The organism is Sporosarcina cyprini (genome assembly GCF_022048975.1).
Classification (GTDB): Bacteria; Bacillota; Bacilli; order Bacillales_A; family Planococcaceae; genus Sporosarcina; species Sporosarcina cyprini.
The window spans coordinates 57,672-115,342 of the sequence record NZ_JAKMHX010000023.1 but is presented as its reverse complement, the minus strand read 5'-3'; the positions used below and the strand labels follow the sequence as shown (position 1 = coordinate 115,342).

The following is a 57,671-nucleotide window of genomic DNA, read 5'->3' as shown; positions in this document are numbered from 1 at the left end:
TGTTGACGACTCACCCATTGATTCGCAGCTTCCATTTCAGCGTCATTTTCACAAACCAATATACTGCCGGGATTCCGGTACTCGAAGGAAACTTCCAAGTCTTTGTCTAGTTCATGGACAAGCTTCTGACTCTTTAATGACATCTGGCTATCAAAACCCGGATCCTTGTCTATCGCTAGAATATTTCCGTCGCATCTGGAGGAAGTGCCGCTCGCTAATTCGTTCTTTTCAAGAACTGTTATATCCAGACCAGCTTTTGATCCGTAATAGGCGATTGCCGCACCGATAATGCCTCCGCCGATCACCACAACATCTCGATGTTGAATAGTCCCCACAATAATCCTCCTCTCATTTGAACGTTCGCTAATCTATTAATGCAAGTTCCGTGCCAAGTAATAAAAAAACCGTTTAATCGAGCTTTCTATTGAATCTTCAAACTATTTATGTAAAAATAATTAGACACATCTAATTTTTTTGACAGTAAGGTGGCTAAAATATTGAACGATTCACACCGTCTATTAGAAAAAGTTATGGATACCAATTTATTAATCATAGAAGCATGTGATGATTTGGCTCTATTAAAAGAAATTGCAATAAAAGAAGCCCCAGCTACGTTGTTTATTCAAAACCAAAACCTTCATACCGTCCGACATGCATCCGTATGTAAAACGACAGGAGAGCTGGTTTTGACACCTTGTCCGATTCATCCCATTACCAGTCCCCTCGAACATGTCGTAGCGACTCTCACCAAGGAAAATACAGCGCTGCTGCTAGATGACCAAGGCGGTTATGTAGGCTTCGTCAATACAGAAATCCTTTCTGCGAAGCTTTTGGATGAGTATCAGCAAATGCAAGCCTATCTAACGACTATTCTTCAGACAATTGACGAGTCCTGTACCGTCATTGACCGGCATTCAAATGTAGTGTATTGGACAAAAGGCGCCGAAAAATTATTCTCGATCAAGGAAGAAGAAATTATCGGCAAGCCCATCACCGACTTTTTCAGTTCAGACCGTTTGGAAATACTGAATTCCTTACAAACAGGCTCTTCCGTCTATCACAGCCAGCACCATGCAAGGAATGATCTAGTCGTCATGATCAACTCAAGCCCTGTCTACTATAAGAAAGAAATCATTGGCGCTGTCGTATCGGAAACGGACATTACGAGCCAGATCCGGTTGAACAACGAACTGTTCATGACGTCCGAAAAACTGTTTACATTAGAAGAGGAAGTCCGTAAATCATTGCCGACAGTCAATCCGTTCAGTTACATAAGAGGCAACAGTCCCGCTTTGAAGCAGACGATGTCAATAGCAAAGAAAGCGGCCACGACCAATGCAAGCATCCTCATTTACGGGGAAAGTGGCGTTGGGAAAGAGCTTTTTGCCAAAGCAATACACAACTTGCGCGAGAAACCGAATGCCCCGTTTGTTGCTATTAACTGTGGGGCGATCCCGAGCGGATTATTCGAAAGCGAAATTTTTGGTTATGAAAAAGGAGCATTTTCAGGTGCCGATCAAAAAGGGAAAAAAGGGAAAGTAGAATTAGCTAGGGGAGGCACGTTATTCCTTGATGAAATTGGTGAAATGCCTCTGGAGATGCAGGTGAAGATCTTGCGTTTATTGCAAGAAAAGAAATTCTACCCTGTCGGAGGAACGAAAGAAATCGAAGCGGATTTCCGTGTTGTCGCAGCGACAAACCGCGATTTAAAGGAGCTTGTGAAGGAAAAGACGTTCCGTGAGGATCTGTACTACCGATTGAATGTCGTTAACTTCACTGTACCGCCACTCCGCGAACGTATCGAAGATATTATCGAATTGACGCATTACTTCCTTTACGAAATCTCAGTGAAATACAACCGTCCGATCCACGGCATTTCGCAGGCGGTCATGCAATCCTTGCTGCAGCACTCATGGCCCGGCAATATCCGCGAACTGAAGAATGTCGTGGAACGATTAGTGGTGTTCTCTGAGAACGGGAACATTAAAATGGATGATCTTCCAATAGAAATTGACGGGTTAGCAAACACCTTTAACTCGATCACAGACCTGCAGCCAGCACCACTCACGGTTGATGAGAATCTTTCTTTAAGCGATCAGTTGCAACAATATGAAAAAGATATCATTTTGCGAGAGCTGAACAAGGCAAATGGAAACAAACTGCAATGCGCGAAAAACTTAAATATCACCCGGGCGACTTTATACAACCGAATGAATAAGCTGGGCATAAAATTATAACAACAGGTTGGCATGCTTCTTGCATAGATATTGAATGTACGCAGTTCAAGTTTATGTATGGGGTGATATACATGTCGGAAAATGAAATGATTATATGTAGGTGCGAAGAAGTAACATACAGAGAATTAGTCGAAACAGCTGAAAAATACGGCTGTTCTCCAAGAGAATTAAAACTCCGGACCCGTGCCGGAATGGGGTATTGCGGCGGCAGGACATGCCGTAGCGCAGTGGACAGCATTGCCCTTTCATCAACTGAAAGAGATGTGTCCCAAATCACTTTGAAATATCAGCCGCCTATCCGTCCAATCAGTTTCAGCAAGCTGGGAGGGGTGGAGAACAATGACTAAAAGAATTATTCATCATCCAGTTCTGGATCAAATAGATGATACAGACACTATCTCCTTCACCTTTGATAATCAACAATACAGCGCGCTACATAACGAGTCCATTGCCGCCGCTTTATTGGCTAACGGCATCCGCACGCTCCGCCATCATGAAGAAACGGGCACACCGCGTGGAATCTACTGCAATATTGGACATTGTTTCGAATGCCGCGTCACTGTAGATGGCAAACAAGGAGTCCGTGCTTGCCTGACACCCGTCCAAGAAGGCATGGACGTCAAAAGCGGCGATAAACTTCTGACATCGGTGCGCGATTGGAGGGCAAATAATGAATAAAGCGATCATCATTGGGGCCGGCCCCGCAGGTTTATCTGCAGCCATCACCATTGCAGAAAACGGAGTGAGCGTCATTGTCATCGATGAATACATGAAACCAGGCGGCAGATTATTAGGCCAATTATACGAAGAGCCAACGGGCAAATGGTGGAATGGCATCAAAGAATCCAAAAACCTCTATGATCAAGCAATTGCTGCAGGGGTAGAATTTAAATTGCAAACGCCTGTCTCCAATATTGAAAATCAGGATGGCTTTTGGTACGTCTATACGGAGGATGAAGTGTATACGACATCACACTTATTGCTAGCAACAGGTGCTGCAGAAGTGCCTTTACCAATCCCAGGCTGGACTCTTCCAGGCGTCATGTCTGTCGGGGCTGCACAAGTCATGACAAATGTCCACCGCGTGAAGCCGGGCGAACGAGGTGTCATCATCGGCGTTAACGTGCTATCCTCCGCCATCGCAATGGAATTGAAACTAGCTAATATCGACGTGGCAGCTATCACATTGCCGAAGATGAATAGGGTCACTGAAAAATCCGGTAATCCATTGGATGTCATGAATTCACTCTTGCACGTATCCCATATGGCGCCATCCGCATTTGTAAAAATGGGAAGCAAGCTGATGAAAAACGACTTCATGAAAAAGATGGGAATCACTTTTTATCCGAAAAACGGTGTGAAAATGTGGGATATTCCGATCATGCTTCGGAAAGCCGTCGTCGAAATATACGGAGAAGATAAAGTCGAAGGCGTAAAACTCGCGACAATCACTCCATCCGGAGAAGTCATTGCCGGTAGCGAACAAAATATCGAAGCGGACTTCGTTTGTATAGCAGGCGGTCTATACCCATTAGCGGAGCTAGCAGCCGTAGCAGGATGTCCGTTCTACCATATAGAAGAACTGGGCGGCTATGTTCCGCTTCATAACGAACGGATGGAAACTCCAATAGAAGGACTTTACGTTGCAGGAAACATTACAGGAATTGAAGGAGCCAAAGTCGCCATCAGCCAGGGCATCACCGCTGGACTCGCCATCGTCAACAGCATGGATGGCGGCAAACAAGAAGCCAAACTACTCGATTCCATCAAAGCCATCGAAGAAACACGGAACAACGCATATATCCAGTTTCACCCCGAAGTAAAAGCAGGAAAACAGAAGTTGCAGAACTATTGGAACCTACATAAGAAAGCTGTAGCAATCAATTAACAGATAACTGCCGCGTCTCTAGTGAGAGGACGGCAGTTTTTTGTTCGACCACCGTAACTTGCAACTCCCATAGTTCCCAAGAAATCCGAGCCGTTTTCTGACGGTGGTTCGCTTTGCGATATAAGCAGGAAGGGTGCCGTTACAAGCAATTCGCTAGGCGATACGAGAAGTCGTTGCGCCGATACGAGCGCTCTTCCCCTTGTACGAGCAGTCCGGCGATTTTACGAGCAATCTTCCTCTTATACGAGCACTCACGCGATTTTACGAGCACTCTTCCTCTTATACGAGCACTCACGCGATTTTACGAGCAATCTTCCTCTTATACGAGCACTTCCACGATTTTACGAGCAATCTTCCTCTTATACGAGCACTTCCACGATTTTACGAGCAGTCCCCACTTAATTAAGCACTCCCAATCGCCCTTCATTGACAAACAAAAACCTGCAATCTACCATTCAAAGGTAGTTGCAGGCTTCCACGTTTATTTAATATCCTTATGAATCAAAAACGTAGCAATTTCTGGGAAGAACGAAAGGATAACCATGAATACGAGCATGATGATGGCGTATGGAATAACGCCTTTGACAATTTCGCTGATGGTATTTTCCTTGTTCAATCCTTTTAAGACGAACAGGTTCATGCCGACTGGCGGTGATATCAGGGCTAGTTCCATATTGATCACCATGATAATGGCGAACCAGATCGGATCGAAGCCGAGTGCCATGATGATGGGGTAGAGAATCGGCAAAGTGATGACGAGGATGGACACCGTTTCGAGGAACATCCCCAGTATGAGAAGCACGATGTTGATTAACACAAAGATGATCCATGGCGAGATGTCTTGGGTCGTTGCAAAGTTAACGATAGTTTGCGGGATTTGCAAGATCGTCAAAATGTACCCAAGCAGCATGGCGCCGATGATGATGAATAAAATCATGGCGTTTGTTTTCACCGTGTTAATTAAGATTTCTCGCATGGCGGCCATCGTCAAGTTGCGGTACACAAAAATAGTGATCGCGAAACTGAGGACGACACCGACGGCTGCTGCCTCAGTTGGAGTGAAAATACCACTGTAAATTCCCCCAATAATGATAATCGGAAGCAGCAAGCCCCATACCGCCTTTTTCGAAGCTTCCCACCGTTCATTCCACGTAGCCGGCTCGTCTTTGATATGACGCGTCTGATAGGCGGAAAAGATCATGAAGGCGAGCGTTAGGACGATACCGGGCACAATTCCGGCAACGAATAGTTTCCCGACGGATTCTCCTGTAACAGAGCCATAGATGATCATCGGGATGCTCGGCGGAATCAAAATTCCCAGCGTTCCGCCGGCAGCAAGCAAGCCGAGAACATGCCGCTTGTTATAGCCTCGCCTAACCATTTCAGGCAACGCCACTGCTCCGACGGTGACTGCCGTGGCGACACTGGAACCCGAGATGGCCGAGAAGATCGTGCAACAAAATAATGTCGCAATCGCCAGGCCGCCCGGAAAGTGACGGAACCATCTGCTTGCCATTTCATACAGGTCACGCCCGACTCCACTAACAAGCAATACTTGGCTCATAAGCACATACATCGGCAGCGCCGTCAGCGTAAAATCATCCAATGATTTATAGGAGATAATCGGTATCTGCATGAACGCAAATGTTCCGCCATTAAAGAAGTACATTCCGGCAACCGCAAGTAAGCTTAGCGTAAAGGCGACAGGGAGGCCCAGCAAGAGGAGGACACCTAATCCACCGGTGAAAAATAGATTCATAGCTGTTCTCCTCCCTTATGGATGCCCCCGTCAATGAGTTGCAGAATGAATGCGATGCATAGGAGAACCCCTCCAATGACAAGGAAGGATTCCGGCAAATACATCGGAATGCGCAACAAAGACGCCGATTTTGTTTCTAACTCAAATGTTTTAATGACGTGCTGAAAACAGTAAATTGTAAAGATCACACTGAATAATAAGCCAAGGGAATTGGAGATGTACGCCAAGACCGTTTTAAACCGATCATTCACGTTATTGATCAATAAATCCACCGTAATATGGGCATAGCTTCGAACTGCATAAGCGCTTCCCAGAAAACAGCTGCCAATAATAGCATAAATGGATAATTCGGTTGCCCATGACGTCGGTTTATGGAAAAAAGCTCTGGATACGATCTCATAAAACGTCATGGCGGTCGTCAACAGGATGAGAATGCCCGCTACGTATGCACCCCAACGTATGACTGAATCACAGATTCGATAAACCACTTTCACGAGTGCTTCCCCCTAGCCAGTTATTTCTCATCTACCATGTCGAGCAACTCTTGTCCCAATTGACCCGCGTTTTCAACAAACATATCACGGACTGGTGCTGCCGCTTCTTTCCACTCTTTCAAATCTTCCTGTGGCACGACGTAGACATCCATACCTTTCTCTTCCAACGCTTTTGCTGACTCCGAATCTTCTTTTTCGGCTTGTTCACGGATCCAAACTTCTGTTTCGCCGGCAACTTCCGTCAACAGGTCTTGTGTCTTTTCAGGAAGGCCATCCCAGAAGTCTTTATTCACAGCAAGCAAGAATTCTAGATAAGCATAGTTATTGATCGTCAAATACTTCGTAACCTCGTCGTACTTCCGTTGAAGCATCGCCGTTGTCCCGGAAGTTGCGCCATCGACCGTGTTCCGCTGAAGCGCCATGTATACTTCGCCGCCACCCATGAACACAGGAGAAGCGCCGTAAGCTTGAATCAATTCAGATGGCAAATCTCCAATACTTCTGATCTTCAATCCTTTGAAATCCTCAGGAGACTTCAATTGGCGTTTGTTATTCGCAAATTGGACGTAGCCATAATCCGCAAACATTAATACTTTCGCGCCTTTTTCCTCCATTGCGCCGCGAAGCTTGTCACCAAACTCCCCGTTCAAGGCTTCTCCGACAGCGGAGTAGTCATTGAATACATACGGAACATCGAAAATACCCATTGCCGGCACTGTAGATGCCCAAAGTGTTGAAGAGTTAACGCCCATTTCCACGCCACCCGAGAGGATGGACTGGTTCATGTCTTTATCGCTTAACAGCTGACCAGCCGGATATACTTGGACATTTACTTTTCCATCCGATTTTTCTTTTACTTCCTTCGCAAAGTTTTCCACACCAATTGCGATATGGTGATCTTGCGGCAAATTGTATGCAAGGCGGATTGTCACTTCTTCATAACCATCGCCCGATCCAGTCGCCGCTTCTCCTTTATCTGTTTCCTTTTTGTCGCTGCAGCCAGCGAGCATCAACACAGCGGCCATTGTACCTACCAGGCCTTTCATCCATTTCTTCATTTCATTTCCCCTCTTCCTTCTTTTTTTCTACATGCCGTATGCGTCCCAAAGGTGTCTTCGTTGATAAACTTGCCGCGAAATCAGCGGCTTCCAACATTTTTGTAAAATCGATGCCTGTATCGATGTGCATCCGTTCAAATAAATAAACCAAATCCTCCGTCGCCAAATTGCCGGCTGCTCCTGGAGCAAATGGACAGCCGCCGATGCCGCTGGCGGATGTCTCGAAGATCCTTACGCCTGCTTGATAGGCTGCATAAGCGTTGGCCAGCCCAAGCCCGCGCGTATCATGTAAATGGATGGCGACTGGTGTGGAACCTGCTTCCAATAAGACTTTTTTCATTAATCTTTCGACATGATCCGGCGTAGCAATGCCGATGGTGTCCGCAATGCTGATGCGGTCGGCACCTGCCTCCTTCACCTGTCTGACGAGCTCCAGCACTTTGGCTTCTGCCACTTCTCCTTCATAGGGACAGCCGAAGCTTACAGCGATGGAAAAACAGACATCTATGCCATCTTGCTTCGCCCGTGCCACTACTTCAGCGAATTGATCCAAGTTTTTTCCGATTGTCATCCCAATATTTTTCTCGTTGAAGGTTTCCGTTGCCGCACTCACCCAATTCACTTCGCGGAAACGATGCTCTCTCGCTCGCTCATACCCTTTCAAGTTAGGAATCAAAGCGACAGCTTCGAGCGGCAGATCGTCTGGCAAGGATTCCATCACTTCATTGGCATCTGCCATCTGCGGCACTTTCTTCGGATGGACAAAAGAGGTCACTTCAACTTTTCCAATACCGGCAGCAACCAATTTTTCGACTAACTGCACCTTGTCTTCCGTTGATACGATACGGGGGTCGTTTTGCAAACCATCTCTCGGACTGACGTCGATAATCGTGACTTTTGCCATTAGATGATCCCCCTTTCCTTCAAGCGGGACAGCTCATCTTGCGTCAATCCTAAATAAGTGGAATAGACTTCTTCGTTATGCGCCCCTAATGTCGGGCCGTTCCATTCAATATCCCCCGGCGTATGGGAAAGCTTCGGCACAATGCCCGGTACGAGCAGCTTTTCACCACCTGGCAAGGTGACCTCTTTAAGCATGTCACGCGCTTGATAATGTGGATCCTCCACAATATCTTGGATGCCGAATATTGGCCCGACCGGCACTGATGCTTCATCTAACTTTTGCTGAACTTCTTTCAAGGTATGTTGCAGAGTCCACGCTTCAATTGCCTCATCGATGAGTTCGACATGATCCGCACGGCCTTGATTTGATGCGTAAGCAGGATTTACAGCCATGTCTTCCCGTCCGATCGCTGTCATGAGTCGTTCGAAGATACGATCTCCATTGCCTCCAATGACAACGTGTTTTCCATCTGCACATTTGTATGTATTGGAAGGTGCAATGCCAGGCAGCGTAGTCCCCGTCCGCTCACGCACTTGTCCGGTCAAATCATATTCCGGAAGAATGCCTTCCAGTAAACTGAACACTGCCTCGTATAATGCCACGTCCACAACTTGCCCCTGTCTATCTGCATCCTTGTCTCTGGCCCGCAGCGCCATTAATGTTCCGATAACCGCATAGAGCCCGGCGATCATATCCCCGATAGCGATGCCGACGCGGACTGGCGGCTGATCCGGGTAACCGGTCAAATACCGCAGGCCGCCGATTGCTTCCGCAACACTTCCGAATCCAGGTTTCTCTTTATATGGCCCTGTTTGTCCATATCCTGAGATACGGGTCAAAATGATGGATGGATTGACAGCTTTCATCTCCTCGTATCCTAGCCCCCATCGCTCTAATGTCCCTGGCTTGAAATTTTCAATGACGACATCGGCTTCTTTTATGAGCGACTTGACGATGTCTTGGCCTTCCGGGTCACGCATATTGATCGTCACACTTTTCTTATTGCGGCTTTGCACGTACCACCAAACGGATGTATCATGATGCATTACCCGCCAATTGCGCAGTGGATCGCCATTTTTCGGCTCCTCGACTTTAATGACTTCCGCTCCGAATTCTGAAAATAATTTCCCGGCAAATGGTGCTGCAACGAGATTTCCAAGTTCCAAAACCCGTACCCCTTGTAACGGTTTTCTTCGATCCAACTCGACCTTCTCCTCCCTTATTTCTGAACAGCTTTCATGAAAGCCTGATAATCATGTTCAATATGCTTTCTCATACATTCCCTCGCGAAATCCGGATCCCTCTTCCGGATCGCAAAGAATATTTCTTCGTGGTCCCGCAGTGCATTTTCCATATTGCGCGGGTCTCCTTCAACGATGGCTCTCCGATAAAAACTATTGATACCCCTTAATTGCAATGTCATGGAAATGAGAAACGGGTTTCTGCTGGCTCGGACAATAATTTCATGGAAATTAAAATTAACTCGCAATAATCCTTTGAGATTTTGGATAGAAATTTCATGCGCCATCTCTTGAATCGACGTCTCCATTAATGCAATTTCCGAATCGTCACATCGTTCCGCTGCGAAATATGCCGCTAATGATTCCATTTCAACCCGGACTTCATAAAGACTTCTATAATCTTCAATCGTCGGATTCACAACCGTCACACCTCCAGTTTGATGAACGTTTAATAGACCATCTTTCTCCAACATGCGAACAGCTTCCCGAATCGGACTTCTGCTGACATTCAATGTTTCCGCAATCTTTTCCTCTATCAGTCGTTCCCCAGGATCAAATTCCCCTAGCAGAATGGAATCTTTCAAATAATCATAGACTTGTTGTTTCAATGTTGTACGTTTCACAATTAGTTCGGACAAATGCCTCACCTCCGTCTACTGTATACAGTATTCTTCTAACAGAATAGACTCTCTATTTAGATATGTCAATACTATTTAAATATACAATCAAACAACAGAAAAAGACCGAGCTTATCGCATCGGTCTTCACGCCTGTTTTATATAAGAAATAATCCTTCTAAATAATGTTAATTTGATCGTATGAAGGGATATATGTATGGCTCACCTGAAATGAACGGAACAGAAAAGAATAAGGCAAATTGGCCGCCTATAGCAGACCTGCATAAGACAGCGTGACTCCTTAAGCATTCATTTCATTTACCAACCATTCATTCCATGTCCCAAGCATCGAATTCGCTCATCACCATTTCATATTGCGTACTTTCATTTCCAGCCGCTTCTTCTCACCGCAATTGTCCATCTTCCACTCTTCAATTTCCGCCAGCAAACTCGCACGTGATCCAAATCCTTTCACAAAACCATTCAATCGGGCAGCCAAAGTCGAATTCACTAAGAGATCAGGTGCAGGGAAAAAATCGTGTAATTGTTCCAAAGCTCTCGGATATCGTTTCAAATAATATTTTTGATGTCGCTCCTCCGCCAAAGTGAAGTTCTCAAAGGGAGCGACGTCTGTCTCAATCGGCTCACCCATTTCCTGCTCCATCTCTTTTTTGATGCGATCGATTGTTTCCTTTTGCTGGTTCCCTCGAAAACGCAACAATGATATATATTGACGCCCTTTATATTCATCCCGGTTTGGATAATGATTGCGCCAAAAATGACGCAGAATGTCTTCATACGTAATCAATTTCGGATCAAAATCCACCTCTACCGTTTCCGTATGATCACCCATTGAACGATACGTCGGTGAAGCTGTCGTGCCGCCAGCAAATCCGACCCGCGTCCGCACAATTCCTCTTAAGCTTCCGAAGCGTGCTTCCGGTCCCCAAAAACAGCCCATCCCGAACGTAGCCGTCTCTAATGATCCACTCGGCCACCGCAAACTTTGCTCGACTTCTGGTATTTGATACATAGCCATGACCCCTTTGATAGATAAATTACAGTTCATAAATGAAATGCCACCATATTAAATTTCTCTTGTTCATTCAAATTAAACCTCCCGAATGTTTAAGCCCTTCCATTTCCGGTAAGCTGACTAGTAAAGAACGGGAGGAGGGCACTCTGTGGAAAATCAGATGAATGAGATCATCGAGCACTTCAAACAGCTAGATCGCAGCTTGTTTATGGATACATTACAGGAGTTCGCTTACTTGGATGAAGCCATTCCGATCGGATATGAACAGACCATATCACAACCATCTTTGGTTCTTGAGATGACCTTGGCATTAGATTTACACAAAGAATCAAGAGTATTAGAAATTGGCACGGGATCAGGGTACCAAACTGCCATGCTTGCTCCGTTCGTCCAGCAGATCTACACGGTCGAACGCATTAAACCATTAGCAGATCAGGCGAAACAGAGATTACAAAAGGCCGGCTTTGATAATATCCAATTCAAAACCGATGATGGCAGCATAGGCTGGAAGGAGTATGCTCCCTACGACCGGATTATTGTCACCGCGGCAGCTGCCGCAATCCCAGTTGAACTAACGGAACAATTGGCTGAAGGCGGAACAATGCTCATCCCTGTCGGACCGCGTTCACTCCAACAATTATTATTGTTGAAAAAGGATGCGGACGGAAAGATAAGTCAGGAAGTGCTAGGCGAAGTGAGATTCGTTCCGTTGAAAGGCAGGTATGAGTGAATTTTATTACTTACCAAATGAGAAGTCCAGGGTAGCAGGGATCCTGGATTTCTATTATTTACGTCACGGGGAATCTTGGTTGATAATAAACGGATGGTTCTAAGATCTTTCTTGTTCGTGTGTTTTGATTTTTCTATGGAGGATTAATTGAAAAAGGACACAATCATCATGTGTCCCTCCAATGAGTTTTTCCTTTCTTCATTTAATACACGATCGAAGTGCCCGTAGAATCATGACAGCCACTTCCTCCCGTGTAGCCGGCCTCCGAGGATACGTTCCATTCGTAATTCCGAGATCAATCGCCGCTTGGAATTCCTCCGCAAATCCAGGTGACGGTGGTGCATCCTTTTCATATGGTTCCACTGGCTGAGGCGTTTCGGCTTCAACTGGTTTCTTTTTCAATTTAAAATAAACCGCCAAAGCCTCCGCAATTGCTTCCCCTTGTGCACGTAGCTTGTCCATTGATCGGAGCGCCTGAATATCAATGGCAGAATCCATAAAGCCGCCTTCCGTTAGGATCGCCGGCATTCTGGTTTCCCGAAGCACATGAAAATTGGCTTGTCGCACTCCCCGATCCGTCAGCCCCATGGCCTTCGCTATTTGGGGTTGAACAAGCTTGGCGAGTTCCGTTGATTTCTTGCTGACAGAATGTCCATTGAAAGTGTACGTTTCAACGCCGGTCCAATTTCCCCAGTTGCCCGTATTGGCGTTATGGTGGACTGCCACGTACACATCCGCTTTCCACGCATTTGCCTTATTTGTTCGCTCAACTAGCGGCACATCCGTTTTGCCCGAAGGATCATCCACCCGCAGGACTTCCACATTTTCATATGTTTTCAGCTTTGCCGCGCATGCTTCGACAACCCGGCTGTTGAAGTCCCATTCGCGTTCTCCATCCGGTGATTGCTTGCCCAATGTGCTCTGACCATGTCCCGCATCTAATACAATTTTGACCATATCTTCCCCCTCCTCGATCTATATATAGGAATTTCTTCAGGAAAGGGATAGATTATGGTCAAAACAAAACACTATTCGGTGCGTTTGGAAAGCCACAAGGAAACGATCTTGCCATCCCTCTTTCTATCCACAAGAAGTTGATTTTGCCCAAAGGTATAGGAATAGTAATACTCCTCCTTCATGTCATCATATCCTTCACTCTCAGGAGTACCTAGGATGGCCAACAGCTCCTCCTGCTCATTTGTTAGTGAGCTTCCGCCGAGCGTTACAAATGTTACTTCCCCTGTCAGTTCGTCATAGAAGATGGTTCTGCCACCAGGAAAAGCATAATAGATTCCTCCATTATAATAGTCGTGATCGTAAGGGTCTGGAAGCTCCTGAAGGACATCTTTAATTGACATACCCAGTTGGACATCTGTATGCAAGAGCATACCGTCTTTTAATAATTCCGCGGATTGCTTGGTGAAAGTAAATTGAGGGAATGTATCATAATACGCCTCGTATTCATTCCAAAGTTCTATTTTATGTTGCCCTGTCTCAAGCCCATACGGCCTGTCGTTTGTATAGGATTCCGAATGTAAATGTTTGAAATGCAATTGATCCGGGTTCCAAACCCACGTCTTGAATGCCCATCCTTCTTTTCCTTGAATCGGTTCGTATGTCTGCAAAAAAATATCATCAATAAATTTAACCTTACCATCAACTAAAGGAAGGCTTTTTTGACCATCAAACAGGACTTGGCTTATGCTTCCGTTCTCCAGCGTCCACAAATCGAGAGAAGTTTCATTGTCAACAAAACCGAGAAAGCGCCGGCTTTCTAAATTCCACTCATGAATGTCCTCTTTCTTAAGTTTAGATGAAATGACACCCTTCTGCAGCACTCCTTCTTTTTCATTTTCCTTTGCTAGGAACAGGGCATGGCTGCTCTCTTTAACGACTTCATCAGCTGGAAGCCCAGGCAGATTTTCAGTCTCAGCGACATACAGATGGAACAATGTATTTCCATCTCGCCAATTCGTCGAATAAACTGCATTTTCTTTAAGCAGTTCGATAGGAAAGCGGCTTTCACTCGATTCAGAAAGACCATTTTTCACGGTTCCAAGCTTCCTATCTACTAATCCAACGTTCACGACTTTATATATCCCTAATTTCTTATCCAATGTAAACTTCAGTATGTCTTGACCGTCTTCATGCCGAACTGTCTGTGGGTTGCCGTTTCGATAGACATTCCCTGCCGCTTGTTGCATTTTTTCATTAAATGCTGGCAGCCCTTGACTAGCCAAGTACGATAAAATTGCGCTTGAATCCTGCTCCCCTTCCATATTTAATTCCTTGGCAAGCGCTTTTTCATTCTTGTTTACTATTGCTTCATATATGCGTTGCACTGTCTGTTCTGGTGCATTAGCGCGCTTCATTTGAAAATGTCCCCATATTAAAAATACCGCAAGTATGGCCATACCTTTCATGGCTATGCTTAAAAACCGTTTATTTTTAAACTTATTTTTGCAAGATGGACATAAGGAAGTCCTTGAATTAATAAGTCTGCCGCAAGACTTGCAATTTTGCATCCCTTCATCTCCCCCTCTTCCCTATTAGTAAGCATATCATCGTTTCCTTCATTTGGAAATCCACTTTGGTATTTAGCTTCCTTTAATAATTCATTCTATGTAAATATCAAATTCTCTGCTCTAATATTCTATACTTCTACATTTTCCACATAAGGTACTATAATTTGTCGGTATTTCCCGGGGAATATTGCTTGTAACTAAACCGTTTTCAAATCAAAATGAAAGAACAATAGACAAAGGGAGGTGAAGGTTTTGAAAAAGCTGCTACTTTTCATTCCACTGATATTTTTAATAGGCTGCCAATCTGACAACCAGTCCGCCACCTATGTTTTCGATGGCCGTTCCATGGAGCCAACTATTTATGACCAAGACCACTTTGTTGTAGATAAAGATTATTACGAATCAAATCCAATCCAGCGTGGTGACATCGTTGTTTATTTGTACGATGATAATCAAAAGCATGCAAAGCGTGTCCTTGGACTGCCTGGTGAAGAAATTCAATTTCGAAATGGAACAATGTACATAGACGGCAATCCATTAGAAACAGAATATGTAACACAAGACATAAAAGGTTCTGATCCAGTGACTCTGCAAGAAGATGAGTACTTTGTCGTGGGGGATTCACCTTCTGTAAGTAAAGATAGCCGCCATCATGGTCCCATAAAAAAGGAGGATCTAGTAGGCAAAGTGACAAAAATCGTCAGTGAATAGTACCTATGATGAACTTAGTTTTGATGCTCTATGTCACAGGTATTCTGCTGAAGGATAAACTGAAAGCAGAATATCCGCAGTACATACAGATTGGTGTTCTTCCCCCCTGCCGTTATGCTGGCATAAAAAATAGGATGCTGCCGTATTGGCAGCATCCCTGTTATTTATTATTCGACAAACTGAACGTTCTTCAATTGATAGATACCAGATGTGTCGATGGAGAACCCTTTAATTTTATTGCTGACACCTGTCAGGTATTCAGTATGAATTAAATACACCATTGGGGCATCTTCAATTAGATGTTCTTGTACTTTATTGTAGATTTCAATTCGCTTTTCAGGATCAGACTCTCGTCTTCCTTCTTCAAGAAGTTTGTCGACTTCCGGATTTTCATAGAAGGATCGGTTGCCCGGATCTCCTTTTTGGGAGGAGTGGAACAGGGCGTACATACCGTAGTCTGCGTCACCTGTGGAGTTCGACCAGCCAAGGATGAACATTTCATGCTCTCCTGCAGCTGTTTTATCCAGATAAGCACCAAATTCCATCACATTGATGTCGGCTTCAATGTTTACTTTTTTCAATTCTTCCTGGACCAATACAGCAATTTGCTGACGTTGCGGGTTGTCATTCGTCCAGATTGAAGTTTTGAACCCGTCTCCATACCCTGCTTCCTCTAACAGCTTTTTCGCTTCTTCTGGATTATATTCGACTGGTTTTGCGTCTTCATTGTAACCGAAGATACCTGGTGCCAACGGACCTTTCGCTGGGACGCCGAATCCATCATAAACGCCTTCACTGATATCATCTTTATTCACAAGCATGGAGATAGCTTTACGTACTTTCGGATCGTTGAACGGCTCTTTTTCCGTATTAAATCCGAGATACGCCAAGCTGGAAGATGTCTGTTGATTTACCTTTGCATAACTACCGGCATTCATATCAGCCACTTCGTTCGGCTGAACCGGATCGGCGATATGAACATAACCTGTCTCTAGATCTGCATTACGCGTTCCGCTTTCTGGAACGACTTTAAATGTTACCGTATCGACATGGACCTTATCTCCCCAATAGTCGTCATTGCGTACCAACTTGATTTCAGAACCTGGTGTCCAGCTATCAAATTTGAAATAGCCTGTGCCAACTGGTGCTGTCGAAATAACGGAACCCGATTTTTCATCGTTTTGCATTGCCGCATAATCTGCCTCGATCGATTTAGGGCTTACCATGCTTCCGCCATTATGGGATAAGTGAGCCAGTAATGGTGCGAAAGGATATTCTGTCTTAATTTGAACGGTATATTCGTCTTTAACAATAATTTCTGTAATCATTTCATATAGAAAATATCTTGGAGATGCCACTTCCGGATCAAGAATCCGCTCTAAGTTTACTTTAACGGCTTCCGCATTAAACGGTTCCCCGTCATGGAATGTAACGCCTTCACGCAACTTGAATTCATATGTTGTATCATCAATTGCTTCCCAACTTGTAGCCAAACCTTCGATAATCTTATTGTCATCATCCCGATTGACTAATGTTTCATAAATATTGGCTTGCACGACGGATGATGGGACGTCATTAGAACCTGCTGGATCTAATGAAGATGCATCAGACAGAACAGCCAATACAAGGTCCCCGCCTTCCACCCCTTCTCCTTTTCCTTCATCGATGTTACTTGAAGTATCACCATTCTCCTTCTCTGAAGATTTGTTGCCGCTTCCCCCACCACATGCAGCAAGAATCATGGAAAAGGCCAATACAAGGACAAACAGCCATTTTGATTTCCCAGCTGATTTCATATTCAGTTCCCCCTATTTGTGTAATTAACATACCGCAAACTAACATCTTGCTTAATTTGCAATAGTTAGAAGCAATATAGCATACAAAAACTGAATAGACAATACATTTCAGAATAATTGTTCTAGTATGAAAGTATTGATATGTAACTCCTAGACGTGCTTTTAGCTTTCAAGAATCTAGTTAATTCACAAGAATATAGGAATTTAATACTATAAAATAATAATTAAAAATACACTAAAAATACTAACAAATTAAGTTTGTCAAAATACTGTTTCATGGTATGCTACTGTAAACCAACTAATCTGCCATCTGATTGGTTATTAAATATCTGGGGGAAGGTGTTCATCATGGTACAACAAACGCCCGCTGCAGACTTTGGGCAAAAGCGCTCCAGCCCGAGAGTTGAAGCGTATAAGGGATTTTGGCGAAGGCTGAGGAAAAATAAAGCAGCCGTTGTCGGAGGGGCATTAATCTTATTTTTTATTCTTACCGGACTTTTAGGTCCTTTCTTCACGTCAGCAGATCCAAATGCGACCCAAATTTCTATTAAACTTCAACCGCCGTCCGCGGAGCATTGGTTTGGGACCGATAATTATGGACGGGACATTTTCACTCGAATTATTCATGGCATGGCCATTACGATGAAAGTCGGCTTTCTATCAGTTGCACTTGGGGGGGTAGTCGGAGTCTTTCTTGGAATTATTTCCGGATACTACGGCGGCATACTGGATACAGTCATCATGCGGACGATGGATGTGCTTCTTGCCTTTCCTGGAATTCTGCTTGCGCTTGCCATTGTATCTGTTCTCGGCGGCAGTTTGACAAATGTCATTATCGCGGTGGGCATATTTTCCGTTCCTGCCTTCGCAAGGATTGTTCGCGGATCCACGCTTTCCGTTCGGAAACTGGAATACATTGATGCGGTGAAAGCGCTAGGAGCATCGGATGGAAGAATCATATTTAAGCATATATTACCAAACGTCCTATCACCTATCATTGTCCAGTTGACTCTTCGGATTGCCACTGCCGTCTTGACGGCGAGTGGACTCGCCTTTTTAGGTTTAGGCGCCAAGCCGCCGACTCCTGAATGGGGAGCGATGCTAAGTGAGGGGCGTACCTACATGAGAGAGGCGCCGCATCTTGTGCTCTTTCCTGGAATCATGATTGTTCTAGTTGTTTTGGCATTCAATATCTTCGGGGATGGTTTGCGGGATGCACTCGATCCGAAAATGAAAAAATAAGGAGGGGCATCAACGTGTCAAAATTTATTATCAGACGCCTGCTCCAGACAATTCCAGTCCTGATTGGCGTCTCCATTCTCGTTTTCTCGTTAATGTATTTAATTCCAGGAGATCCGGCCCAGATCATCGCCGGTGAAGGAGCTTCTCCCAAAACTGTGGAACAAATCCGTGAAAAATTAGGACTAAATGAACCTGCTCCTGTTCAATATGTCAACTACATGAAAAACGTAGTACAAGGCGATCTTGGAAATTCCATACGAAGCGGACGTCCCGTAATGGATGAGATTAAAGCCCGATTTTGGACGACCGTCGAACTCTCATTCTACGCCACGATCCTTGCCGTATTTTTAGGGTTGATTGCTGGAATTATCTCTGCGGTGCGACATTATACATGGTCTGACATTACAATCATGCTCATCGCGTTATTCGGGCTTTCCATGCCGAATTTCTGGTTCGGCCTCATGCTTATCCAATGGTTTGCCATCGGGCCCGATTGGATGCCGGAATTCATGAAAATGCGGGCGTCCGGATGGGGAGACGATTGGCGCCAGATTATTTTGCCAGTCATCACTCTTGGTACGGGAGGAGCTGCCATTATTGCTAGGATGACAAGATCGTCCATGCTTGAAGTGATCGGGCAGGATTATATCCGTACAGCCCGCGCAAAAGGCATGAGCGAGCGAATTGTCATATATCGTCATGCGCTGAAGAACGCGTTGATTCCTGTCATAACAGTCGTTGGACTGGAATTCGGCGGTTTTCTTGGCGGAGCGGTATTAACGGAGTCGATCTTTGCAATTAACGGAATGGGACGCTTGACGATTGATGCGATTCGGACAAGAGACTTTCCGATTGTCCAAGGAACCGTTCTCGTAATTTCATTCCTTTTCGTATTCGTCAATCTCCTAGTCGACATTTCGTATCGACTGTTGAACAAACGGATCGATCTGAATTAATTTAAGTGAAAGTGGGGTGGCCATCTTGACAGAGGCATTACTGGAGGTGCGGAATCTCCGCACATCTTTCCATACAGATGAAGGAGAAGTGAAAGCGGTCGACGGTGTCAATTTTACACTTCCAGCGGGAGGAACCCTCGGGATTGTTGGAGAATCGGGTTCCGGGAAGAGTATTACTGCATTATCCATTCTGAAACTGTTGGCAACTAATGGGGAAATAAAGAGCGGTGAGGTTTTATTTAAAGGGGAAAATATTCTATCCTATTCTGACAAGAAAATGCGAGATTTGCGCGGAAATGCAATTTCTATGATATTTCAGGAGCCAATGACGTCTCTGAATCCTGTTTTTACAGTAGGCCAGCAAATTAGCGAATCCATCATGAAGCATCAGAACTTGTCGAAAAAAGCGGCGCTTGTCCGTTCTGTCGACTTATTGAAGCTTGTCGGCATACCTTCTCCTGATAAACGAGTCAAGCAGTATCCGTATGAACTATCAGGCGGTATGCGGCAAAGGGTCATGATCGCTATGGCCCTCGCCTGTAATCCTGAAATATTGATAGCCGATGAGCCGACAACTGCATTGGATGTTACGATTCAAGCTCAGATTCTCGGTCTAATCCGGGGATTGCAGAAGCGTTTAGGCATGTCAGTCATTATGATAACGCATGATTTAGGAGTCGTTGCAGAAACATGCGATTTTGTTGCCGTTATGTACGCCGGACAGGTCGTTGAGTATTCAGATGTTCTGACACTGTTCCAAAAACCGAAGCACCCGTATACAATCGGTTTAATGAATTCATTGCCCCGTCATGACGTCGAAGTGAAGAAGTTGGAACCGATCCGAGGCAATGTGCCGAATCCAAAAGACATGCCGGCCGGGTGCCGCTTTGCACCAAGATGTCCGGCTGCGACCGATCTATGCAAGAGAGAAATGCCAGAATTAATGAAAGATCCGCAGGGGAATGATGTCCGTTGCTGGATTTATTCTGAAAAATGGGAAGGCGAATCGGAGGTGATGGTCTATGGCGAAAAAAGAATTGCTGAAGGTCGAAGGACTGAAACAGTATTTTCCGATTAAAGGCGGCATGATGGGCCGGACTGTCAATTATGTGAAAGCGGTCGATGATATTAGCTTTACCATTTACGAAGGAGAAACGGTCAGCATCGTAGGTGAATCGGGCTGTGGAAAATCGACTACCGGCCGGGCTATTCTCCGGCTCGAGGAACCGACGGAGGGGTCTGTTGTATTCAACGGAGAAGAGCTGACGACTTTATCCAAGCGCAACATGCGAAAGCATCGAAAAGACTTGCAAATCATTTTCCAAGATCCGTACGCATCCATCAATCCACGGCAAACAGTAGCGGATGTATTGGATGAAGCGATGACCATCCAGAAAGTGCTGCCCGCCAAAGACAGGCGGAAGCGTATTATTGAATTACTGGAGACTGTCGGGTTAAATGAATACCAAGCGGATCGTTATCCACATGAATTCTCAGGCGGTCAGCGACAGCGGATCGGAATAGCCCGCGCCTTATCAGTCGATCCAAAACTGATTATTTGTGACGAAGCAGTCTCCGCTCTGGATGTTTCAATTCAAGCGCAAGTGCTAAACCTATTGGAGGAGTTACAAGAGGAATTCCAGTTGACTTATTTATTTATTTCCCATGACTTAGGCGTTGTCCGTCATATTTCAGACCGTGTCATCGTCATGTACCTTGGGAAAATCGTAGAAATCGGTGATAAACATTCAATTTTCGAAAGCCCGAAACACCCTTATACAAAGGCATTGCTATCTGCCATCCCGGTGCCGGACCCGACTCGCGAAAAAAAGCATATCGTCCTAACTGGGGATGTGCCTTCGCCAATTGATCCGCCTTCTGGGTGCCGATTCCATACCAGATGTCCTTTTGCACAAGCGAAATGCAAGACGGATGTGCCAGAACTGGCTACTCATCGTGATATGAAAGCAGGACATCAAGCGGCTTGCCATTTTGTAGAGAAGATTGAGAACGGAGCGATTGCAGCAAAAGGGTTTGAAGAAGCTGTCTTTTAATAAAAGAAGAGAACGTCTTCTTTCTTCAAATAGAAAAACGGCCCTCACAAGGCCGTTTTTCTTCTATATTATATATCCACTCTTGCGCCATGGCCTTCCTTCTCCGCTTTCAGGTAAACCCCTTTCGAAACAGCAAGGTCAAAATAGGCTGCACCCACACATTTGAAGAAAGTGATTTCCTCATCCTGTTCGCGTCCTTTGATTTGCCCAGTGACAAGGTCGACGAGTTCTCCATGTACATTGTCGAATGACCAGCCTGTCTGCTCGGCGGCGTGGATCAGTTCGCCCGCCTCTTCTTTCACGCCGTGCAAATCATCCACTACAATTTTAGTACAGTTAAAAATAAAATTATGATCGACTTCCCGCATATGAGGCAAATAGGAGCCCACTCCGTTCACATGGGTTCCGGGCTGTACGGCCTTCCCGCTGAATACCGGTGTAGCTGACCGGGTTGCACAGTTGATGATGTCCGCACGTCGAACAGCAGAATCGACGTCTTTCACCACTTCGATTTGAACGTCCTCTCCTACTCTTCCTTCCGTTCGTAGACGTTCTGCAAATGCCATCGCTTTTGATTCAGTCGGATTGACTAGCAGAATTTCCTGAATGGAACGGACCGCCAGCACACCGAGAACTTGTTCATAAGCCATTCCCCCGGTTCCGATTGCACATAAGACGGAGGCGTTCGGTCTTGCCAAACGTTCTGTAGCCAGTGCGCTCATAGCGCCAGTCCGCAATCTCGTTAAATAGGATGCATTCAAGAGAGCGAGATGCCGGCCATTAGTGGCATCCGTGACTAAGATTACCCCTTGGGTCGTCGGCAGCCCGTTCACTTTGGGATTTCCCGGGAAGATCGATACCGTTTTATTCGTCGCGATGCCTTCGGCCATGTCTGCACAAGGCATATAAAGAATGGATGCATCTTGTTCGGGGAACTCAATGACTGTCCGTAACGGGTTTTCCACCTTTCCGGCCGCAAGTGAATGGAGCACATCCGCTACATCTCGCACGGCGTCTTTCATGCCGTACATTTCCATTATTTGCGCTTCATTCATTGTAATCATATGATCCCTCTTTCTTTTCTTAGCTGAACTCTTTATTGCCAATCGTCGTCTTTTCCGCAGGTACGGCCGTTATGTCGTCCAAGTGCTGGTCTCTCCGGTCACGAACTGCCCAAATGGCAAGCAGTGATACGCCGGCTGTAAAAATGATATATAAAGCAACTGGAACATACGAATTATTGAACTTTAGAAGCAACGCTGTGGCAATCAAAGGCGCTGTTCCGCCTGCTAATGCTGCCCCAATTTGATACCCAAGTGAAATGCCCGTATATCTGACTTCAGCTGAAAAGATTTCCGAAAACATCGTTCCGAGAACAGCCGTAATTGGTGACCAGATGATACCAAGGCCAACAATTGTCGCAATAAACATCATCAGGTTCGAACCTTGATGCAACAGCCAGAAATACGGAAACGCATAGAGTCCCATCGCAACGGTGCCATACACATAGAGTGGCTTTCTGCCAACCTTATCAGACAGGCGTCCCATTATTGGAATCAAGATTGTTGTAATAATGGTTGCGACCATGACAGCCATTAGCACTTCATTGCTCGAGTGGCCTACATGCTGCGTCGCATAGGAAACGACAAATGTCCCAAAAATATAAAACGGCGCGGTTTCAACAACTTTTGCTCCGATGGCGATCAAGACCTCACGCCAATGGTATTTAAATGTATCAACAACCGGCACCTTCGGAATAGATCCCTTTGCTTTCACTTCTCGGAATGACGGCGTTTCCTCAATGCCTTTACGAATCCAGAGACCAAACAGGACGAGCAAGGAACTTAATAGGAACGGCACCCGCCATCCCCAGCTCATGAAGGCTTCTTCCGGAAGCAAAGTCATGATAGACAAAGCAAACGTCCCGAGTACCATCCCGATTGTAACGCCCATTTGCGGAACAGATCCAAAAAAACCGCGCTTTTCCTTCGGTGCATATTCAACAGCGAGCAACATGGCGCCTCCCCACTCGCCCCCGATGCCCAGCCCTTGAATAAGCCGCAAGGTGATCAATAGAATCGGTGCCCAAATGCCGATCGCATAATAGGTAGGTAGCAGCCCCATTCCAAATGTCGCAATCCCCATGAGACTTAACGTCAATACAAGCGTTTTCTTGCGTCCGATTTTATCTCCGATATGACTAAAAATGACTCCCCCAAGCGGACGGATAAAAAACGACAACGCAAATGATGCATAAGCTAGTATTAAACCGATCGACGGATCTTCCGAAACGAAAAACATCGTATTAAAGACAAGAGCCGCCACGGTTCCGTAAAGGAAATAATCGAACCATTCGATGGAGCTTCCGACTAAACTTGCAATTAATACCCTTCTCATATCCCTTTTCTCCATACACTTACCCCCTAAGTTCACTGTAAATTGAAGTGACACTTCAATTTTGTTATAATGTTAATCAACAAATAGTAGTCTGTCAATATCGAATTTTTATTTGAAATTAATTTCTGAAAAAAGGATGCGACTTGGATGTCTAAGGAACTGGGCCTGAAGATCAGATCCATCAGGAAACAAAGAAAGCTCACGCTGAAGGAAATCGCGGATGCAACCGGCTTCTCGATCAGTTTCCTATCCCAGCTGGAACTGGGTAAATCGTCAGCTACACTTGAATCGTTAAAGAAAATTGCGATGGTCCTCCATGTCAGTCCCGGCCATTTTTTTGACGAGGAGGCGCCTGAACAGCCCGGCGGATCCTTGATGATTGACCGGATTGCCACGTCGGGCATCCATTATCAAAACTTGGCGCCTGGATTGGATTCGCTGGATTTCATGCCAATGCGGGTGACACTAGAACCTGGCGAAGATGGCGGGCAGCCGATTATCCACTCTGGACAGGAATTTGTATATGTACTGGATGGCGTTCTCTCAGTCGAAGTTGCAGGAAACCAGCATGAGCTGACAAAAGGGGAATCATTATTTTACAGTGCTCAGGAATCGCATTACTGGTATAACCGGAGCGATGCGGACGTTGTATTTCTCTGTGTCAGTTCGGATACGGGAAAACCAAGCGCTACATGACTGGTTCCTCTTCCCTGCTTGATAAACTTGGAAACTGTGTTATAGTGATGGTGAAAACTAAAAAGGATAGACCACTAGGGGAGTCTTTGTGAAAGACTGAGACGTGTATGGATACATGGACCCTTTGAACCTGATCTGGATCATACCAGCGGAGGGAAGTGGATTCGCACGTCTTCCTAGGGGATATTCCGCCTGATTTGCGAGCCGCTTTCTTCAACGTTGTGTTGAATGAAGGCGGCTTTTTTGGTTTTCCAACAAGACAAAGGAGTGGTTGGAGATGACATTTTGTGAAGAGGTACGGAAGGAATGCGACGCCATTTGGGAAGCGAGCTTTCAACACCCATTCGTCTGCAGTCTCGCTGAAGGCACGCTACCGGAAGACGTGTTTCGTTATTATGTATTGCAGGATTCTTATTACTTGAAACACTTTGCGAAGGTACATGCACTGGCGGCCGTACAGGCCCAAGACCTCCCGACTGTTAAACGTTTCGCTCAGCATGCCGAGGAGACATGCGGGGCGGAAATTTCATTGCACGAAGGATTTTTCAATCTGCTTGGCGTAACAGATAAGGATTTGGCTGAATTCAAGCCGGCTCCTGCGGCGTATGAGTATACTTCCCATTTATACAGAGCTGCCATGGAAGGCGATCTCGCTGCGACCCTTTCTGCTTTGCTCCCTTGTTACTGGCTTTATTATGAAATCGGAGAGCGTTTAAAAGACGCCAAGCCCGAGCATCCAATCTATGACAAATGGATCGCTACCTATAGCTCGGAATGGTTCGAAGCGGCAACAAATGAACAAATCACGCGCTTGAATCAACTGACGGAGGCGCTGTCTCCGGCAAGGCGTGAAGAAGTGAAAGCACATTTTATCAAAAGCAGCCATTATGAGTGGCGATTTTGGGAGATGGCTTGGACAAAAGAACAGTGGGCAACTGCAGAGGAAGATGTGGTTCTCAGATGAGCAGTGATGTAAATTTCGTTAATAAACTGCGAGCGGACAATCCACTCATCCATTGTATGACGAACATCGTAGTCGCTAATTTCCAAGCAAATGGTTTGCTTGCACTCGGCGCTTCGCCCATCATGGCGGATGCTTTCGAGGAAGCGGCTGATATTGCCGCCCTCTCCTCCTGCACTTTATTAAACATAGGAACGCTCGATGCCAGTAAGTTGGAGGCGATGATTGAGGCAGGCAAAAGTGCGAATAAACACGGAAAACCAGTCATTGTAGATCCTGTTGGCGCCGGTGCTACGCCGTTTCGCAAACGAGCAGTTGAAAGATTGTTGCAGACTCTTGATGTTATGTTGATTCGAGGAAACGCCGGCGAGATTGCCGCTCTGGCAAATGTCGAATGGACTGCAAAAGGAGTGGATGCCGGATCAGGTTCAGCTGACATTGCCGCCGTTGCACAGAAATTGGCTCAACAGCATCACTGCCTTGTGGCAGTAACAGGTGAGGTGGATGTTATGACCGACGGCGAAACAATCATGCGAATTACCGGTGGCCATCCACTTATGACACGAATTACAGGGGCGGGCTGTCTGCTAAGCGCGGTATGTGCTGCATTTTTGGCAACAGCACCTGCCGATGCGAAGGATGCCGTTGCTTCAGCTCTCGCCTTTTATAAAAAGGCAGGTGAATGGGCCGCAGCCAGGGCGGAAGGGCCAGGGGATTTTTCGATCCATTTGTTGAACGCTCTCCATTCATTGGACGGATCTTTGATTGATTCCTCACAAATCCAGCTGGAGGGGGTACGAAGATGATACCTGTTTCATTGACAATTGCCGGTTCCGATAGTGGCGGCGGTGCTGGGATTCAAGCAGATGTAAAGACATTCCAAGAGCTCGGTACATTCGGAACGTCCGTATTGACCGCAGTTACTGCCCAAAATACACTTGGTGTCCATGCAGTTCAGCCAATAGAATGTGACATTGTGACCGCTCAACTTGATGCTGTCCTTTCTGATTTTACGGTAGGTGCCGCAAAAACAGGGATGTTGTTCTCTGCCGAAATAATTAAGGCAGTTGCCGAGACGTTGTGCAGCTATCCTGCCTTTCCACTTGTGATCGACCCTGTGATGATCGCGAAAGGAGGCGCCTCCCTGCTGCAACAATCAGCTATCGACGCACTTAAAGAGTATTTACTTCCAAATGCCGCCGTGCTGACGCCAAATATCCCGGAAGCGGAGACATTGACCGGTATGCCGATTCATACTCTTTCCGATATGGAGCGGGCGGCGCATAAACTGCTTGAAATGGGAACGCAAGCGATTGTAGTAAAGGGCGGCCATCGAAAGGATACGGAATTTGCGGAGGATCTTTTTATTAGCAACACAGGGGAACGCTTTTTGCTGCGAACGAAACGAGTTGAAACGAAGGACACTCATGGAACAGGATGCACCTTCGCAGCTGCCATCACAGCAGAATTAGCAAAAGGAAAGCCAGTAAGCGAAGCGGTGACGGTCGCGAAATATTTCATCCAAGCAGCAATTGAAGACGGGCTATCCATCGGAAACGGGCATGGCCCGACGAACCATGCAGCATTCCGGTTACGTGGACATGGCTTGTCGAGAGGAGTGGAATTGATTGAAAAACAATGACTATCTCCTATATTTCATTATGGGATCCACCAACGCCAGGCAGCCTCTTGACGTGCTAGAAAAAGCGCTGGAAGGGGGTATCACCTGCTTTCAGTTACGAGAAAAAGGACCGGGAGCTTTGCAAGGGCAGGAAAAGTTAGCTTTTGCTCAGAGCTGCCAGCATCTATGCAAGCAATATGGCGTCCCGTTCTTCGTTAATGACGATGTGGAGTTGGCGATTGCGCTTGAAGCGGATGGAATCCATGTCGGCCAAGAGGATGAGGAAGCTCGCTCTGTCCGCCGGAGAATCGGTGACCAGATGAAGCTTGGCGTTTCCGTCCATACCGCGGAAGAAGCATTGGCCGCTCACTCGGCCGGTGCCACGTATGTAGGAATGGGTCCTGTTTACCCAACCTCTACGAAGCTGGATGCAAAGCCCGTTTCGGGAACAAAGATGATAGCTACAGTCGCAAGCTTGATTCCAGAGCTTCCTATCGTGGGAATTGGCGGCATTACCGCAACGAATGCGGCGCCGGTTATCCATGCTGGCGCATCCGGCATTTCTGTTATTTCGGCCATCGCATCAGCCGAAGATCCGCGTCAGGCGACTGTCTTCTTGAAGGAAGCGCTAGGCCAGGCGTGGATTGAAAGGAATGTTGCTTTATGAACACCCGGAAGCTCGTTCTCATGACGGCATTTGTCGGAATCGCGGTTGCAGGATCTGTTTTCATTTCCTTCCCCGCCGGAATTGCACGTGCTTATCCTATCCAACATGCTGTCAATGTCATCGCTGCCGTCCTGTTAGGACCTTTGCCAGCTGTCATAATTGCTTTTCTTACCGGACTGATCCGCGTGTTAACCGGAACCGGCTCCCTTCTCGCCTTTCCCGGAGGCATGATCGGCGCCGCACTGGCCGGTCTACTGCATCAAAAATCAGGGAAAGTCTGGATGGCAGCCATCGGCGAAATGATTGGCACCGGCGTGATCGCTTCCTTACTAGCCGTGCCGTACGCCGCCCTTCTCATGGGAACTTCCGTAACCGCCCTATTTTTCATGCCACCGTTCCTCGTCTCCAGCATAAGTGGCGCCCTCTTAGGCGTCTTGGTTGCCGTGCGCTTGGTACGCATGCCAATGGGCCGGAAAATACAAAGTTACTGAGGAGTGAAAAACCGGAATCCCGCTGGGGGGTTCCGGTTTTTTGTTGCTGGTGAGAGCGTTTTTATTGGCGGCAGGCGGGTAAATGCGGATATATCTGGATGAACGCCAATAACTCCGGGCGAACGCCAGAATAACGGATTGAACGCCAGATAACCGGTACGAACGCCAGAATAACGGATTGAACGCCAGATAACCGGTACGAACGCCAGATAACCAGATTGAACGCCAGATAACCGGAACGAACGCCAGAATAACGGATTGAACGCCAGATAACCGGAACGAACGCCAGAATAAAGGAACGAACGCCAAAATATCCGGATTCGCGCCAAATCATCGAGATAAACGCCAAATAATACCGTGCACACGCCAAATTACATCAGACCCTCGCCAAATTACCTCGCTGTGCGCCAAATAACTCCGAGACCCCGCCAAATACCACCGGCATCACGCCAAATAACCTGACGAGCTGGAATGCTTGTCCTTCTCAAAATCCTTAATCGCAGCAACGCACTATTTCATCAATCTCCATGTTCCTGGTCAGTCTCTTCATCACCGTCCGGCTCCTCGATCTCCATAACCGACAGGCGCACTTCGGGTTGTTCTTTATCCAATTCCTGCATGATGAAATCCATGTTCGCTTGCGGAATATATGATTCAACTTTTACGCCGCCTTCATCCCATAGCCCATGGACAGTAATAGAGCCGCCCAATAATGCATCCGGATGGCCAGTGAGGATGAATGCTTTGAACATGCCGGGTGCGATGCTAGATGCGCCGTTTGCGACGAATCCTGCCCCTTGGATTTCAACGTATTGATCTGTATTGTTTCCGATCCAAAACTCCCTGCCTTCTCCGTATTCAACAGATAGCAGAGTCTCCTCTTCAGGAATAACAGCGACGTTCTCTTCATGAAGCAGTTCGGTGCCCGAAAAGCTGTGGCTTTGCCAAGCGATTAGTGATGCAGCTGCGGCAAGTAAAATGCAAAAGCTAAACTTTTTCACGTACAAGCCCACCCCTTCATAATAAAGTTCCCAAGACGAAGTAGTTATCTAGTACAGGCTTCATTTTCTACTCTAGTATAAGGGGAGTGGGTGGGAACATTATGTCAGTTAACGGAGCTTGTCCTCTTCTATTTTTGATTCTTTATTTACAAATGTATCAAGTTACGTCGAATTAGAAATGTACCTCCTTCGATGTTAATTACCTAACATATCATTCTTATTAAAAATGCCACATCCCTTAATAATCTCATCTGCACCTAACAAGGTGGCCTCCCATATAGTCGTCCCGGTTCGCTTCATAAACGATTGCAATACTTGATAGCCAACCGCATAACCGGCTCCCGCTGACAAGCCGGCTGGTGGATAGCCTTCTTTCTTCGCATGCTCATCCCCGAACATGTAGGCGCTCACTACCCCAAAGCCTTTTTCATGGAGAGCTTCCCCGATTACCGCCATGGAGTATTCCAGATCCTCTGAATCAATAGCAGTCACCCACGGGCCAAGATGCTGTTCCCCATACAGGCTAGTAGCAAAGGAGTCCGCCAATCCTTCAATCACTATATATTCCCCTAACGTAATGTCACCATGATCCCAATCAAAATAGGAGAAACGTAAATTGTGATGGAATTCATGGGCAATTAAAGAAGGAAAACGTGGAATATTATAATCGTTCGGATCCATCATCGCGATCACGTATCCTGGAATGCCGCCAAATCCCGTGTAGCCATTTTGGCTTTGTAATTTTTCATGATTTGCGAGATAAACACCGAATCGGATCGTATCCTCTTTTATTCGTAATCCGTGTTCCTCAGAGATTGCGACACAATGCTCCAGTGTATCTCCCGCCACTTTCAGTGCATCCATCTCTTTTAATTTCTGTAACGCCAATTGCCCTGTCTTCCCGTCATGAATGCAGGAAAATCCTAGCATTTGCGTCGCCATCATGACGTCATAGCCATTCTCCTCCTTCGCCTTCAATGGGACACCGATCATCTTCCACATCTGTTCAAACGGCTTCATCATAGAATAGCGGAAGTAGTTTTCCCGCTCCTCGTTCTCCTGCAGGGCAAATAACGTTTCGTACTGTTCCATTGTATTTTCGATAATGATTTTCACTTTTCCCTCACCTCATTTATTCAAATAAATTCCCTATCTCCTTTACATCGTAAAGAATTACGTAACGGGAGAGTCAAGGGAATGTATTCAACAAAAAAAGCCACTCGCGGGTGACTGGCGCAATTGGTTTATGATGAAAAAATGAAATTTATTCAACGATGGTATTGCTGCATAGGTACAGTTCCCCTTGCACCCGGCTGCCCCATACGTGAAAATAGAACAGCACCACAGAAATCACATTGAGAGGTATACATATGGATGGAACTTCCCACTTCGTCATCGGCTTAGCGGCAGGCGCAGTCGCCGGCTTTCAAGCTTCACATGATCCCATCGCCATTTCGGTTTGCACGGCGATCGGCGGTATTTCCGGTTTAGCGCCTGACCTCGATACAAACGGACTGGCCAGCAACCGGATCACCGTTTCCAAGAAGGTTGCGCAAGCGATCATGCAGCTGATCGGAATCAGCGTCTTTCTTCTTATTACATATCGTTTCCTGACAGATGGCCTTTCCACACCGATTCTAGTATATGGAGCAATCGGACTCGTCTTGCTAATCGTGTCACGCCTCATTACGCAGCGGCGAATTCTTACATTAACAGGCGTTCTCGTCATGCTTCTCGGCTTTGTCCTACACCAATCGATCGGCATCCTATTAGCTGGAAGTTACATCATCATCGCATCGTTCCTTCCACACCGTTCCTATACTCATTCATTGCTCGGAGTGGCGTTTTATGGATTCATTTTAGTCCAATTCCATGATCAATGGCCAATTGAAGGAATGGTCGCCGCCGGGCTTGCGGGCTATGCAAGCCATCTAATCGCAGATATGAAAATCCTGCCGATGAACCGGCGAGGCGTCAAATGGTTTGCTCCTATTTGGAAACGGGAGTTTTAAATGGAAATAAAAAAGAGTCGCGCAGACTCTTTTTTATCTTAATGAAGTTCCGTTACTCCAAATCTATTGCGCATAGTCACCACTATAATTGACAAGCGAGCATTCGACCACACCCGGGATACTTGCTAATTTTTGCATGAAGGACGTGTTGTCGTCCCGTAGTTTGAGTTCTAACGTCAGTTCCGTATATCCTTTGCGGACATTTTTTGATTTCAATGTGGTGTTCAGCTTACGTAAATGGTCACGCAGCTCGTCGGCTGCTTCCTCTTCGTGGCGGATAATGAGCAGATAAGACTGCTGCCGAAGTTTCTTTTTTGAAAGCAGGGCCAGTGTAATTCCGATGACAACGGAACCGATAATGGCCAGGGGATACATATGGGCGCCGCTTGCTATACCTGCTGAAATAGCCCAAAACATGTACACGATGTCGAGTGGATCTTTTACTGCCGTTCGGAAACGAACAATACTGAGGGCACCGACCATCCCGAGAGACAGAACGATGTTTGTACTTATGGTCATGATGATCATGGACGTGATCATCGTCATTAGAACAAAGGAAACATTATAATTGTAGCTGTATACGACACCGCGGAAGCAGCGGCGGTAGATCCAGTAGATGAACATGCCAATGGCAAAGGAGCATAAAAAGCCGAACAGCATATCGATATAGGAAACACTTTTAAACACTTCAAGATTCAAAAAGCTTTTCTTTATAATATCATCAAACTTGAACGAATCTCCCATCCCATCACCCCAGGTCTTAATGTTTATATTGAAACATCCCTAGCTCCCTGCAAATGACATATTTTGAAATGGCCGAGCGTGCCATATGTTGAAGCTGCAGAATCCTTCGAATCTGATCCGGCAAGAAATCGTCGAATTTCACTTCCATAATTGTCTGCTCGGAGCCAAGTGCCTCTTGGAGTATGAGCCCTGGATCGAACAAGTCGTTGCCATTCACGCCCGCAGCCAGCCGTTTATCAAAGGTAATGCGGACATTTCCCCACTCCTGCGTATATGCTTCCCTCTCATAATCGGTAATCGCGACAGGCCTAAACCGTCGAAATGCCAGAGCAGCATGGAAATCCCGATGCAACGTATGATCCGATCCCCTCAAAATGTCATATTCCCCTCGTAGAATTTGATCGTATTCAACTCTGCTGAGAGGAGCCGCTTCTTTGTAAATATAGTTTCCAAACTTGCTCTTTCTCTCCAGATTAATAACCTGATCGCTTTCGTTATAAATGCGAATCCGGTATTTCTCCCGATTAAAAATCCCGTTAATTTTATCGTATAAGGAATGATCATGAATGCCATCAAAATATAAACTCCGAATGCCATACCCTTCACGTGTCGACGAGTGGATATCTAACGGCAGAACAGCGGAAAGCTTCTCACGCAGTATTAGATACTCTTGTATATGGACATAGTATTTCAATTCGTTACGGAGTTTCTTTCCTTGGAAATGCACATCAATTCACCTCGAATGGCAAGATGCCATAATAGAAGTCCCCCTCTTCGTCCATATACATATCGAACGAAGTCTGTTCATGCCCCTCGCTGTCACGCACCGTCACTTTCCAGTAATAGATGCCGTTTTCTGGTTTGGGCATTTGAATCTGATTTCCGCGTATTTCCGTTTCTGAATGAATGATTTCCGTAAACAGCGGATCTTTCGCCACTTGGACAGTGTAGTATAAATCATCACCTTGCAAATCAAAGGAAATTTGCCATGAGAACGTTAGCTGTGTTCCATCGTCTTCCACTATCTCATCCATGTAAAACGGCTTCGGTTTTTGAAGATCTTCCAAAAAGCGATCTACCGCACGCTTTGGTGTATCAATCAGCTGCTGGAGTTCCTCGGGGTATTGCCCGATCTGTTTGGGCAAATAATTAAGATCCGGTTCTCTCATAAGGAACGGCTCCACGACTGGCGTATATTTGTCCAATTGTCTTTTCACTGTTTCCTCATTTACATATGCACCGAGTTCTTCGACTTTATCAATCAACATTTGAACATGCTCCTCTTTCCGGAAAAAGCGATTGTGCAGCGTATTGCCCCAATAGTTGCTTATGCCCGCCTGATAGGGCCTTATGGATTTCTTTTCACGCTGCAACTCCCATCCGCCGTCATAATCCCACGGCAGAATAAACCACTTATCTGAATTTAACGGGGAATATAAATAGAAATTGTTCGCATCGGTGTCCATATTGTCCATTAGGATATTGACTGCCGTCCACGTCAGAAAGTTGTCCATATCAAAATGTGTCTCCATTATTTCCTCGATCGGCTTTTTCATGTCATTGACATCTTCCAGCATAGCAATCAATTTATCATGCTCTTTTCTGCCCTTGATTTCCAATATTGTTTCAAACACTTCTTCATTATAAGTAGGATCGGTAGTCGCTTTGAGTTCATCCGGATACCGCTGAAATTCAAAAAAGGTCACTTTGTAAAGATAGCCATACGGATCAAGCCAATGTGATTTCAGAAACTTTTCATTCGGCTGTTCGACATGTGTATACAATCCGTAATCCTCAAACGTAGCGAGCATCCCATCGTTTTTCGTCAAATCTTTAACGTAAAGATGAACAAATTGGGTGCGCAAGCTCGTCATATCTGGAATCGTCTCCATCAGGTCAAAGCTAAGTTTATTCCGGATCCGTGAAAAGTCACTGGAATGCTTATTCAGATTGAAGGTTCGCTGATCGTGCCACAATCCTGTTTCGTCAAACAGTTTAATTTTGTACGATTTCTGGGAAGCGTATCTCGAGGAGTTCCCCCGAAGGCTGATTTTGGCGTTCGGCGAATCAGCCCCGTAGCCGAACATACCGGAACGGGGCCCTTTACCATCCTCCAACCCTTCTTCTACTGTGATTTGCAAACTTGCCGTACTCATCCGCTCCGTAATCCGGTTCATTGTGTACCAGTCAACCGATTGTTCATCGGGATACTCATCTGGCCAGACCGTGACATACAGTGCCTTGACTGAATCATCGGTATCCCTTTCGTAAATCCGTTTATCTTCACGTAACTTATCAGTACTCTCTCCCACTTCATCGCCCCCCGGTTCTAATACCCCGACTGAAGGAATAGCTTCCTTCTCCTCTGCCGGTGAGCATGCAGAGAGCAATAACACACTAGAGGATGCCACAAGGAACAAAGTGCCGAATGTCCTTTTTCGTTTGAGTGTTTGAAGAGGCTGTGGACAAAACGTGAAGTAATGAATATTCCGCAATACGTGCAGGAGTCGAAGGATTGTGATCGCCAGCGATACAACTGCTCCGGCAAATAAACCCGCTCCGTCGAGTCCCCAATTCAGTGCTACAAAAGTAAAAACGCCATTTAATAAGAAAAAGGCGCTACTGCAGAAAAAAACACCTTTTTTATCGTCAAAATACATGAGCAAATGCAGGAGGACAAAGGTAATGATGAAGAAAAAGAAACCGAGGACAAGGATGACAAACAAATCGAGTTGCTCCATCGTGAAACCGATTTTTGGCAGCCATAGTAAACCGAGCGCGACCGATAACAGGGAAAATAGCAATTGTACTTCAATGAGAAAGCTGACGCCTGCGAGCAACGACGATTGCATCGATTCCTTTGCCCGATTGACCCGTTCATATGCAGCTCCTGAAACGACATTAGAATAAAAGATCCGATACTTTTCGTAAAAAGCCGTTTCGACAATGACGATAAACAGAACGAGCGACGGCACAACAGACAAATATCCGTAGAATACCGGCAAGTCATAAAAAGGCATTAACCGATATCCGTCCGCCACCACCATGGCATCCGTCTGCAGCCAGTAGACAAAGTTATGCACAAACACACCTGAATAGACGAAAATCCCCGATACCGACAGCGCAGGAAATTTCCTGAAGTAATAAAGGAATCCAAAGTAATTCCTATTCTCACTTCTAGGAAGAACCTGTTCAAAATGAAGCATCAGCTGCACAGCGACGATGCCGATGCCGATCACACAAGCTAGCAAGGCAACAACCGGCCGTTCGATTGCTGTAAATTGAAATAAAATCCATCCTACGAACAACGCAGTCACTATGCCGAAAGCAAATCCCTTAAAAATTCGGGCATAGTCTTTCATTGCAGAAATATATACAGTTTGAATCCAAAGAATGACCAGTTCCATGAACAAAAGATATGCGGTCATTTTATAGCCGAGACTTCCCGACACACCGCGTAGAAAAATAAAGGCGATGATTGCAGCTAGCGGCAGGATGAGTAATAAAGCGCCATATAAAGAGGAAATTACCTCATCATATTTCTTTTCATACACCTGATCCGCGACAAACCGGGTCAGCACAATGCCGAGCCCGCATGTCAAAATAATAGAGAAGATGAAACAGTACGTCATTGTTGCAATAAACAGCTCCGAATCCGAGCGGAAACCGCCGTACAAGCCCATCATCTCTTTTAACAGCAAGACCAATCCAATACATAATAGCATGGGTCCCACAGTCATGAAGGTAGAATACCCAAATGCCCGAAACGTCCGAACGATGCCTTCTTCCTTAAATAATTTCCGAAGCTCAAACCCGATGCCTGCCAAAGGAATCACCCGCCCACAGTTTGATACAATGTCCGATATTTCTCGATAAACTCACTTTTCTTATACAGCTCACGTGCCCGTTCATATCCGTTTTGCCCCATCGCCTCACGCAGCTTCTCGTCTTTACATAACGTGATAATCGCTCTCGCTATCTCTCCATAGTGGAGAACCGGGCAGATGATGCCGGCTGGTCCGTAACCATCCTCTTTGCCTAGCAGCAGCTCTTTACATCCACCTACATTGGTTGCAACGACAGGTTTTCCGCTCGCCATTGCTTCTAAAATAGCGAGTGGCTGCCCTTCACTAATGCTCGTAAGTACAATCACATCCATTTTCCCGATGTACTCATGGACATCGACCAGACCTGTAAAATGGATATTCTTCACCTGAAGGGAATCTATGAGCTGGCAGCACTCTTCGTAATACGTTTCATCTTCATCCACCGGTCCCATGATATAAAAGATGGCGTTTGGAATTTCCCGCTCCACTAATGCGAAGCCTTGGATCATTGTCTTTATATCTTTTATTGCCACAACACGGACGATCGCTCCTATTCGCACCATTCCATCCTGGTATCCATCTTCGTGCCGCTTCAACAGGTGTGCATACTGTTCGATTTCCACCCCGTTCGGGATAATGCTCACTTTCTCATCGGGACATCCTAATTCCACTTCAATTTCCTTGTTCCGATGGAATAAAGTGATGACTTCATCTGCCGCCTCATAAATGGCACCGGATAACGTATAAAAATAACGGATCCATAAATCCTTGAATTCCCCTTTTACCCAATCCGCTTTAATGATTTCCTCTTCTCTTTCCCGTGAATAAATGCCATGCTCTGTCAAAATCAACGGCTTGCCATACAAATGCTTTGCTAGCACGCCGACAATCCCCGCATACCCGGTAGAAACGCTATGGTACAAATCCGCTTCCGGTATTTCTTCACGAACTAAAATAAGCAAAGGCAAGATCATCGAATTGACTGTCCAATAAAGTTCAGTGAACGGAACTTCAGGATACGTCTCCTTTGCAAGCTTTTCGACAATGTCAAAATAATCACGGCTCGACAAGAAATCCACAGTGTTCTTAAATTTCTTGCTGCGCAATAAATCGAAGAGTTTGCCCCAATCTGTCTCTCCATCCCCACTGATTAAAGAAGCTAAGTTCTGAGACTCATCTGATGTCAACTTGAAATGCCTTCCCCATCTGCTCCGTTCTTTTCCATACGAGTCAAGGAAGACTTCTTTAACGGACATAAAATTTGAAGGAAAATCATACAAAAACTGTCCTTTTCGTTTAGAATCCGCACTGATTGCATAAATGCCAAACTCGTGCTCCGGCATTTCACTCATCAGCGTATTGATCCAAGTGGAAACACCGCCTGTCACGTATGGATACGATCCTTCGGCAATTAAACATATTTTCATTCTAGTAACCTCCTAATTCCAATTTGAATCGGGAGTCATCCACGGTGACTAAAAATACACCTTCATCGATCCGATTCACCTTACAGTTTGTCAGGCGACCGATTTTCCGCTCTGTCCGTAATATGAAAAACGTTTCTTTCCCGCCTGTTGAAAGCGTCCCTTCAATGCTATTATCGGTCTTCTCAATTTGGACTTGGGTGTTCAATACATGAGCCATATCCAAAGCAGCTTCTGTTGCCGTCAACGGCCGGACCCACGGATATGTCCGCTTGACGCGGGCCATATTATTCTCAAAACTGCGATAGATCTCTTCCCACGTCATATTAAAGCTGCGATCCTCGCTAATCGCATCATCAGGATGGACAAAGTTGGAGAACACCCCAACCGCCGTCATCGCATTTGCTTCGGCCCACCTATCAAACTGCCTCTCCATGTAGCCGGAAGTAACTCTTGGCATCTCAATGACACCGTCTGGAGCGATTTCATATTCCTGAACATAAGATATCCCGGTTTTATCCTCTAAATAGAGTGAAGAAATAACGGTCAAATCCGGCCATGCTTCTAATAAAGCAGCCCGGCCTTCTGTCGATAATACATTTGAAGGAGGGACGTAGGAGGTGAGTGTATAGCTTGGGAAGGACCCCTCCGCATAGTCAAGCGCTTCTTCGATGGAGGACACCATATCTCCTGTATTCTTCCATGCGGTATAATCAAAATGGTCCGCTACCGCCTGATCCATCGTAAGCGGCTGGTGGTTATAGCCATGAATACCTAATTCGCCTCCGCTCTTAAGAATTTCACGTCCATACGAAATGAGGTTCATCCTCACTGCATCAATCGGATTTGGATAAGGCGGAGTGACATCGTCCCCATACGTTTCGATTAACACACCTGTATAGCGAATATCATGGCGTTTCGCTACCCCCAGCATATTGGGCCACCAGATCTCCCGGTAAAAGACCGGCAATTCCTTTTTATATTGCTCGTAAATGACAGGGTGCCTCCCTTTCGCTACGGGCGCCGGAAAGTCATCGATGAAGAAAACCTTAGCGTTAAATATCGGGTAAATGAAATCTGGTTCCATCAAACTGATTGCACCAGCGAGCATCCCCCGATTCAATTTCTCTTCCAGAAACGAGCCGTTGCATACGACGAAGGCTCCCTTTCCATAAATCGTCTTCCATATAAGAGGAATCTCCTCGGCACTAGTCGCCATAAGCTCTGCATGGCCGTCAAGTGACACAAGGAGAGACGAATTGTATAAAAACTCATCTTCAATCTCCAGCCCTTTTTCGCCAATCAAAATAGTTGAGTTAAGACGAATGCCATACGTACTAACTTGGTATTCAAATGAGGAGATCCCCATTTTCCGATGCAGCACAACAAACTCCGGGTCGGGCTGCAACGATGTCAAAAACAATAAATACCCACCATCATGGACAAATTCTTCGAGCGCTTCTCCGCTGCCAAGTGCCTCCACTCTGTCGACCGCACTCAAGACGACATCGCAAGCTGCCAGGGAGAGAGAGGTGCTGTCGAGATCGACGGGGACTGGAGACCTTTTCATAAGTTCCAACGTTTTAACTGCGTTGTTCATTAACAGTTTGCTCGATTCATTGGAAGAGGAGAAGGCGACACAATATCGCCTTTCATTGATTCCCTCCTCTTCTTCTTGGACGACTTGAGACTTTATTTCATCCCGTATATGAAGCAGTTCTCCATTTTGTTGAAATGTAAGGACATATTGAGACCGGGTAACTAAAAAGGAGAATCCCGCCACTAGAACGGCGATAAGAAGGAAGTACACACTTTTGGAGAAGTTAATATTCATGGAGTGGAAATCCCTTCTGACCAATACCTGACGAGCGTCAGTCCATGATTTGTCAAAACAGTATCAGATTCTTTTAATGCTTGGATCATCCGGTGCATGGAATTGGGCGCCTTCGTTGTATAGTACAATTCAATAAGGCGCAAATACGGCTCTTCCCTGTCAGGGAACTTTGTCAAATAAGAGATTCCCGTTTGTTCGGCTTCCTGATAACTGGCGCGCTTCATCTCGCACATCATCTTCTCTTCGAAATCCCGGTTTATGCCGACTGTACCGGTCATGATGATTTGATCCAGCAAGCCAAGGTAGACTTCTTCATAACTTCTGAGAGTACGATCATCCAAATACCCACTATCCATGTATTGTTTGAGTACATCACGATATCGCTGCGCGACCTGAAGACTGTCTGGATTGCGCTCATAATCTGAAGAGCATCTTTGCAACGCCAAGGCAAGCTTCCGCTTTACCTCCATAATGGCGCTCACGGCATAATGGCTCGTTTCGGTATCTTCATTTTGCACTGCAGTACGAAGCACTTTCATATATTGGCCAGCGTCTTCCTTCAGTACGTCGATCATGACCCTTCTTCTTGTCACATGATCATTTACAAGCAATGCTTCCTCAATAGGAATCACATCGAGTTCTTTTTGTATATCTACTTTCGTATGGATTGCATCCCGGTGTATAAGGATATCTTGATCCAGTCCGTTCATATAGCTTTCAAACAATTCCCCTTCATTTCTTATTGTCTGTTTGGGCCAAACAGCTGCAAAAGTCCAGCCGATAATAGGCAGGAACGCCACAAGAACCATCGCCACCAACCATTCTTTCCAAGACGAACGATGGAAGATTGCGAGGAGAATGCCAGATAGGACGACGTAGAGGATATACACGTATAACACGTTACATCCCTCCTCCTAAGATGGTCGTCTCAATCCCTTCCCTTAAAAGTCTTGAACGCACATACGTAACATCATCATCAGAGCAATTTGTCAAAAGAAGTGACACCTTGCCCTCCTTCTGTTCACCGATATAATCAGTCTGGCGTAACAAATTTCTCATCTTGTCTGTCTGCGCAGCCACACGTTCCTGATCCAGAGTACTTTCAAGCAATGAGAATGGCAGCCCATTTCGTTCTTGCGCAAGCCGTTTTGATTGCAGCACCACATCAAAGGCCTGTTTTTTTAACAGCCGGGTGCCGGGATGATACCGTTCCTTCTCAGTTGCATCCATAAAACTAAAAGCACGAATCAGAGAATTTTTTGCGACATCTGTTACGATACGGAACACATTTTCATGATAGAGGGAGAGATGATGAAAGGAGATGCCGTCAACAGCAATCACTCCGTAAACAGCACCATTGTGACGCAGGACGGTTGCCATCATTGGAGCTGAAGGATCTAGCTTTTTATTAACAAACTGGCCAGAGTTCTTGTCGTCCAGTAAAGACTGCAGAAAAGGATGCTCACTCACCTTCCAGGAACTTGTCTGGCGACCCTCCGGTTTTCCTGCTCTTGCCACAATGCGGGCAAATTGGCGATCTTCACTAAGAAGGAAGAATGAAACATGATCCGCCGACATGAAATCTTGTAACGCGTGGACAGAGCGTACATAAACCATCTCTGGCTCCAAATCATCCATTTCCCTCAGCAGAGCATGCACCTTCCCAAAACTATCCTCTCGCGTCGATAGTTGTAGTTGCAGCGCCTTTTTCACTTCAAGCACGTCAAGATGGACCTCATCTAACTGGCGATATTGTGATTCCAATTCGCCCAAACGCTCTTTTTGCATAGCAATCATATTATTTTTCCGCTGGGTTGCATAACCGACAACGAGGCCTATAAATAAGTACAGGATTACTTGGAATAGAAAAGCAGTGTCGTATAAGAGGGAGACGAATTCCCTTCCTTGCGCGAGTCGTCCGTAGAGGATAAGGAGAATGGATAAGCCTGAAGCCAGCACAGCTTGACGTTTGCCATAAAGAATACCCAATAGGCCAATATAAAAGACGATGAGAACATCCGTCGATTGTTGCAGACTGACTGTTCCGTTCAAATAAAGCCATGTGACAAACAGGAATACGAGGAGATTCTCCACATACGGCTTGATAGATCTGAGAAATATGGAGAACCTAGAAGAATCTTCGGAGGACTTACTTTTCTTCTTGCCCTTCTCTTCGGCTGATGAAAAGGCAGCATATGTCTTCTCAATTCCTTCATCCAGACTGTATAGAGGAGCCCAATCAAGGTCATCTCTTACCTTTTCATTGTTCAATCTGGACTTCTTAATATCACCATTTTTTGCTGAACGATAAACTATTTCTCCTGAACCGTGAATAAAAACAAGCTTGGATGCCAGGGATTGGATGGTCGTTTCCGTATTCGTAGATAAATTATATACGCCTTTTAATTGCGAATGAGCCGCACGCAGAAACGCATCAGCCACATCGGTCACATAAATAAAATCTCTCGTCTGCTCACCATCACCGTCAATTTCAATCGTGCGTCCCATCAATAAATTCGTTATGAAATGGGATACGACTCCGGCTTCCCCGCCATTTCCCTGTCTGGGTCCATACACATTCGATAACCGAAAGCTGACCGTATCCAAACCATACAGCTCATTCCATTTCATACAGTATGTTTCACCAAGCCACTTACTCATTCCGTATGGCGACACCGGATTGAGGGAATCCATTTCGGCAAGAGGCAAACGAACAGGCTCTCCATAAACCGCCGCAGAAGAAGCAAATAAAAACTTCGATACGCCATACTTCGTCGCAAGCGTCAGCATATTGACAAGACCGAGAACATTCGACTCCGCATCCGCAACGGGATTCTCTACGGAAGCCCCCACACTCGTTTGAGCAGCCAAATGGACAACGACGTCAAAATGAAAAGCACGAAAGACATTTTCACAAGCCGCATCCTCAACAGATAACATATAACCTTTGTGGCGAAACTGCACGCGATCACGTTGCCCTGTCGATAAGTTATCAATGATAACTACCTCATAGCCCTCTTTCCAAAATCGATCCGCCACATGAGAGCCGATAAACCCGTACCCACCCGTAATCAGCACTTTCATCCTGTCACCTTCTATGATTCAAATTTCTAATCAAAACCCCAATTTGGCACTTTCCCATCCATCAACATGAAGAGAGGAGATTTTTTATATACTCTATGTGGCTAATTTCCAGAATAGGACTTATCAAATAGATATTTTTACTGAAACCTAAGAGGGATTTGAGGACTAGCGGAGTAGCAATGTTTTCGATTCATTAACTTTTGAAGACTGGCAAGAGCCAAAACACACCCTATCTAATCCATCAGTACCTGTAGAATGGTCAGTTCAAAATTCCTTATTACTTTGATCCAGTGCTTGTAAAAAATGTCCCCTATGGATGGCGTATGAAAATGCACGATCGGGGAACATTAGAAGTACACCACGAAAAATATTGGAGGAATGCAAAGTGATGAAGAAGGCAACATCAATTTCAGGGATCTTATTGGCAGCAGCTTTAGTTCTTGGAGCATGCGGAACAACGAATGATAAAACAACAGGCACTTCGGGCACCACAGAACCGAATAATTCAGATATGAATAATACGACAACGACGGACAAAGTAACGGATAATGCGGAAACTCACACAAATGCCCCTGCTACTAACGGAACAGCCAATGCACCTCAAGTAGATCATTCCGTCATGAATGATAAGTGGGGCAAGCTCGATTATATGGAATTTGATTTGAGCGTTGATTATGGTCAAACAAAAGAATCATCTAAAGAGGTTGAAATTGAAGTTGAAGAAGAAAGCGGAATGCTCGATGCAAAGTGGAAGGACGAGCGAAACAATCAAATTTTCAAAGGCCAGGAAGCGTTTGATCAAATCTACCCTAAAATCGAAAAGCTAAAGATCACCAAAGATACGAAAAAAGAAGAAGCCATCAAGCAAGTGCTCAAAGAATTTGACCTGCCAAATGACTACAAAAAATTCGACTTGGAAATCAAATTCCGCGACAACACAAAGATCGAATTTGAAGATCGTAAATGATACGAAACCTCTGCCATTTTTAACGGCAGGGGTTTTTTTTGGAGTAAAACCTGAAAAATGAATGAAACCATTTAATGCCTGCTTCGTAAAGGAGAAAAGGGGTGAACGTGATGCAGTCATTTTTACCATCTGAATCAACAGCAACGGTTGCCATCCTATTGCTTGCCGGTCTTCTAGGCGTCCTTCTCCTAACAGCGTTCTTTCGCAAGAAACTTGAGAAAAAAGAAGCATTGGACAGATTGCCGGACCAATTTTTTATTCCTGAAGAAAGCATGAGTGTGCCTGCGACTCTCGCTTATGTCAAAAACGGCATCTTCTCGCCATATATAACAGCCGCTGCCTTTATGGAATTGATTCGAAAAGGGATAATTCGCGAGATTTCGGAAGGGCAATATGAACTTATTAGCCGGGATGTTGATCATCCTCATGAGGAACTGCTACTCTCGCTGCTGTTCGAACGAGTGAATTATGGGGCACCGGTCTTTCAATTGAACGATCTTACATATTTTATTGAATATCAAACAAACGATCTTCTTTTTCTGGAAGCCCACAATGCCTGGCGCAAGGAAGTGAAACGAGAAGTCCACCTCTCTCGTGTGTTCGATACCATTCCCATGTTGCGTTCATGGCTAATTGCCATTTCATTAATTTCAGGAACTATGGCGACAGCTTGTGGTATGGGCGGGTGGGTTGGACATTCAGCCGCCGCATGGACGATTTCTTCCATCTCCATGGTAGTCGCTATTTTATATAAAACCCGAAGCTCCTTTGGCCACCAGCAAGTTGAAGCGTGGCATGCATTCCGAAATTCATTTGATACCTTTGGAAATTTCAATGAAACGTTATGGAATCAATTCTCCGAGCAAGACCGGTTCCGGGCTTATGCATTTGCCATCGGAGCGCAGGATCAACATGCGGAGGAGCGGTTGGATGCCGAATGGCACCGTTTAGGGCTAAGTGAAGTTGTGGCTGAGAAGAATCGCATCGTCGACCATTTTCTGCAAGCTATTCAAAGGGCAGAGCAGCGGGAAATGAGCCGGCACTCCCACCGTGGCATTGTGCAATAAAACGAACAAATTGACGTAACGGAGGTGTAACCTATGCCATATGTTATGGTAACCGTTCTTATTTTTTCAATACCCAGCCTGCTGATTATAGCTTCTGCGCATGATGTCAAAACGGGCAAACGGGACAGAATCGCTTTCAAATGGCCCGTTCTTCTGCATCTCGCTTTGGTAGCAATCGGCTTGGCAATCCAATTGTATTACCAACAAGCGTATCACTTCCCTTTCTTTCAAACGGAAACCGAAAACTGGGTTGTCGTCCTTGTGGTCGGTGTATTGGCAGGAATTATCTTGCTGGTAAACATCATCATTACGTTGACGAGCGGAAAAAATTTACCGAAATCGATCCACGACCCAAAAGCCGTCAACTACTTCATCATCGGCATAGTGCTATCATTGTCCACTATCCTGCTGATCGCTGTACCAACCGGCAAAAAAATGGCGTTTTCCCACGCAATCAACAAAGCTATAGAAGCATCGGATGAAGCGCAAACCGAGGATTTCCCTGTCGTTCTCATCACTTCCGAACGAGAATGTCTTAAAAATACTTCAAGCTGCCGAAATTCACCGTATAGCAATCAATTCTTCGTCCGTAACAATCTAGACAAAACACAAGAAGTGCAAGTGAAAATCAGGGCACTCAACTCTTCCGGTGAAGAAATGAAAGTCATCGACTCACACATCATGACCCTCCAGCCAGGCGAATTGCGGCTCGTCAAAACCGAAGAAACCAACGAAACTTCCAGCCCCTGGAACCAGTACTCCTTCCAAACCGACTCCTTCACCGGCCAATACGAATATTGGAAACGTCACCGCGATCCGAAATAAAGCAAGTTCGGAGCGCGGTTTTGCGTAGTCTGGGAGCGGATACGAGCATTCTGTTTGCGAATATGAGCAGCCTTCTCGATATACGAGCGGTTCGCCGGCGGATACGAGCTCTCTTTTGATTATACGAGTGGTTCGACAGTGGATACGAGCTCTCTTTTGATTATACGAGTGGTTCGGCAACGGATACGAGCTCTCGTTTGAATATACAGTGGTTCAACAACGGATACGAGCGCTCGTTTGAATATACGAGTGGTTCGACAACGGATACGAGCGCTCTTTTGAATATACGAGTGGTTCGACGGGATATACGAGCACTCTTTCAAATATACGAGTGGTTCGACAACGGATACGAGCTCTCTTTCAAATATACGAGTGGTTCGACGGGATATACGAGCACTCAGGAGCGGATACGAGCGGTCAACACAATTATACGAGCGGTTCCCAAATTCGCGATCCACCAGGTTCCATGGGCACTTCGGCAGCTGGAACGTACACTCTTTCAAATATACGAGCGGTTGGCCGGCGGATACGAGCTCTCTTTTGAATATACGAGTGGTTCGACAACGGATACGAGCGCTCTTTTGGATATACGAGTGGTTCGATAACGGATACGAGCAGTCAACACGATTATACGAGCGGTTCCCAAATTCGCGATCCACCAGGCTCCATGGGCACTTCGGCAGCTGGAACGTACACTCTTTCAAATATACGAGCGGTTCGACAACAGATACGAGCTCTTTTTTGAATATACGAGTGGTTCACCGGGATATACGAGCACTCCGACAATGGATACGAGCGGTCAACACGATTATACGAGCGTTTCCTCAAATTCGCGATCCACCAATTTTCACGAGCACTTCGGCAACTTTTCCCGAATATACAAGCCTCACCAATAAACCTCAACATTAATAATCCACTCATTCCCCCTATCTCACCACCAGAATCACCGGACACTAGGCTTTTCCTTTTTTCATTAAGAACCAGTTTTTCCCCGATCAGTATAATTGAATTTTATTATTAAAAACTTTATAATTATCCATTAGAAATAAATAAATTTCTTGACAACTTATACACACTAATACAGATTGTAATAAAATCAACGAAACGACAGTAACTATTTCATCCATCGGTTTTGTGGCGAAAGAGTTGCTTTTTATTTTATACAAACAGACAGCAATAGATAGTAATTAGGTACCAGTAATAAGTTTGATAGATTCGGAGGAAAGTATGAGTAGTCATGATGCTTATTATATAATAGAATCGAATCGGTATTGTGAAAAAGCTGGTATGGATCCGAACGTGATCTCCCGCCCTAAGCATTTTTTAAATGAGCAGGAAATCGCGTCTAAACGGCTTGAATACAGTGAGATTTTGTCGGTTGTCCGTTTTTTCTCTAATAAACTTTTAAACTCGCTAAAGGGGACCCCTATTCTAGTCGTGGTATCAGACGCGAATGGCTATCTCCTCGAGATTGAAGGCGATGAGACCATCAAAGGGATGATTGAGCAGTTTGGAATTAAACCCGGCAGTCTGTTCGTGCTGGAGGATACGGGAACGAATGTGATCAGTCTTGCGCTGCAGCAAAAACATCCAATTAGCATAATCGGGTCTCAGCATTATCACACGTTCCTTCACGAGATTGCCTGCTACGGCACGGCGTTCCATTACACGGACGATGATCATATTCTTGGCAGTGTGTCGATCATGATGCCGATTCAGTTTCAAAACCCTCTATTTTTAACGATGCTGGCGCAGTCCGTCGATTCCATCGAACGGGAACTGTTATTGCGCAAACAGAACCGCATGCTCAATATTATGAATCAAATTATGTTGAGCCGGACACGGAACGGCATTGTGATTACGGACGAGAAAGGGATTACGACGGAGTTTAACCAGTTCGCCCAGGAGATTTCGAACAACCGCAGAGAAGATGTAATTGGCCGGAACATTATGGACTCCCCTATTACAGGTGACTATTTCAAAGAGGTCATCGAACACGGCAAGATTTTTACAAATGAAGAAATCCAATTTACCAATGACAACGGGAAGCGTCTTGTCTGCCTTTTTGACGCGCAGCCGATCTACGAAGGAGATAAGATGATTGGAGCCTTCGGACAATTCCGGGATATCTCGGATCGCTATTTTCTTCAGGAGAAATTTAATTACCTTGCGTATCATGACGATTTAACAGGGCTACCCAATCGTCGATTTATTAATGAAGAGATCGAGAACATCATCAAAGACATGGAGAACGGCCAGAATCGAACGCTCGCTCTCGTTTTTATCGATTTGGATCGTTTCAAGGCAATCAACGATAACTTTAGTCATTCTTACGGTGATATTTTGCTAAAAAAAGTGAGTGAACGGCTATCCAGCTGCCTTGGTGAACAGGATGTCCTGGCTCGGATGGGCGGGGATGAATTCATTTTCCTTCTAAAGGATTTCGACAATCCAGATTATGTAACTGCCAAGGCGGAGGAAGTATTGAACTTGTTCAATGAATCCTTCTATATCGGCGACGATGAACTGCACACGACCGCGAGCATCGGGGTCGCATTGTATCCGGACTATCCAATTTCTATGGAAAAACTGATGATTTACGCGGATAACGCTATGTACCAAGCCAAGAAGCAAGGGAAGAACCGGTATAGTGTATATACTTCCGAGCTGTTCGAGGGTCAAGAAGAGGATTACAAACTGGATATGGATTTGAGAAAAGCGATTGAGCATGAGGAATTCGTTCTTCATTATCAGCCTCAAATCCATTCAAAATCGGGTGAACTTATGGGAATGGAAGCTTTAATCCGTTGGCAGCACCCTACGCTCGGGCTGTTGCATCCTGAAAAATTCATCAGACTGGCAGAAGAAAATGGATTGATCAATCAAATTGGCAAATGGGTTATTAATGAAGCGTGTGCCCAAAGTAAAAAATGGCAGGCAGCCGGATTCCAGCCACTCAAAATTTCCGTCAATTTATCGACTCAGCAATTCTTGACGAAAGATCTTGTCGCTTTCATGGAAGAAACGCTTCAACGGACCGGCTTGGATCCCCATTATCTCGTCGTAGAGATTACGGAATATATGGCGATGGAATATGAATACTCCTTGAAGGTGCTTCAACAGCTGAAGGAGCTTGGCATTGGGATTAGCATTGATGATTTTGGTACCGGGTACAGTTCGCTCACGTACTTGCACAATTTCCCGATTGATTTTATCAAAATCGACAAATCATTTGTTATGGAGATTGCCCACGGTCCGCAAAATGCCTTTATTGTCAAAGCCATCATTACACTAGCGCATAATCTGCAAATGCAAGTCATTGCTGAGGGCGTCGAAACGAAAGAGCAGCTTGACTTTCTGATCGACCAACAATGTGATGTCGTCCAGGGCTTTTATTTTAGTAAACCACTTCCAGCAGACGAATTTGAATCTACCTACTTGCGAATTGAATGAGGAACCCGTTTGGTATTGGAGATCTTCTATTACATTACTGAAAAGAGTGAGTCGCAAATGAAAACAACAGCTTCCGTACTCGCATCAAATTTTAAGCATTGGGGACTGAATCATATTTTCGGCATACCTGGAAAAGCGGTCTCGCCTATCCTTTTTGAGCTTCTCCATGAAAATATTGAATTCGTATTAGCGAAACATGAAGCGGCAGCCGGCTTCGAAGCAGCCGGCTATGCTTTGATGAATCAAAAAATTGGCGTCGCAATCGGGACATCGGGACCGGGCGGAACGAATTTATTGACGGCGGCCGGCCAAGCTACGGCTTCTCATCTTCCTGTATTGATCATCACCGGGCATCCATCCATGAAAGATACCGGCAAAGCACTCGGGCAGGATTCCAGTACATTCGGCACTGATTTGGTCAACATGTTTCAATATGTAACGAAATTCAGCGCACGTGTGGAACGCGGGGATATGCTCCGCCCGTATTTGCAGCATGCGCTTGAGAAAGCCATTTCCGGCGTAAACGGTCCTGTGCATCTATCCATTCCATTTGATGTGCTGCTGGAGGAGATTGAACCATTCGTATTGGATCTCCCAGTTCTCCAGCACATGGTCTCACCAAATCTTGCTGATGTGGCGGACCAACTGAACGCGGCATCCCGGCCCCTTCTCTTCCTTGGAAAAGGCGTCCATTCTAGCCGGGCCTACGAGGAAGTGCAACGATTCGCTGAACACTGGGGCATCCCGGTCGTTACGACACCGGGTGGAAAGGGTGCATTTCCATCCAACCATTCGCTTTCGTTAGGGGCGTTCGGCTTGGGAGGTACGCCGGAAGCTACCGCATATTTGCAGGAGAAGGTCGACTTGCTCGTCATAATCGGTTCCAAAATGAGCGATATGTCCACGGCTGGTCTAGCCGAATCCATGTATCCCGAGCACGTGATTCACTTTGATTATGATCCAACGTTTATTGGAAAATCTATTAACGTGCCAACTACACCGGTGCTCGGTGATATCAAAACGAATTTGCAGTTAATTTTAAAAGACCTTCCCGATAAGAAAGAAATATTCATGTCCGCTCCTGAACCGCTCAAGCTTCAGGAAAACACACCGGGCGAGCGCATGTCCGCCATCCAAGTATTACGGGCGATGCGTAATTCTCTACCAGCAGATGCGATTGTTTTCGGAGATGATGGAAGCCATTCTTTCTATGGAATCAAACACTATGACGTCTATGAGCCAGGCACATTCTACTTCGAGGATATTTTCGGGGCTATGGGTAATGGCATTGGCTATGCGATCGGTGCGCAATTGGCCGTTCCCGAAAAAACGGTCGTCTGCCTGACAGGAGATGGCTGTATGTTCATGCACGGGACAGAAATCTCGACTGCTTACAACTACGACGCACCCGTCCTCTTCATCGTCATCAATAACGGACGACTGGACATGGTAGAAAAGGGGATGCGAAAAATGATTGGCACCTCTATAGGCGGAATCTATGAAACTCCTATGAAAGCAGCTTGTTTTGCAGAGTCGATGGGACTCCAAGGCTATACATGCCGGGATCCGTTTGAACTTACCAAACGAATAACAGAAGCACTGAAGTATACAAAAGAAACAAATAAACCGATCGTATTAGAAGTGTTGGTGGATGAAAACGAAATTCCACCGACTATGGGGAGACAGTGATGACTATGGATAACAACACAAGATATAATGCCGGAACACGCGTAATGGAAGAACTTTTTTCAGAAGAAGTACGTACCGGCATGCAAGAAATAAAAAACATCTCGCCGGACCTTTGGGATATGATTGTGTCATTCGGCTTCGGAGATCTGTACGCCAGAAAAACCCTATCCCTGGAACAACGAGAGATGATCACTTTGACGTCACTCATCACCCAAGGAGCATTCGACCAGCTGCGGGTTCATTTGCAGGCTGCTTTGAATGTTGGTTTGACTAAAGAGGAAATCATTGAACTGATCATCCATTGCATCGGTTATGTCGGTTTTCCAAAAGCTGTTCAGGCCATGGGAATTGCCGGTGAGATTTTCAAAGAAAATTAATAAAAAGCCAGGTATGGAATCGTTTCATGCCTGGCTTTCTCTCTTTATATCATACATTTCCCTATTCTTTTTACATGTATTACTAAAACAACCTCCCGCGAGAACATCATCCGCAGGAGGTCATTATCAATTAATTCCGATCCCAATCCTTCGCAGGAGCCGGCACTTCGCTTGCTGCAGCAAAAATGCTGTTGGCTAGCATGCGGTAGGAGTGCTTTGTATGAGCCCGGAATGCCAAGTCGTTGGCAAACAAAGTGATGGTGCCGCCTTCCAGCTGTTGCGTGAAGGCAAGGACCTGACCTTGCGCCCCTTCATGTCCCGGCCACCAGCCAGCTACGTAAAAGTCCGGTGTATCCTTCACCGTTGCAAGCACCGCAGCATTTTTCGGAACGGCTGTAATCCAAGACCCTCTTGTCGTATACAATAGCTCTTCCCGGCTATAACCGGCCATAAGCGAGTGGTTGAAGTTGATGTCGGCTTTGATCAGCCCTTCATGTCCGCCGGAAGTCGTTTGGTAATCAAATCCTTCCAAGACACCGGCTTCTTTCACTGCCTTCAAGACGTTATTGCCGATTCCGACAAATGTCTTGCCCGCCAATTCTTCCGGCAGCTTTGCATCCGATACGACGATTTCCGCTTCTTCCTCTTTCGTCAGCTCAAATCCTAGTTCTTTTAACGAGAAGATTAATTGGCCAGAACCATTGGAAGCCACTTTCGGCTGGGCAATCCATTTCGCTTTCACTGCCTTATAGGATGGCAGCGGAGCCGCTTCAAATACATACTGATCAGCGTATGGCAGAAGGTCTTCTGTCCGTACAATGAAATCCCCCGCATGGAAGCCGAATTTCCCTTCTTTCAAGATGCCGACCGATTTACCGTCTTTCAGTAATTCATTCACCAGTTTAATCGTATCATTATTGACGTTCTTCAATACTTGTCTTGCTTTTTTCTCGTCAATAAAGCTTGCTGGCACTTCTACTTTCGATACGGCTTCTGTTCGCTCAGCCAGCGCGTCTTCACCTGTCACCCGGATTTCTTGAATATCGAATCCGCGCAATGCCGGGAAGTTTGCAACAACCGGATCGTACATTGCTTCCCAATCGGATACGTCATCGCCTTTGTACAGCATCGCGTTTGCCAAACCGCGTTTCGCCTGCTTCATCGGCACGACATACGTCCCTTTCGGATAAACCTTGCCATCCAACTTGATGTCTTCCATCGTTTGTTCAACTTTGACACCGTTGCGGATCAAATAATCCACCATATTGTACACTTCAGCTACGTTCTTTTGCTTATCTCCAATTGGCATCACATAATAATCCGGGAAGAAGTTTTCATTTTCCCCTCGCGGACGCCCGATTGATTCTCCAGCCGCATTTGTCAAAAGGGGATCGATATTGCGGTTATCCTCTCCTTTGACGCCACGATTAAAGATTTCCAGCTGGCGCGCATATAGCTCATCTTTATTTTCAACTACATAATTAATCATTCCAAGACCAGCGCCAACCATGGCCTTATATGATTCCTGTCCAAGCGTCGGCACTTCTACTGTATGGCCCAGCGTACCGTGCAGCATGGAAAAGATTGGCGTATAAGCAGGACCCATATCATCCCAGCCATCCTTGTACTTTTCCGACGCCAAGAAATACGAAGTCAATGCGGAACTGCCAATCCCCGCCTGTCCCATCGCATGAGCTTGCGGAATCATTCCTTCCATTAACAAATCATATTCAAAGTTTGGGTTATGCGGCGGTGTAGCAGGCTCGATGAGGAACCCTTTCACATAGCCATGCCCTTCCATCATCGCAAGCGGCGTCCACTTCGCAATGACCGGATTGAGTTGAATCGTCTCTACCTGTGTCTGATACGCATTATCGCGGTTCAAGTCAAAACCGTTTACGTTGGCCCGTGTATTGTGTACACGCCCATCCGGATTATGCGAGAAATTAAAGATGAGGATGAGGTGATCTAATACTTCATCGACATTCAATTTGACTTCCTCGTCCGTTCCGTCCTCATTTGTCTTTGTAAACGTCACTTCTTTTTCCGTAGCAAATTTCTCAAGCAACTCAGTTTGGAAATCAATTCCTTCCGTTTCATCCGGGTGAATATTATTGAACCAAACAGGCACTTGATAGTCGCCCATTGTTCCATCTTTTAGCTTCGCAATCAATTCCTCTGGTGTTTCGAGCGCAACCGGAAGCGTTTCAGTTAAATACGTATCAACTGCCGCCTCATCTTTTGCCAAGATGACCATGTGGAAATCACGGCCTTCTGTACTTTTGCCAGGGCTCTCATACTGGACGTAACGGCCATTCAAACCAGCTGCCTTTTCTATGATTCCGTCAATCGATGGTTTAATTTCATCCCACTCAAGGAATTCGTCATACACATTCAACTTGACTGTCGTAGCAGCCTTTGTCCCATGTTCCTTGTCAACTAGCGCAAGTTCATAGTCTCCAAGCAACTGCTTGTAATGTACACGAATTGAACGCGGCGACAAATCATCTGTTCCGAAAGGCAAACCAAATTCAAGCTTTGCCTCGATGGTTGTCGTGCCGTTTACATAATGGGGTGCCTTTTTCACGGTAATGAACGGATCACCCGCAAAAGAAGAGGACTTTGCATCCCACTTTTTCCATTCAGCAAGAGGCTTGCCTCCAAATTGAAGCTCCACTTGCTCTAAATCAACCTCTTGTCCTAAATCCGCCGACACTGTCACCTCACGCACTTCTGTCAGCGCCAGCTTCGATTGGCTAGTCTCTAATTCAATTGATTGCTTTGCTGCAGCATCAACTGATGTAGCCGCTTGTGTCGGTACCGGCAATACAAGCGAAAATGCAAGAATAACTGCTAAAAAACTCCATAAAAACCGCTTCACTCTCCATCTCCCTCTCTTTTAGTATCTTTGTAGATTACTAACCTACAATAGTTTGAGTGTACCAAATCTTCCGCATCATGAATACTATATTATTTCGTTTAATGAAATATAATAACGATACTGAGTAAAAAGTCATATGCAACAAGGTTTTACTAGTTAATAAACACTCTCTCCAACATATTATAAGAATCATTTTCAATGCATAAAAATACAATAATTCTTTATCAAAAATAAAAAACCCTACAGATCATAGTCTGCAGGGCCTAATGAGTATCATATTTTTTTCAATACAGTTGTCAACGACTCATCGATTATGGAAATGATCTTTTCCACCTCTTCGTTTGTAATACAGAACGGCGGGGCAAATGCGAGTGTGTCTTGGCCTTCGTAAATGATACTTCTGCCAAGCAGTCCATGATTCAATGCTTCTTCAATCACTTTCACGGACACCGGCTCATCAAAACGAGTTCCAGTTTCCTTATCTTTCATGATTTCGACGGCACCTAGCAACCCAACTCCGCGTGCATCTCCTATCACTTCATGCCGATCCTGCAGCCATGCGAATCCTTTTTGGAAAGCTTCGCCCATTTGGCGCACATTTTCATAGAGCTGTTCTTCTTTCAGAAGACGCAAGTTTTCCAGTGCTACCGCACAGCACATTGGATGTCCGCTGTACGTATACCCGTGCATGAAGATGCCGTCGGACAAGCTAACCAATTCGGAACGCAATCTTTCTGTTAGCACCATACCACCTAGAGGTGCATAACCACTCGTGATTCCTTTTGCGATCACCATGACATCCGGCACGACATCATAATGCTCCATGCCAAACGTTTTTCCCGTTCTTCCAAAACCGGTAATGACTTCATCCGCTATAAATAAAATATCATTCGCATCACATAGTGCACGGACTTCTTTGAAATAGCCTTCCGGCGGAGGATTTACCCCACCCGAACCTTGGATCGGCTCGGAGATAAATGCAGCAATCGTGTCCGCGCCCTCTGTTTCAATCAATTCCTTCAATGCTTCTATTGAAGAATCTACGTACAAGAAATCCGGCGCCAGTGAAGGGAAGCTTCTAAAACCAGGCAATCCCGTAGCACTGGAAGCACCCACCGAAACGCCATGATACGATTTTTTTCTCGAAATAATTTTTTTCTTCTCCGGCTTTCCTTTTAATTGCCAGTAATACCGAACTGTTTTAAAAGCAGTATCGTTCGCTTCCGAGCCGCCCGATGTAAAGAAAGTGGCAGTCAAATCACCCGGCGCCATGCTTGCGACGACATTCGCCAGTTCAATGACCGGCTCATGACTGTTTGTCGCAAATGTCGAACTGAATGCCAGTTTCTTCATTTGTTTCGCTGCGGCTTCTCCAAGCTCTTCCCTGCCATGTCCGATATTAACATTCCACAAGGAGGACAGCCCGTCGATGACTGTCTTGCCCCGAACGTCCTTCAAATAAATGCCCTTGCCTTCCGTGAAGATGAAACGCGGCCCTTGTTCCTGATGCTGTTTAAAAGACGTTGTTGGATGAATGAAATGCTTTTTATCCAATTCTGCCAGCTCATTATAATAGGCTTCTCTATTTTCAGTTGATTGTAAAATCATCATAACCCCTCCATGCTTTATTTTTTCGGAGTCGTCAATGCCGAACGGATCGGAACCCGTTCATAGGTCGACTCCTTTTCACTAGAAGTTTCCGTCTCTTCCACCGTGGCAGCCCCTTGATCCGAGCGGAGCATTTTCAGCAAGGCGACCCCCATCAGCAAAAGGATGATGGTGAACGGCAAGGCAGCAACAAGCGAAGCTGTCTGTAACCCTGCCAGCCCGCTGCTATTAATTAACACGACGACGATGGCAGCCATGAGAATTCCCCATGTCGCTTTCAATAAATTACTTGGGTTCGGATCGCCTCCGGACGTCATCATGGCGAGGACAAAGGCAGCGGAATCCGCTGAAGTCACCAAGAATGTGACAATCAAGATTAAAAAGACGACCGAAAGGAAGGAGCTCATCGGGAAATTCTCAAATGTAGCGAACAAGGCACTTGTCACATCCTTTTGGACAGCTCCGGCAATATTCGCTCCTTGGAAGAGATCCATATGGAGAGCCGTTCCTCCAAACACTGCAATCCAAATGATCGCAATGAGCGGCGGTACGATCAGTACGCCAAACACAAATTCACGAATGGTCCGTCCTCTTGAAATCCGAGCGATGAACGCACCGACAAACGGTGACCAAGCAATGACCCATGCCCAATAATTGACGGTCCAAGCTTTCGACCATGTATTTCCGTCATAAGGGGACATGCCAAGGCTCATACCGAAAAAGTTCTGAATATAATCCCCGAGTCCAAGCACGAACGCCTCAAAGATAAATTGCGTCGGTCCGAGGATGAGCACGACAATGATCATGCCGATTGCTAGACTCATATTTAGGATACTGAGAAATTTGATTCCCTTATCTAAACCCGTCAAGGCGGATATCAAATAGAGCACGAGTAGCGTCATGGTGATAAAAAAGAGGGACATGCTGTTTTGAGGGACGGCGAATACATGATTCAATCCGCCATTAATTTGTAAAATCCCCATCCCTAAAGAGGTAGCCACTCCTAGAACGGTCGTGATGACCGCTAATGTGTTGATGGTTTTCCGTAATGTTTTCTTTTTTTCCTTGCCGATAATCGGATTCAGCGTATCACTAATCATCCCCGTTTCCTTTTTGCGGAATTGGATATAAGCAAGTGCCAAACCGACAATCGTGAATACTGACCATTGATGGACACCCCAATTGAAGAAGGAATATTGCATCGCACGGCGTCCTGCTTCAGATGTCATCCCATCTGAGCCAGTCGGAGATGTCGCAAAATGAGTCATCGGCTCGGCAATTCCCCAAAACACGAGTCCAGCGCCGAATCCACAGCTGAATAGCATGCCGATCCACGCAAAGTAGGAGTATTTCGGCTTTTCATCATCTCGGCCCAATTTCACTTTGCCGTACTTGCTAATAGCGAGCCAGGCACAAAATAATACGATGGCCAGGACAGAAAGAAGATAAAACCAGCTAAACGCTTCTGTTACGAATGTATAGGCCTGATCTGCCCATCGCGACATCCCCGCAGCATCAAAAGCACCCCATAACACCATGGCAACAATTACAATGGCAGATACCCAGAAGACACTATTCATCATCCTCGAACTTTTATCCATATTGTCTGTTCTCCTTTTTAGTATTCTGAACTAAAACAGTGAGACCTCTTCCATATCGATGCTAGCCCTGATGCAAGTTAAAACTGACCACTTTCGGTTCCGTCATTTCTTGGATGGTGAACTTCACACCTTCTCTTCCAAGCCCGGAGCCTTTTACACCGCCGAACGGCATGCCGTCAATTCGATAATCACTGCTGTCATTGATCATAATGCCGCCGACATCCAACTCTTGAATCGCTTTGAAAGCGTTCTCAATATTGCGAGTGAAAATGCCTGCTTGCAAGCCATACGGCACTTCATTTGCTTTGGATATCGCGTCTTCCAGATCGGCTACCTCATACAACAAGACAACAGGGCCAAAGATTTCTTGAATTGCGATTCTGCAACTCGAAGGGACATTCGTTAATACCGTAGGCTTGTAAAATGCTCCGATCCTCTCGCCTCCAGTAAGAAGCTCCGCCCCCTCGGCTACGGCTTCGGCCACCCATTGCTCGACCCGCTCCGCCTCTCTCTCATTAATTAACGGTCCCATGTCAGTTGCAAGTGATTGTTTGTCCCCGATTACATATCGTCCTGCCTTTTCCACAAATCTCATTTGAAATTCTTCAAATGCGCCTTTTTCAATGTAGATTCTCTGGACCCCCAGGCAATTCTGCCCCGCCGCGCTAAATGCACCGGATACAGTCGCATCCACGGCCGCCGCTATGTCGGCATCTTTCAGGATGATGACTGGTGAATTGGAACCGAGCTCCATGCTCAATTTCTTGAGACCTGCTTTCCTCGAAATCCTTTCCCCAGTTTCCAGACCACCCGTGAAGGAAACCATTCGGATTGCAGGATGTGTGACTAAGAGATCCCCGATCACACCGCCCCTCCCTGTAATGACTGACAGGATTTTTGGCGGCAACCCGGCCTGTTCGAACGCCTCCGCCAGAAGCAATGCGCTCAATGGCGTGGCGGTTGCCGGCTTCACAATGATGGCATTTCCCGAAGCAATCGCAGGGCCGACTTTATGCGCAACGAGATTCAATGGATCATTGAATGGGGTGATGGCCGCAATGATGCCAATCGGAAAACGGTAATAATAGCCGATCCGCCCTTCCCCTGTTTCAGATTGATCAAAAGGAATGGTCTCTCCTTGTATCCGTCTAGCCTCTTCGGCACTTAAACGCAACGTTTGAATGCAGCGCATTACT

General features: G+C 45.8%; 52 protein-coding genes and 1 riboswitch (2 of these 53 cut by a window edge). Of the genes, 25 read left to right on the top strand and 27 right to left on the bottom strand.

Annotated features, from left to right (window positions below):
* On the bottom strand, positions 1-326 hold the 5' end (the start) of the coding sequence (locus tag L7D49_RS08920; protein WP_238080657.1) for an NAD(P)/FAD-dependent oxidoreductase. It extends 847 nt beyond the left edge of the window; only the first 326 of its 1,173 coding nucleotides appear in the window; it begins with the start codon at positions 324-326; its stop codon lies beyond the left edge, outside the window.
* Between the two features lie 204 nt (positions 327-530).
* On the opposite strand from L7D49_RS08920, the gene L7D49_RS08915 reads away from it, so the two are divergent.
* The 5 genes from L7D49_RS08915 (at position 531) to L7D49_RS08895 (ending at position 4,625) form a co-directional block, all read left to right on the top strand.
* Positions 531-2,237, top strand: coding sequence for a sigma-54 interaction domain-containing protein (locus L7D49_RS08915; RefSeq protein WP_238080656.1), 1,707 nt, complete (start codon positions 531-533; stop codon positions 2,235-2,237).
* A gap of 71 nt (positions 2,238-2,308) precedes the next feature.
* Positions 2,309-2,584, top strand: coding sequence for a (2Fe-2S)-binding protein (locus tag L7D49_RS08910; protein ID WP_238080476.1), 276 nt, complete (start codon positions 2,309-2,311; stop codon positions 2,582-2,584).
* Entirely contained in the window at positions 2,577-2,915 is a 339-nt protein-coding gene (locus L7D49_RS08905) for a (2Fe-2S)-binding protein (RefSeq protein WP_238080475.1), read from the top strand. Before L7D49_RS08910 ends, L7D49_RS08905 begins: the two co-directional genes overlap by 8 nt.
* A complete protein-coding gene (locus L7D49_RS08900) occupies positions 2,908-4,125 on the top strand; it encodes an NAD(P)/FAD-dependent oxidoreductase (RefSeq protein WP_238080474.1) in 1,218 nt (405 codons plus the stop codon). Before L7D49_RS08905 ends, L7D49_RS08900 begins: the two co-directional genes overlap by 8 nt.
* 113 nt (positions 4,126-4,238) lie before the next feature.
* Entirely contained in the window at positions 4,239-4,625 is a 387-nt protein-coding gene (locus tag L7D49_RS08895) for a hypothetical protein (RefSeq protein ID WP_238080473.1), read from the top strand.
* Here the strand turns inward: L7D49_RS08895 and L7D49_RS08890 are convergent.
* From L7D49_RS08890 to msrA, 7 genes are all read right to left on the bottom strand, one after another.
* Entirely contained in the window at positions 4,607-5,884 is a 1,278-nt protein-coding gene (locus L7D49_RS08890; RefSeq protein WP_238080472.1) for a TRAP transporter large permease, read from the bottom strand. The genes L7D49_RS08895 and L7D49_RS08890 overlap by 19 nt on opposite strands.
* The gene (locus L7D49_RS08885) at positions 5,881-6,378 is read right to left on the bottom strand and encodes a TRAP transporter small permease (RefSeq protein WP_238080471.1); all 498 of its coding nucleotides are present in this window, start codon (positions 6,376-6,378) and stop codon (positions 5,881-5,883) included. Before L7D49_RS08885 ends, L7D49_RS08890 begins: the two co-directional genes overlap by 4 nt.
* Before the next feature lie 20 nt (positions 6,379-6,398).
* Positions 6,399-7,388 carry a TRAP transporter substrate-binding protein gene (locus L7D49_RS08880; RefSeq protein WP_418895870.1) on the bottom strand — a complete coding sequence of 330 codons (990 nt, stop codon included), beginning with the start codon at positions 7,386-7,388 and terminating at the stop codon, positions 6,399-6,401.
* Between the two features lie 49 nt (positions 7,389-7,437).
* Entirely contained in the window at positions 7,438-8,340 is a 903-nt protein-coding gene (locus L7D49_RS08875; RefSeq protein ID WP_238080469.1) for a hydroxymethylglutaryl-CoA lyase, read from the bottom strand.
* The gene (locus L7D49_RS08870; protein ID WP_238080468.1) at positions 8,340-9,542 is read right to left on the bottom strand and encodes a CaiB/BaiF CoA transferase family protein; all 1,203 of its coding nucleotides are present in this window, start codon (positions 9,540-9,542) and stop codon (positions 8,340-8,342) included. The genes L7D49_RS08875 and L7D49_RS08870 overlap by 1 nt, the downstream gene beginning before the upstream one ends.
* A gap of 17 nt (positions 9,543-9,559) precedes the next feature.
* Positions 9,560-10,228 (bottom strand): GntR family transcriptional regulator, encoded by a 669-nt coding sequence (locus L7D49_RS08865; protein ID WP_418895865.1) that lies wholly within the window; start codon positions 10,226-10,228, stop codon positions 9,560-9,562.
* A 331-nt stretch (positions 10,229-10,559) separates the two neighbouring features.
* A complete protein-coding gene (gene msrA, locus L7D49_RS08860) occupies positions 10,560-11,231 on the bottom strand; it encodes a peptide-methionine (S)-S-oxide reductase MsrA (protein WP_238080466.1) in 672 nt (223 codons plus the stop codon).
* Between the two features lie 151 nt (positions 11,232-11,382).
* Between msrA and L7D49_RS08855 the strand changes: the two genes are divergently transcribed.
* Positions 11,383-11,964 carry a protein-L-isoaspartate(D-aspartate) O-methyltransferase gene (locus tag L7D49_RS08855; RefSeq protein WP_238080465.1) on the top strand — a complete coding sequence of 194 codons (582 nt, stop codon included), beginning with the start codon at positions 11,383-11,385 and terminating at the stop codon, positions 11,962-11,964.
* 198 nt (positions 11,965-12,162) lie between these two features.
* Here the strand turns inward: L7D49_RS08855 and L7D49_RS08850 are convergent, their stop codons facing one another.
* Together L7D49_RS08850 and L7D49_RS08845 are read right to left on the bottom strand one after the other, a co-directional pair.
* Positions 12,163-12,921, bottom strand: coding sequence for an N-acetylmuramoyl-L-alanine amidase (locus L7D49_RS08850; RefSeq protein WP_238080464.1), 759 nt, complete (start codon positions 12,919-12,921; stop codon positions 12,163-12,165).
* A gap of 71 nt (positions 12,922-12,992) precedes the next feature.
* Entirely contained in the window at positions 12,993-14,336 is a 1,344-nt protein-coding gene (locus tag L7D49_RS08845; protein WP_238080463.1) for a hypothetical protein, read from the bottom strand.
* A gap of 405 nt (positions 14,337-14,741) precedes the next feature.
* Between L7D49_RS08845 and lepB the strand changes: the two genes are divergently transcribed.
* Positions 14,742-15,200, top strand: a complete 459-nt coding sequence (gene lepB / locus L7D49_RS08840) for a signal peptidase I (RefSeq protein ID WP_238080462.1) — start codon at positions 14,742-14,744, stop codon at positions 15,198-15,200.
* 167 nt (positions 15,201-15,367) lie between these two features.
* Here the strand turns inward: lepB and L7D49_RS08835 are convergent, their stop codons facing one another.
* Complete coding sequence (locus L7D49_RS08835) at positions 15,368-16,996, bottom strand: glutathione ABC transporter substrate-binding protein (RefSeq protein ID WP_238080461.1); 1,629 nt, start codon at positions 16,994-16,996, stop codon at positions 15,368-15,370.
* A gap of 348 nt (positions 16,997-17,344) precedes the next feature.
* On the opposite strand from L7D49_RS08835, the gene L7D49_RS08830 reads away from it, so the two are divergent.
* The 4 genes from L7D49_RS08830 to L7D49_RS08815 are packed head-to-tail and all read left to right on the top strand — an operon-like array spanning position 17,345 to position 21,248.
* Positions 17,345-18,238, top strand: a complete 894-nt coding sequence (locus L7D49_RS08830; protein ID WP_238080460.1) for an ABC transporter permease — start codon at positions 17,345-17,347, stop codon at positions 18,236-18,238.
* Positions 18,239-18,252: 14 nt separating this feature from the next.
* Positions 18,253-19,194: an ABC transporter permease gene (locus L7D49_RS08825; RefSeq protein ID WP_238080459.1), complete on the top strand. Its 942-nt coding sequence runs from the start codon at positions 18,253-18,255 to the stop codon at positions 19,192-19,194.
* 22 nt (positions 19,195-19,216) lie between these two features.
* Entirely contained in the window at positions 19,217-20,272 is a 1,056-nt protein-coding gene (locus L7D49_RS08820) for an ABC transporter ATP-binding protein (protein ID WP_238080655.1), read from the top strand.
* A complete protein-coding gene (locus L7D49_RS08815; RefSeq protein ID WP_238080458.1) occupies positions 20,217-21,248 on the top strand; it encodes an ABC transporter ATP-binding protein in 1,032 nt (343 codons plus the stop codon). Before L7D49_RS08820 ends, L7D49_RS08815 begins: the two co-directional genes overlap by 56 nt.
* Before the next feature lie 68 nt (positions 21,249-21,316).
* Here L7D49_RS08815 and L7D49_RS08810 read toward each other — a convergent pair whose 3' ends face one another.
* Together L7D49_RS08810 and L7D49_RS08805 are read right to left on the bottom strand one after the other, a co-directional pair.
* Positions 21,317-22,312 (bottom strand): ornithine cyclodeaminase family protein, encoded by a 996-nt coding sequence (locus L7D49_RS08810; RefSeq protein WP_238080457.1) that lies wholly within the window; start codon positions 22,310-22,312, stop codon positions 21,317-21,319.
* A gap of 19 nt (positions 22,313-22,331) precedes the next feature.
* Positions 22,332-23,660 carry an MFS transporter gene (locus L7D49_RS08805; RefSeq protein WP_238080456.1) on the bottom strand — a complete coding sequence of 443 codons (1,329 nt, stop codon included), beginning with the start codon at positions 23,658-23,660 and terminating at the stop codon, positions 22,332-22,334.
* Positions 23,661-23,792: 132 nt separating this feature from the next.
* On the opposite strand from L7D49_RS08805, the gene L7D49_RS08800 reads away from it, so the two are divergent.
* The 6 genes from L7D49_RS08800 to thiW all read left to right on the top strand — a co-directional run bounded on the left by L7D49_RS08800 (position 23,793) and on the right by thiW (position 28,081).
* Positions 23,793-24,341 (top strand): helix-turn-helix domain-containing protein, encoded by a 549-nt coding sequence (locus L7D49_RS08800; RefSeq protein ID WP_238080455.1) that lies wholly within the window; start codon positions 23,793-23,795, stop codon positions 24,339-24,341.
* A gap of 66 nt (positions 24,342-24,407) precedes the next feature.
* A riboswitch (TPP riboswitch) is annotated at positions 24,408-24,515 on the top strand.
* Positions 24,516-24,618: 103 nt separating this feature from the next.
* Positions 24,619-25,305 (top strand): thiaminase II, encoded by a 687-nt coding sequence (gene tenA, locus L7D49_RS08795; RefSeq protein WP_238080454.1) that lies wholly within the window; start codon positions 24,619-24,621, stop codon positions 25,303-25,305.
* The gene (gene thiM, locus L7D49_RS08790) at positions 25,302-26,108 is read left to right on the top strand and encodes a hydroxyethylthiazole kinase (RefSeq protein WP_238080453.1); all 807 of its coding nucleotides are present in this window, start codon (positions 25,302-25,304) and stop codon (positions 26,106-26,108) included. Before tenA ends, thiM begins: the two co-directional genes overlap by 4 nt.
* On the top strand, positions 26,105-26,944 hold the full coding sequence (gene thiD / locus L7D49_RS08785; RefSeq protein ID WP_238080452.1) for a bifunctional hydroxymethylpyrimidine kinase/phosphomethylpyrimidine kinase: 840 nt from the start codon (positions 26,105-26,107) through the stop codon (positions 26,942-26,944). Before thiM ends, thiD begins: the two co-directional genes overlap by 4 nt.
* A 19-nt stretch (positions 26,945-26,963) precedes the next feature.
* Entirely contained in the window at positions 26,964-27,590 is a 627-nt protein-coding gene (gene thiE / locus L7D49_RS08780) for a thiamine phosphate synthase (protein WP_238080654.1), read from the top strand.
* Entirely contained in the window at positions 27,587-28,081 is a 495-nt protein-coding gene (gene thiW / locus L7D49_RS08775) for an energy coupling factor transporter S component ThiW (protein WP_238080451.1), read from the top strand. The genes thiE and thiW overlap by 4 nt, the downstream gene beginning before the upstream one ends.
* A gap of 61 nt (positions 28,082-28,142) precedes the next feature.
* Here the strand turns inward: thiW and L7D49_RS08770 are convergent, their stop codons facing one another.
* From L7D49_RS08770 to L7D49_RS08760, 3 genes are all read right to left on the bottom strand, one after another.
* On the bottom strand, positions 28,143-28,451 hold the full coding sequence (locus L7D49_RS08770; protein ID WP_238080450.1) for a hypothetical protein: 309 nt from the start codon (positions 28,449-28,451) through the stop codon (positions 28,143-28,145).
* 148 nt (positions 28,452-28,599) lie between these two features.
* Positions 28,600-29,082, bottom strand: a complete 483-nt coding sequence (locus tag L7D49_RS08765) for a hypothetical protein (protein ID WP_238080449.1) — start codon at positions 29,080-29,082, stop codon at positions 28,600-28,602.
* A gap of 195 nt (positions 29,083-29,277) precedes the next feature.
* Positions 29,278-30,198, bottom strand: coding sequence for a DUF2268 domain-containing putative Zn-dependent protease (locus L7D49_RS08760; RefSeq protein WP_238080448.1), 921 nt, complete (start codon positions 30,196-30,198; stop codon positions 29,278-29,280).
* A gap of 254 nt (positions 30,199-30,452) precedes the next feature.
* Between L7D49_RS08760 and L7D49_RS08755 the strand changes: the two genes are divergently transcribed.
* A complete protein-coding gene (locus L7D49_RS08755; protein WP_238080447.1) occupies positions 30,453-31,094 on the top strand; it encodes a metal-dependent hydrolase in 642 nt (213 codons plus the stop codon).
* A gap of 63 nt (positions 31,095-31,157) precedes the next feature.
* Here the strand turns inward: L7D49_RS08755 and L7D49_RS08750 are convergent, their stop codons facing one another.
* Genes L7D49_RS08750 through L7D49_RS08720 form a run of 7 tightly spaced genes read right to left on the bottom strand, consistent with a single transcriptional unit; the run spans position 31,158 to position 42,007 of the window.
* Positions 31,158-31,838, bottom strand: coding sequence for a DUF4956 domain-containing protein (locus L7D49_RS08750; RefSeq protein WP_238080446.1), 681 nt, complete (start codon positions 31,836-31,838; stop codon positions 31,158-31,160).
* Positions 31,839-31,854: 16 nt separating this feature from the next.
* Positions 31,855-32,565, bottom strand: a complete 711-nt coding sequence (locus tag L7D49_RS08745) for a polyphosphate polymerase domain-containing protein (RefSeq protein WP_238080445.1) — start codon at positions 32,563-32,565, stop codon at positions 31,855-31,857.
* 1 nt (position 32,566) lies between these two features.
* A complete protein-coding gene (gene pelG, locus L7D49_RS08740; protein WP_238080444.1) occupies positions 32,567-35,665 on the bottom strand; it encodes an exopolysaccharide Pel transporter PelG in 3,099 nt (1,032 codons plus the stop codon).
* Positions 35,666-35,670: 5 nt separating this feature from the next.
* A complete protein-coding gene (gene pelF / locus L7D49_RS08735; protein WP_238080443.1) occupies positions 35,671-37,092 on the bottom strand; it encodes a GT4 family glycosyltransferase PelF in 1,422 nt (473 codons plus the stop codon).
* A 1-nt stretch (position 37,093) separates the two neighbouring features.
* Complete coding sequence (locus L7D49_RS08730) at positions 37,094-38,923, bottom strand: DUF2194 domain-containing protein (RefSeq protein ID WP_238080442.1); 1,830 nt, start codon at positions 38,921-38,923, stop codon at positions 37,094-37,096.
* Entirely contained in the window at positions 38,920-39,822 is a 903-nt protein-coding gene (locus L7D49_RS08725; protein WP_238080441.1) for a hypothetical protein, read from the bottom strand. Before L7D49_RS08725 ends, L7D49_RS08730 begins: the two co-directional genes overlap by 4 nt.
* Before the next feature lies 1 nt (position 39,823).
* Positions 39,824-42,007, bottom strand: coding sequence for an NAD-dependent epimerase/dehydratase family protein (locus L7D49_RS08720; protein WP_238080440.1), 2,184 nt, complete (start codon positions 42,005-42,007; stop codon positions 39,824-39,826).
* Between the two features lie 388 nt (positions 42,008-42,395).
* Between L7D49_RS08720 and L7D49_RS08715 the strand changes: the two genes are divergently transcribed.
* The 7 genes from L7D49_RS08715 (at position 42,396) to L7D49_RS08685 (ending at position 50,385) form a co-directional block, all read left to right on the top strand.
* A complete protein-coding gene (locus L7D49_RS08715) occupies positions 42,396-42,974 on the top strand; it encodes a YusW family protein (RefSeq protein WP_238080653.1) in 579 nt (192 codons plus the stop codon).
* A 110-nt stretch (positions 42,975-43,084) separates the two neighbouring features.
* Positions 43,085-44,041, top strand: a complete 957-nt coding sequence (locus tag L7D49_RS08710) for a DUF2207 family protein (protein WP_238080439.1) — start codon at positions 43,085-43,087, stop codon at positions 44,039-44,041.
* A 33-nt stretch (positions 44,042-44,074) separates the two neighbouring features.
* Entirely contained in the window at positions 44,075-44,866 is a 792-nt protein-coding gene (locus L7D49_RS08705; RefSeq protein WP_238080438.1) for a hypothetical protein, read from the top strand.
* A 197-nt stretch (positions 44,867-45,063) separates the two neighbouring features.
* A complete protein-coding gene (locus tag L7D49_RS08700) occupies positions 45,064-45,471 on the top strand; it encodes a hypothetical protein (RefSeq protein ID WP_238080437.1) in 408 nt (135 codons plus the stop codon).
* A gap of 622 nt (positions 45,472-46,093) precedes the next feature.
* A complete protein-coding gene (locus L7D49_RS08695; protein WP_238080436.1) occupies positions 46,094-48,319 on the top strand; it encodes an EAL domain-containing protein in 2,226 nt (741 codons plus the stop codon).
* A gap of 9 nt (positions 48,320-48,328) precedes the next feature.
* Positions 48,329-50,008: a thiamine pyrophosphate-binding protein gene (locus L7D49_RS08690; RefSeq protein WP_336246381.1), complete on the top strand. Its 1,680-nt coding sequence runs from the start codon at positions 48,329-48,331 to the stop codon at positions 50,006-50,008.
* On the top strand, positions 50,008-50,385 hold the full coding sequence (locus L7D49_RS08685) for a carboxymuconolactone decarboxylase family protein (RefSeq protein WP_238080435.1): 378 nt from the start codon (positions 50,008-50,010) through the stop codon (positions 50,383-50,385). Before L7D49_RS08690 ends, L7D49_RS08685 begins: the two co-directional genes overlap by 1 nt.
* A gap of 130 nt (positions 50,386-50,515) precedes the next feature.
* Here L7D49_RS08685 and L7D49_RS08680 read toward each other — a convergent pair whose 3' ends face one another.
* The 4 genes from L7D49_RS08680 to L7D49_RS08665 form a co-directional block, all read right to left on the bottom strand.
* Complete coding sequence (locus L7D49_RS08680; protein WP_238080434.1) at positions 50,516-53,266, bottom strand: M14 family metallopeptidase; 2,751 nt, start codon at positions 53,264-53,266, stop codon at positions 50,516-50,518.
* A 273-nt stretch (positions 53,267-53,539) separates the two neighbouring features.
* Positions 53,540-54,874: an aminotransferase family protein gene (locus L7D49_RS08675; protein ID WP_238080433.1), complete on the bottom strand. Its 1,335-nt coding sequence runs from the start codon at positions 54,872-54,874 to the stop codon at positions 53,540-53,542.
* A 17-nt stretch (positions 54,875-54,891) separates the two neighbouring features.
* Positions 54,892-56,475: a BCCT family transporter gene (locus L7D49_RS08670; protein WP_238080432.1), complete on the bottom strand. Its 1,584-nt coding sequence runs from the start codon at positions 56,473-56,475 to the stop codon at positions 54,892-54,894.
* Between the two features lie 61 nt (positions 56,476-56,536).
* Positions 56,537-57,671 carry the 3' portion of an aldehyde dehydrogenase family protein gene (locus L7D49_RS08665; RefSeq protein ID WP_238080431.1) on the bottom strand. The gene runs 308 nt beyond the window's last position, so the window shows 1,135 of its 1,443 coding nt (coding positions 309-1,443); its start codon lies beyond the right edge, outside the window; the stop codon is at positions 56,537-56,539.

What these genes read in the sequence shown, in the direction of transcription:
- L7D49_RS08915 (WP_238080656.1), top strand. Translation starts at nt 531, where the DNA reads ATGGATACCAATTTATTAATCATAGAAGCATGTGATGATTTGGCTCTA.
- L7D49_RS08910 (WP_238080476.1), top strand. Translation starts at nt 2,309, where the DNA reads ATGTCGGAAAATGAAATGATTATATGTAGGTGCGAAGAAGTAACATAC.
- L7D49_RS08905 (WP_238080475.1), top strand. Translation starts at nt 2,577, where the DNA reads ATGACTAAAAGAATTATTCATCATCCAGTTCTGGATCAAATAGATGAT.
- L7D49_RS08900 (WP_238080474.1), top strand. Translation starts at nt 2,908, where the DNA reads ATGAATAAAGCGATCATCATTGGGGCCGGCCCCGCAGGTTTATCTGCA.
- L7D49_RS08890 (WP_238080472.1), bottom strand. Translation starts at nt 5,884, where the DNA reads ATGAATCTATTTTTCACCGGTGGATTAGGTGTCCTCCTCTTGCTGGGC.
- L7D49_RS08880 (WP_418895870.1), bottom strand. Translation starts at nt 7,388, where the DNA reads ATGCTCGCTGGCTGCAGCGACAAAAAGGAAACAGATAAAGGAGAAGCG.
- L7D49_RS08875 (WP_238080469.1), bottom strand. Translation starts at nt 8,340, where the DNA reads ATGGCAAAAGTCACGATTATCGACGTCAGTCCGAGAGATGGTTTGCAA.
- msrA (WP_238080466.1), bottom strand. Translation starts at nt 11,231, where the DNA reads ATGTATCAAATACCAGAAGTCGAGCAAAGTTTGCGGTGGCCGAGTGGA.
- L7D49_RS08850 (WP_238080464.1), bottom strand. Translation starts at nt 12,921, where the DNA reads ATGGTCAAAATTGTATTAGATGCGGGACATGGTCAGAGCACATTGGGC.
- L7D49_RS08845 (WP_238080463.1), bottom strand. Translation starts at nt 14,336, where the DNA reads ATGAAGCGCGCTAATGCACCAGAACAGACAGTGCAACGCATATATGAA.
- L7D49_RS08835 (WP_238080461.1), bottom strand. Translation starts at nt 16,996, where the DNA reads ATGAAATCAGCTGGGAAATCAAAATGGCTGTTTGTCCTTGTATTGGCC.
- L7D49_RS08830 (WP_238080460.1), top strand. Translation starts at nt 17,345, where the DNA reads ATGGTACAACAAACGCCCGCTGCAGACTTTGGGCAAAAGCGCTCCAGC.
- L7D49_RS08815 (WP_238080458.1), top strand. Translation starts at nt 20,217, where the DNA reads ATGGCGAAAAAAGAATTGCTGAAGGTCGAAGGACTGAAACAGTATTTT.
- L7D49_RS08810 (WP_238080457.1), bottom strand. Translation starts at nt 22,312, where the DNA reads ATGATTACAATGAATGAAGCGCAAATAATGGAAATGTACGGCATGAAA.
- L7D49_RS08805 (WP_238080456.1), bottom strand. Translation starts at nt 23,660, where the DNA reads ATGGAGAAAAGGGATATGAGAAGGGTATTAATTGCAAGTTTAGTCGGA.
- L7D49_RS08800 (WP_238080455.1), top strand. Translation starts at nt 23,793, where the DNA reads ATGTCTAAGGAACTGGGCCTGAAGATCAGATCCATCAGGAAACAAAGA.
- tenA (WP_238080454.1), top strand. Translation starts at nt 24,619, where the DNA reads ATGACATTTTGTGAAGAGGTACGGAAGGAATGCGACGCCATTTGGGAA.
- thiM (WP_238080453.1), top strand. Translation starts at nt 25,302, where the DNA reads ATGAGCAGTGATGTAAATTTCGTTAATAAACTGCGAGCGGACAATCCA.
- thiD (WP_238080452.1), top strand. Translation starts at nt 26,105, where the DNA reads ATGATACCTGTTTCATTGACAATTGCCGGTTCCGATAGTGGCGGCGGT.
- thiE (WP_238080654.1), top strand. Translation starts at nt 26,964, where the DNA reads ATGGGATCCACCAACGCCAGGCAGCCTCTTGACGTGCTAGAAAAAGCG.
- thiW (WP_238080451.1), top strand. Translation starts at nt 27,587, where the DNA reads ATGAACACCCGGAAGCTCGTTCTCATGACGGCATTTGTCGGAATCGCG.
- L7D49_RS08755 (WP_238080447.1), top strand. Translation starts at nt 30,453, where the DNA reads ATGGATGGAACTTCCCACTTCGTCATCGGCTTAGCGGCAGGCGCAGTC.
- L7D49_RS08750 (WP_238080446.1), bottom strand. Translation starts at nt 31,838, where the DNA reads ATGGGAGATTCGTTCAAGTTTGATGATATTATAAAGAAAAGCTTTTTG.
- pelF (WP_238080443.1), bottom strand. Translation starts at nt 37,092, where the DNA reads ATGAAAATATGTTTAATTGCCGAAGGATCGTATCCATACGTGACAGGC.
- L7D49_RS08730 (WP_238080442.1), bottom strand. Translation starts at nt 38,923, where the DNA reads ATGAATATTAACTTCTCCAAAAGTGTGTACTTCCTTCTTATCGCCGTT.
- L7D49_RS08720 (WP_238080440.1), bottom strand. Translation starts at nt 42,007, where the DNA reads ATGAAAGTGCTGATTACGGGTGGGTACGGGTTTATCGGCTCTCATGTG.
- L7D49_RS08715 (WP_238080653.1), top strand. Translation starts at nt 42,396, where the DNA reads ATGAAGAAGGCAACATCAATTTCAGGGATCTTATTGGCAGCAGCTTTA.
- L7D49_RS08710 (WP_238080439.1), top strand. Translation starts at nt 43,085, where the DNA reads ATGCAGTCATTTTTACCATCTGAATCAACAGCAACGGTTGCCATCCTA.
- L7D49_RS08705 (WP_238080438.1), top strand. Translation starts at nt 44,075, where the DNA reads ATGCCATATGTTATGGTAACCGTTCTTATTTTTTCAATACCCAGCCTG.
- L7D49_RS08695 (WP_238080436.1), top strand. Translation starts at nt 46,094, where the DNA reads ATGAGTAGTCATGATGCTTATTATATAATAGAATCGAATCGGTATTGT.
- L7D49_RS08685 (WP_238080435.1), top strand. Translation starts at nt 50,008, where the DNA reads ATGACTATGGATAACAACACAAGATATAATGCCGGAACACGCGTAATG.
- L7D49_RS08675 (WP_238080433.1), bottom strand. Translation starts at nt 54,874, where the DNA reads ATGATTTTACAATCAACTGAAAATAGAGAAGCCTATTATAATGAGCTG.
- L7D49_RS08670 (WP_238080432.1), bottom strand. Translation starts at nt 56,475, where the DNA reads ATGGATAAAAGTTCGAGGATGATGAATAGTGTCTTCTGGGTATCTGCC.